Origin of the sequence: Actinoplanes sp. NPDC048796 (genome assembly GCF_040650035.1) — a bacterium.
Lineage (GTDB): Bacteria > Actinomycetota > Actinomycetes > Mycobacteriales > Micromonosporaceae > Actinoplanes.
In genome coordinates, this window is the sequence record NZ_JBEZGO010000006.1 from 503,862 (window position 1) to 561,532 (window position 57,671).

General features: G+C 71.5%; 50 protein-coding genes and 3 pseudogenes (1 of these 53 only partly in view). 41 read left to right on the forward strand and 12 right to left on the reverse strand.

Annotated features, from left to right (window positions below; genetic code table 11):
* Positions 1–708 precede the first annotated feature (708 nt).
* From mraZ to dnaE, 26 genes and pseudogenes are all read left to right on the forward strand, one after another.
* On the forward strand, positions 709–1,140 hold the full coding sequence (gene mraZ / locus AB0C26_RS26845) for a division/cell wall cluster transcriptional repressor MraZ (protein ID WP_097322560.1): 432 nt from the start codon (positions 709–711) through the stop codon (positions 1,138–1,140).
* A 379-nt stretch (positions 1,141–1,519) separates the two neighbouring features.
* On the forward strand, positions 1,520–2,584 hold the full coding sequence (gene rsmH / locus AB0C26_RS26850; RefSeq protein ID WP_360252976.1) for a 16S rRNA (cytosine(1402)-N(4))-methyltransferase RsmH: 1,065 nt from the start codon (positions 1,520–1,522) through the stop codon (positions 2,582–2,584).
* Entirely contained in the window at positions 2,581–4,233 is a 1,653-nt protein-coding gene (locus AB0C26_RS26855) for a hypothetical protein (protein WP_360252979.1), read from the forward strand. Before rsmH ends, AB0C26_RS26855 begins: the two co-directional genes overlap by 4 nt.
* Positions 4,234–4,238: 5 nt before the next feature.
* Positions 4,239–6,860, forward strand: coding sequence for a penicillin-binding transpeptidase domain-containing protein (locus AB0C26_RS26860; RefSeq protein WP_360252982.1), 2,622 nt, complete (start codon positions 4,239–4,241; stop codon positions 6,858–6,860).
* Positions 6,861–6,965: 105 nt separating this feature from the next.
* Positions 6,966–8,441 (forward strand): UDP-N-acetylmuramoyl-L-alanyl-D-glutamate--2,6-diaminopimelate ligase, encoded by a 1,476-nt coding sequence (locus AB0C26_RS26865; protein ID WP_360253170.1) that lies wholly within the window; start codon positions 6,966–6,968, stop codon positions 8,439–8,441.
* Positions 8,438–9,823 (forward strand): UDP-N-acetylmuramoyl-tripeptide--D-alanyl-D-alanine ligase, encoded by a 1,386-nt coding sequence (murF, locus tag AB0C26_RS26870; RefSeq protein ID WP_360252985.1) that lies wholly within the window; start codon positions 8,438–8,440, stop codon positions 9,821–9,823. Before AB0C26_RS26865 ends, murF begins: the two co-directional genes overlap by 4 nt.
* Positions 9,820–10,926, forward strand: coding sequence for a phospho-N-acetylmuramoyl-pentapeptide-transferase (gene mraY / locus AB0C26_RS26875; protein ID WP_360252988.1), 1,107 nt, complete (start codon positions 9,820–9,822; stop codon positions 10,924–10,926). Before murF ends, mraY begins: the two co-directional genes overlap by 4 nt.
* A gap of 65 nt (positions 10,927–10,991) precedes the next feature.
* The gene (locus tag AB0C26_RS26880) at positions 10,992–12,374 is read left to right on the forward strand and encodes a putative peptidoglycan glycosyltransferase FtsW (RefSeq protein WP_360252991.1); all 1,383 of its coding nucleotides are present in this window, start codon (positions 10,992–10,994) and stop codon (positions 12,372–12,374) included.
* Complete coding sequence (murG, locus tag AB0C26_RS26885) at positions 12,375–13,487, forward strand: undecaprenyldiphospho-muramoylpentapeptide beta-N-acetylglucosaminyltransferase (RefSeq protein ID WP_360252994.1); 1,113 nt, start codon at positions 12,375–12,377, stop codon at positions 13,485–13,487.
* 25 nt (positions 13,488–13,512) lie between these two features.
* On the forward strand, positions 13,513–14,982 hold the full coding sequence (gene murC, locus AB0C26_RS26890) for a UDP-N-acetylmuramate--L-alanine ligase (protein ID WP_360252997.1): 1,470 nt from the start codon (positions 13,513–13,515) through the stop codon (positions 14,980–14,982).
* 7 nt (positions 14,983–14,989) lie between these two features.
* Complete coding sequence (locus AB0C26_RS26895; RefSeq protein WP_360253000.1) at positions 14,990–15,754, forward strand: FtsQ-type POTRA domain-containing protein; 765 nt, start codon at positions 14,990–14,992, stop codon at positions 15,752–15,754.
* 290 nt (positions 15,755–16,044) lie between these two features.
* Complete coding sequence (ftsZ, locus tag AB0C26_RS26900) at positions 16,045–17,178, forward strand: cell division protein FtsZ (RefSeq protein WP_360253003.1); 1,134 nt, start codon at positions 16,045–16,047, stop codon at positions 17,176–17,178.
* A complete protein-coding gene (locus tag AB0C26_RS26905; RefSeq protein WP_360253172.1) occupies positions 17,175–17,888 on the forward strand; it encodes a YggS family pyridoxal phosphate-dependent enzyme in 714 nt (237 codons plus the stop codon). Before ftsZ ends, AB0C26_RS26905 begins: the two co-directional genes overlap by 4 nt.
* Positions 17,889–18,132: 244 nt before the next feature.
* Positions 18,133–18,807 (forward strand): cell division protein SepF, encoded by a 675-nt coding sequence (gene sepF / locus AB0C26_RS26910; protein ID WP_360253006.1) that lies wholly within the window; start codon positions 18,133–18,135, stop codon positions 18,805–18,807.
* Between the two features lie 48 nt (positions 18,808–18,855).
* On the forward strand, positions 18,856–19,161 hold the full coding sequence (locus AB0C26_RS26915; protein WP_360253009.1) for a YggT family protein: 306 nt from the start codon (positions 18,856–18,858) through the stop codon (positions 19,159–19,161).
* 42 nt (positions 19,162–19,203) lie between these two features.
* Positions 19,204–20,022, forward strand: a complete 819-nt coding sequence (locus AB0C26_RS26920; protein WP_360253012.1) for a DivIVA domain-containing protein — start codon at positions 19,204–19,206, stop codon at positions 20,020–20,022.
* 48 nt (positions 20,023–20,070) lie between these two features.
* Positions 20,071–20,259: pseudogene (locus AB0C26_RS26925) on the forward strand (hypothetical protein); the annotation flags it as partial.
* Between the two features lie 909 nt (positions 20,260–21,168).
* Positions 21,169–21,405 (forward strand): annotated as a pseudogene (locus AB0C26_RS26930) (hypothetical protein); the annotation flags it as partial.
* Between the two features lie 365 nt (positions 21,406–21,770).
* A complete protein-coding gene (locus tag AB0C26_RS26935; protein WP_360253015.1) occupies positions 21,771–22,097 on the forward strand; it encodes a DUF167 domain-containing protein in 327 nt (108 codons plus the stop codon).
* On the forward strand, positions 22,094–23,629 hold the full coding sequence (locus AB0C26_RS26940; protein WP_360253018.1) for a potassium/proton antiporter: 1,536 nt from the start codon (positions 22,094–22,096) through the stop codon (positions 23,627–23,629). Before AB0C26_RS26935 ends, AB0C26_RS26940 begins: the two co-directional genes overlap by 4 nt.
* Before the next feature lie 306 nt (positions 23,630–23,935).
* Positions 23,936–24,343 (forward strand): TraR/DksA C4-type zinc finger protein, encoded by a 408-nt coding sequence (locus AB0C26_RS26945; RefSeq protein ID WP_360253174.1) that lies wholly within the window; start codon positions 23,936–23,938, stop codon positions 24,341–24,343.
* A complete protein-coding gene (gene lspA, locus AB0C26_RS26950; protein ID WP_360253021.1) occupies positions 24,316–24,927 on the forward strand; it encodes a signal peptidase II in 612 nt (203 codons plus the stop codon). Before AB0C26_RS26945 ends, lspA begins: the two co-directional genes overlap by 28 nt.
* A 41-nt stretch (positions 24,928–24,968) precedes the next feature.
* The gene (locus AB0C26_RS26955; RefSeq protein ID WP_360253176.1) at positions 24,969–25,856 is read left to right on the forward strand and encodes an RluA family pseudouridine synthase; all 888 of its coding nucleotides are present in this window, start codon (positions 24,969–24,971) and stop codon (positions 25,854–25,856) included.
* Between the two features lie 4 nt (positions 25,857–25,860).
* A complete protein-coding gene (locus tag AB0C26_RS26960) occupies positions 25,861–26,808 on the forward strand; it encodes a hypothetical protein (protein ID WP_360253024.1) in 948 nt (315 codons plus the stop codon).
* A 133-nt stretch (positions 26,809–26,941) separates the two neighbouring features.
* Positions 26,942–28,660, forward strand: coding sequence for an AAA family ATPase (locus AB0C26_RS26965; protein ID WP_360253027.1), 1,719 nt, complete (start codon positions 26,942–26,944; stop codon positions 28,658–28,660).
* Between the two features lie 75 nt (positions 28,661–28,735).
* Positions 28,736–32,272, forward strand: coding sequence for a DNA polymerase III subunit alpha (gene dnaE, locus AB0C26_RS26970; RefSeq protein WP_360253030.1), 3,537 nt, complete (start codon positions 28,736–28,738; stop codon positions 32,270–32,272).
* 75 nt (positions 32,273–32,347) lie between these two features.
* Here dnaE and AB0C26_RS26975 read toward each other — a convergent pair whose 3' ends face one another.
* Positions 32,348–32,854 (reverse strand): hypothetical protein, encoded by a 507-nt coding sequence (locus AB0C26_RS26975; RefSeq protein ID WP_360253033.1) that lies wholly within the window; start codon positions 32,852–32,854, stop codon positions 32,348–32,350.
* Between the two features lie 364 nt (positions 32,855–33,218).
* Here AB0C26_RS26975 and AB0C26_RS26980 point away from each other — a divergent pair, with 364 nt between their 5' ends.
* Complete coding sequence (locus AB0C26_RS26980) at positions 33,219–33,800, forward strand: hypothetical protein (RefSeq protein ID WP_360253036.1); 582 nt, start codon at positions 33,219–33,221, stop codon at positions 33,798–33,800.
* A 622-nt stretch (positions 33,801–34,422) separates the two neighbouring features.
* Here the strand turns inward: AB0C26_RS26980 and AB0C26_RS26985 are convergent.
* Positions 34,423–35,130, reverse strand: coding sequence for an LON peptidase substrate-binding domain-containing protein (locus AB0C26_RS26985; RefSeq protein ID WP_360253039.1), 708 nt, complete (start codon positions 35,128–35,130; stop codon positions 34,423–34,425).
* Positions 35,131–35,277: 147 nt separating this feature from the next.
* Here AB0C26_RS26985 and hisD point away from each other — a divergent pair, with 147 nt between their 5' ends.
* The 7 genes from hisD to priA are packed head-to-tail and all read left to right on the forward strand — an operon-like array spanning position 35,278 to position 40,092.
* Entirely contained in the window at positions 35,278–36,585 is a 1,308-nt protein-coding gene (gene hisD, locus AB0C26_RS26990; protein ID WP_360253042.1) for a histidinol dehydrogenase, read from the forward strand.
* Positions 36,582–37,637: a histidinol-phosphate transaminase gene (locus AB0C26_RS26995; RefSeq protein WP_360253045.1), complete on the forward strand. Its 1,056-nt coding sequence runs from the start codon at positions 36,582–36,584 to the stop codon at positions 37,635–37,637. Before hisD ends, AB0C26_RS26995 begins: the two co-directional genes overlap by 4 nt.
* Entirely contained in the window at positions 37,634–38,245 is a 612-nt protein-coding gene (hisB, locus tag AB0C26_RS27000) for an imidazoleglycerol-phosphate dehydratase HisB (RefSeq protein WP_360253048.1), read from the forward strand. Before AB0C26_RS26995 ends, hisB begins: the two co-directional genes overlap by 4 nt.
* Positions 38,245–38,403 (forward strand): hypothetical protein, encoded by a 159-nt coding sequence (locus AB0C26_RS27005; RefSeq protein ID WP_179855327.1) that lies wholly within the window; start codon positions 38,245–38,247, stop codon positions 38,401–38,403. Before hisB ends, AB0C26_RS27005 begins: the two co-directional genes overlap by 1 nt.
* Positions 38,403–39,038, forward strand: coding sequence for an imidazole glycerol phosphate synthase subunit HisH (hisH, locus tag AB0C26_RS27010; protein ID WP_360253051.1), 636 nt, complete (start codon positions 38,403–38,405; stop codon positions 39,036–39,038). Before AB0C26_RS27005 ends, hisH begins: the two co-directional genes overlap by 1 nt.
* The gene (locus AB0C26_RS27015; protein ID WP_360253054.1) at positions 39,031–39,354 is read left to right on the forward strand and encodes a hypothetical protein; all 324 of its coding nucleotides are present in this window, start codon (positions 39,031–39,033) and stop codon (positions 39,352–39,354) included. The genes hisH and AB0C26_RS27015 overlap by 8 nt, the downstream gene beginning before the upstream one ends.
* A gap of 12 nt (positions 39,355–39,366) precedes the next feature.
* The gene (gene priA / locus AB0C26_RS27020; RefSeq protein ID WP_360253057.1) at positions 39,367–40,092 is read left to right on the forward strand and encodes a bifunctional 1-(5-phosphoribosyl)-5-((5-phosphoribosylamino)methylideneamino)imidazole-4-carboxamide isomerase/phosphoribosylanthranilate isomerase PriA; all 726 of its coding nucleotides are present in this window, start codon (positions 39,367–39,369) and stop codon (positions 40,090–40,092) included.
* On the opposite strand, the gene AB0C26_RS27025 is transcribed toward priA, so the two are convergent.
* On the reverse strand, positions 40,038–40,976 hold the full coding sequence (locus AB0C26_RS27025) for a LysR substrate-binding domain-containing protein (protein ID WP_360253060.1): 939 nt from the start codon (positions 40,974–40,976) through the stop codon (positions 40,038–40,040). The two genes, priA and AB0C26_RS27025, sit on opposite strands and share 55 nt — an antisense overlap.
* A gap of 72 nt (positions 40,977–41,048) precedes the next feature.
* Here AB0C26_RS27025 and AB0C26_RS27030 point away from each other — a divergent pair, with 72 nt between their 5' ends.
* The 3 genes from AB0C26_RS27030 (at position 41,049) to AB0C26_RS27040 (ending at position 43,779) form a co-directional block, all read left to right on the forward strand.
* Positions 41,049–41,909, forward strand: a complete 861-nt coding sequence (locus AB0C26_RS27030; protein WP_360253063.1) for an EamA family transporter — start codon at positions 41,049–41,051, stop codon at positions 41,907–41,909.
* Positions 41,906–42,667, forward strand: coding sequence for an imidazole glycerol phosphate synthase subunit HisF (gene hisF, locus AB0C26_RS27035; protein WP_360253066.1), 762 nt, complete (start codon positions 41,906–41,908; stop codon positions 42,665–42,667). Before AB0C26_RS27030 ends, hisF begins: the two co-directional genes overlap by 4 nt.
* Positions 42,668–42,918: 251 nt before the next feature.
* A complete protein-coding gene (locus AB0C26_RS27040) occupies positions 42,919–43,779 on the forward strand; it encodes a hypothetical protein (protein WP_360253069.1) in 861 nt (286 codons plus the stop codon).
* Positions 43,780–44,792: 1,013 nt separating this feature from the next.
* Here AB0C26_RS27040 and AB0C26_RS27045 read toward each other — a convergent pair.
* Both AB0C26_RS27045 and AB0C26_RS27050 read right to left on the reverse strand, forming a co-directional pair.
* Positions 44,793–45,221, reverse strand: coding sequence for a hypothetical protein (locus AB0C26_RS27045; RefSeq protein ID WP_360253072.1), 429 nt, complete (start codon positions 45,219–45,221; stop codon positions 44,793–44,795).
* Between the two features lie 177 nt (positions 45,222–45,398).
* A complete protein-coding gene (locus AB0C26_RS27050) occupies positions 45,399–45,950 on the reverse strand; it encodes a hypothetical protein (RefSeq protein WP_360253178.1) in 552 nt (183 codons plus the stop codon).
* A 143-nt stretch (positions 45,951–46,093) separates the two neighbouring features.
* Between AB0C26_RS27050 and AB0C26_RS27055 the strand changes: the two genes are divergently transcribed.
* Entirely contained in the window at positions 46,094–47,548 is a 1,455-nt protein-coding gene (locus tag AB0C26_RS27055) for a PLP-dependent aminotransferase family protein (protein ID WP_360253075.1), read from the forward strand.
* Positions 47,549–47,555: 7 nt separating this feature from the next.
* Here the strand turns inward: AB0C26_RS27055 and AB0C26_RS27060 are convergent, their stop codons facing one another.
* The gene (locus AB0C26_RS27060) at positions 47,556–48,008 is read right to left on the reverse strand and encodes a pyridoxamine 5'-phosphate oxidase family protein (RefSeq protein ID WP_360253077.1); all 453 of its coding nucleotides are present in this window, start codon (positions 48,006–48,008) and stop codon (positions 47,556–47,558) included.
* Between the two features lie 73 nt (positions 48,009–48,081).
* Positions 48,082–48,423, reverse strand: coding sequence for a VOC family protein (locus tag AB0C26_RS27065; protein ID WP_360253079.1), 342 nt, complete (start codon positions 48,421–48,423; stop codon positions 48,082–48,084).
* A 94-nt stretch (positions 48,424–48,517) separates the two neighbouring features.
* Here AB0C26_RS27065 and AB0C26_RS27070 point away from each other — a divergent pair, with 94 nt between their 5' ends.
* Positions 48,518–49,390 carry a sigma-70 family RNA polymerase sigma factor gene (locus tag AB0C26_RS27070; protein WP_360253081.1) on the forward strand — a complete coding sequence of 291 codons (873 nt, stop codon included), beginning with the start codon at positions 48,518–48,520 and terminating at the stop codon, positions 49,388–49,390.
* 3 nt (positions 49,391–49,393) lie between these two features.
* Here the strand turns inward: AB0C26_RS27070 and AB0C26_RS27075 are convergent, their stop codons facing one another.
* From AB0C26_RS27075 to AB0C26_RS27085, 3 genes are all read right to left on the reverse strand, one after another.
* Positions 49,394–51,217 (reverse strand): long-chain fatty acid--CoA ligase, encoded by a 1,824-nt coding sequence (locus AB0C26_RS27075; protein ID WP_360253083.1) that lies wholly within the window; start codon positions 51,215–51,217, stop codon positions 49,394–49,396.
* Between the two features lie 104 nt (positions 51,218–51,321).
* Positions 51,322–52,572 (reverse strand): MFS transporter, encoded by a 1,251-nt coding sequence (locus tag AB0C26_RS27080; RefSeq protein WP_360253180.1) that lies wholly within the window; start codon positions 52,570–52,572, stop codon positions 51,322–51,324.
* 101 nt (positions 52,573–52,673) lie between these two features.
* Entirely contained in the window at positions 52,674–53,825 is a 1,152-nt protein-coding gene (locus AB0C26_RS27085) for a S8 family peptidase (RefSeq protein ID WP_360253085.1), read from the reverse strand.
* A gap of 110 nt (positions 53,826–53,935) precedes the next feature.
* On the opposite strand from AB0C26_RS27085, the gene AB0C26_RS27090 reads away from it, so the two are divergent.
* On the forward strand, positions 53,936–55,339 hold the full coding sequence (locus AB0C26_RS27090) for a PLP-dependent aminotransferase family protein (protein WP_360253087.1): 1,404 nt from the start codon (positions 53,936–53,938) through the stop codon (positions 55,337–55,339).
* A gap of 110 nt (positions 55,340–55,449) precedes the next feature.
* Here AB0C26_RS27090 and AB0C26_RS27095 read toward each other — a convergent pair.
* Both AB0C26_RS27095 and AB0C26_RS27100 read right to left on the reverse strand, forming a co-directional pair.
* Positions 55,450–56,511: pseudogene (locus AB0C26_RS27095) on the reverse strand (amino acid permease); the annotation flags it as partial.
* 67 nt (positions 56,512–56,578) lie between these two features.
* On the reverse strand, positions 56,579–57,193 hold the full coding sequence (locus AB0C26_RS27100) for a TIGR03085 family metal-binding protein (RefSeq protein WP_360253089.1): 615 nt from the start codon (positions 57,191–57,193) through the stop codon (positions 56,579–56,581).
* Between the two features lie 110 nt (positions 57,194–57,303).
* Between AB0C26_RS27100 and AB0C26_RS27105 the strand changes: the two genes are divergently transcribed.
* A protein-coding gene (locus tag AB0C26_RS27105; protein WP_360253091.1) for an ABC transporter ATP-binding protein crosses the window boundary here: on the forward strand, positions 57,304–57,671 show its 5' end (the start). It continues 1,414 nt past the right edge of the window; 368 of the gene's 1,782 nt are visible here — the first part of the coding sequence; it begins with the start codon at positions 57,304–57,306; its stop codon lies beyond the right edge, outside the window.

The following is a 57,671-nucleotide window of genomic DNA, read 5'->3' on the forward strand; positions in this document are numbered from 1 at the left end:
GCCGCTTCGGGTTTCCGTGCCGCTTCGGGTTTCCGTGCCGCTTCGGGTTTCCGTGCCGCTTCGGGTTTCCGTGCCGCTTCGGGTTTCCGTGCCGCTTCGGGTTTCCGTGCCGCTCCGCGTTTTCCGCGCCGCTCCGGACTTCCGCGCCGCTCCGCGGTCCCGTGCGGCCCCCGCTTCCGGCCCGCGCCGCCCTCGGGCCGTCATTGCTTCCGCGCCGCCTCGCGTTCCCCTCCGCCTTGCGTTCTCCCTCCGCCTCGCCCTTCTCCGCGTGGGCCCAGTCGCGGTTGGGTGGGCGGCTGCTTAGGAGCGGGCTCTGTATGGCCATGCGGGCGCGTGAATGAACGGGAGTCGGGGTTGACAGCGGGTCATCTTGTTGGTCCTCCACTTTCCTCCCCGGAGGGGGTTGACAACGTCGTCTCGTGCGAGGTTTGGGCGTGTTTGTCGTGGTTCTTGACGGGCGTCCGGCGAGGATGTCGGAAACCGGACGGGGTTGATCATGCGGTGGCCCTCCACTCTGCGTGCACGCCTTTGAGCTGGGCTTTCTTGTGCGAACAAGCTTCGCGAGCGCGCTCATTCGGCTTGCGGGTGGAGGGAAGTGGAGTAGAGTGGAGCGCAGTGGCAAGGCCAAAAGGGAGCTGATTCCGGAGGGCCTGCCGGCCCGAGTTGACAGGCGGACCGCGAACCGCCGGGGGCAGGGGGTTGGAGCCGATGTTTCTCGGCACTCACACCCCGCGCCTCGACGACAAGGGGCGGCTGATCCTCCCGGCGAAGTTCCGCGACGAGCTGGCGGGAGGTGTCGTGATCACCAAGGGGCAGGAGCGCTGTCTTTACGTGTTCCCGATGCCGGAGTTCCAGCGCATCGCGGGTCAGCTTCGCGAGGCCCCGGTCACGAACAAGGCGGCCCGGGCTTACAGCCGGGTGTTCTTCGCCAGCGCGCACGACGAGGTTCCCGACAAGCAGGGGCGGGTCACGATCCCGGCCCACTTGCGGGAGTACGCGGCACTCGACCGCGAGCTCGTGGTGATCGGGGCGAGCACCCGGGTGGAGATCTGGGACAAGCAGTCCTGGGACGACTACCTCGCGGCGAGCGAAGACGAGTTCGCCGACATCGAGGAGGGGGTGCTGCCCGTCGGACTGTGAGGCGTGGCTTTCGGCTGGGTCGGCGAGACAGAGGCCCGGGCGTCGCTGCCGCCGTACTGCGAGATCTCCAGCCGCTCCCGCACCTGGCGCCTCTTCCCCGGCGCCAGGCGCGTGTCCGGGCTTGGGCGCGCCCGATGGCAACGGGCACGAGCGGATGGGGATCTGGCGGTACGGAAGACGTTCGGGCACCTGCCGCGGCGCGGCGACATCGCTACGGCGTCGTCTGTGGGTTGGCATGGGGTCCGATGAGGATCCGGCGAGGCGTGGGCCAGGGGGGTCACGCGCGGGACCGGAGCCGGCGGGCGGCAAGGACAGAGCGCGGGCTTCGGCTTGGCGGACGACGTAGCGGTGGACAGCCGGGGTTGCGATGGGGGTCGACGTGGGGGAGCTTCGCGGTACGCATGTGCCGGTGCTGCTCGAGCGATGTCTCGAGCTGCTCGCCCCGGCCCTCCAGCTGCCCGGCGCGGTGCACGTCGACTTCACGCTCGGCCTGGGCGGTCACGCCGAGGCGGTGCTCGAGCGCTATCCCGACGTGGTCCTCATCGGACTCGACCGGGACACCGAGGCGCTGGCCCACTCGCGGCAGCGGCTGGCCCGGTTCGGCGGCGAGCGGGTGCACCTGGTGCACGCGGTCTACGACGAGCTGCCCCGGGTGCTCGAGGAGCTGGACATCCCGCGGATCCACAGCGGACTGTTCGACCTGGGCGTCTCCTCGCTGCAACTCGACGAGGCCGACCGGGGCTTCGCGTACGCGCAGGACGCGCCGCTCGACATGCGCATGGACCAGACCACGGGCATCACGGCCGAGCAGGTCGTGAACGAGTACGAGCCCGGTGAGCTGGTGCGGATCCTGCGGACGTACGGCGAGGAGAAGTTCGCCACACGCGTCGTCTCGTCGATCGTCCGCGAGCGGCAGAAGGGCCGGATCACCTCGACGGCACGGCTGTCTGAGCTGGTCAAAGAGTCCATTCCCGCCGCAGCCCGGCGAACGGGTGGAAATCCTTCGAAAAGAACGTTTCAAGCGCTGCGCATCGAGGTAAATGGCGAACTCGCCACGCTCGAGTCCGCGGTTCCGGCCGCTCTGGACGCGTTGGCCCCGAAAGGGCGCCTTGTGGTGATGAGCTACCAATCTTTGGAGGACCGGATCGTCAAGCGCGCCCTCACCGCGAGGACGCGCAGCACCGGGCCGATCGACCTGCCGGTCGAACTGCCCGGAACCGGGCCGACGCTGCGGCTGCTGACAAAGGGGTCAGAGCCGCCCACCGACGAGGAGGTCGCGGCGAACCCGCGGGCAGCTTCCGTGAAGCTGCGCGCTGTGGAGCGCCTCGACCAGCACGACCAGGCTCCCGGGGCCGCCCGCGAACGGCTCCGATTGTCTACAACGCACGGGGGACGAGGGCGGTTACGCCCGGGGGAACGTAAAGAGGGGGAGGGGAAAGCATGAGCGAGCGCACCCACGCGCCGCGGTCGGGGGGCCGGGCCGCGGATCACCAGCGCCAGGCCAACGGCCGGCGCGACCAGGGCACGAGCCGCGATGCGGACGCCCGGAGCAGTGCCGGCCGGGGGGCACGGCACTTCACCGACGAGGTCCGGGGCAGTGCCGAGGGCACCGACGCGCGCCGGCCGGCAACCGGCCGCGCCCGCCGCGAGAACGACGACGTCCGCGGTGGGGGCCGCGACGCCGCCACACCCCGCGGCCGCGCTCGCGACACCGAGAGCACCCACACCCGCCGCGACAGCGAGCAGATCCGCACTCGCCGCGACAGCGAGGAGATCCGCGGCGAGGGGCTTCGCGCTCGCCGGGACACGGGTGAGCTTCGTGCTCGCCGGGACCTGGACGGGCCGGCCAAGCGCCGCGACATCGAGGGCGTTCGCGCCCGTCGCGACAGCGAGGAGGTCCGGGTGCGTGACGCGGGGGAGCTGCGGGCGCGCCGGGACACCGGTGAGCTGCGGGCTAACGACCTGGGCGGGGTGCGCAAGCGCCGCGACACCGAGGGCGTTCGCGCCCGTCGTGACGGCGAGGAGACCCGCGCTCGCCGCGACACGGGTGAGGTTCGGGCTCGCCGGGACGCCGAGGGTTCGGCTCAGCGTCGCGACACGGGTGAGGTTCGGGCTCGCCGGGACGCGGAGGGTTCGGGCCGGCGGCGGGACACCGAGGGCGTGCGTGCTCGTGGGGACGGTGGCGGCCGGGCCGGGCGTGAGGTGGAGAGCGAGCGGGTTCGGCGGATCACCGAGGACGTTCGGGCTCGGCGGGACACCGATCAGGACGCCACGGTCAGGCCGATCGCGGCCAAGCTGGAGAAGGGTGCGGCCAAGGCCTCGCGGGGCAAGGGCGGTGACCGGCGGCCGAACGGGCTGGCGGGGGCCGACGCGCCGGTCGCGGGTACGGCGGCGCTGCAGCTCGAGGTGGCGCCCGACGGTAACGGGCGGGCCGAGGCCGCTGCGGGGCCGCGGCTGTCGGTGGCGCCGGCGCCGGTGCGGCGGGGGCCGCGGGCGCCGTTCGCGGCCGGGGTCGTGGGGCTGGTCATCATCGGCGTGCTCGGGATTCTGCTGATCAACACCAAGACGAACGAGAACTCGTTCAAGATCGCTGATCTGGAGAAGCAGAACACGGCGCTCGACAACCAGCGGCAGGACCTCGACAACCAGCTGATCCAGGTGTCCAGCGTGGGCAACCTGGACGCGGCGGCCCGGCGGCTCGGCCTGGTCAAGGCGGACAACATCGCCGTGCTGCGCCTGCCGGACGGCAAGCAGATCGGCGTGCCGATGCCGGCCGAGGGCAAGAAGTCGGTCACCGAGCAGCCGGCCAAGACCGACGCCACCACCAGCGGCACCGCCAACAACCAGCCCGCGAACGGCCAGACCGCGAACGGACAGACCGCGAACGGCCAGACCGCGAACGGCCAGACCGCGAACGGCCAGACCGCGAACGGACAGACCGTGAACGGCCAGGCCACCAGCGGCCAGACCGTCAACGGCCAGACCGTCAACGGCCAGACCGTCAACGGGCAGGTCGGCAGTGGGCCGAGTGTGAATGGACAGAGCGTGAATGGGCAGGCCGGCAGCGGCCAGGCCGCGAGCAACGGGCAGTAGGCCGTATGTCGCCGCGGGCTGACGACACTCCACCGCGCCGGGGCGCTCAGCCCCGGCGCGGCACGTCTCGTGACCTTCCCGAGGAGGGGGAGGAGCAGGGGACGAAGGGCCGCGGCTTCGGCGGCATCGGGGACGCGCGCGCCTACACGCCGCGCGGGCGCACCATGGCCGAGCGGGACCAGCGCACGCGGTCGCCGCGGGCCGGGCGCAACGCCGACCCGTTCCGGCCCGCGCTCCAGGTGCTCGACGGCGGCCGGCCCCGGCGCGGTGGCCGGCCCGAGCCGGAGGAGACGGCCGACGGCGCGGACAGTCCGGAAATTCCCGAGCAGCCCGCCGGCCGAGGCGGCAAGGGTGCCGGCAGCAACCGCGAGGGCGCCAAGGCCGGGAAGAGCACCACGGCCGGGAAGAGCGCCACGAGCGGCAAGGGCACCACGGCCGGCAAGGGCACCACGGCCGGCAAGGGCACCACGGACGGGCGTCAAGGCGCCGCCGAGGGCCGCAAAGGTGGCAAGGGCGCTGAGCGCCGTCCGGGCCTGTCCACGAGCGGTGAGGACGGAGCGGAGCGGCGCCGGGGGACCGTGCGCGGCCGGGACGGGCGGCTGGGTGGCAAGGCCGGGCCGCGTGGGCGGGCGGTGGCGTTCGACGAGGACGAGTTCGCCGAGGACGAGCTGGACAGCCGGCGTACCCGGGCCGGGGTCAAGCCCCGTCGGGCCGTGGCCGGATCCGATCGGGGTGCCCGCGCCGCGCGTGTGGCCCGGTTGGGGTCAGCTCTGCGGTCGGAGCGGTCGTCGTCGCGTACGAAAAAGGAAGAAGGACCACGACGCATCGTGAGTGGACCGCGGGTCAACCGCGCCGTCCGCGCGGTCGCGCCCGAGCCGCCCAAGCTGGCCAACAGCACGCGGCGGCTGCGGATCGGTGCCGTCGTGGCGCTCTCGCTCTTCGTGATGATCGGTGTGCGGCTGGTCATCCTGCAGGTGGCCTCGTCGCCGTCCGACGCCAAGCGGCTCATCGAGCTGCGCGAGGACCGGCTGGCCGAGGTGCGCCTGCCCGCTCCTCGGGGCAGCATCCTCGACCGGGACGGCACCGTGCTCGCGCACAGTGTCGAGGCCCGGTACATCGGTGTCGACCCGGTCCTCGTGAACAATCCGGAGAAGACCGCGGCCATCTTGTCGCCGCTGATCAGTGTGCCCGTCTCGGCGCTGCTGCCGAGCATGAAGAAGCACACGCGGCCCGGCGGTGGCCAGTCCCGGTTCGAATATCTGGCCCAGGGTGTCGACATCTCCATCGGTGACAAGATCGCCGCCCTGGAGCTGCCGGGCATCGTGGTCAAGGAGGACGAGCGGCGCGACGTGCCGAACGCCGACCTGGCGGCCAACCTGATCGGCTTCACCGGCGCCGACAACTCGGGCCTGGAGGGCCTGGAGGCGCGCTACGACTCGCTGCTGCGCGGCACCGACGGCGCGCGGGTCTTCGAGATCGGCAAGGGCGACCTCAACAAGCCGATCCCGAGCGGGTACGAGAAGTACACCGAGCCGCAGGCGGGCACGTCGCTGAAGCTGACCATCGACCATTATTTGCAGTACGAGGTGCAGCGCATCCTCTGTGAGCAGGCCACCAAGTCGAAGGCGTACATGGCCGGGGCCGTGGTGATGGACGTCAAGACGGGCGAGGTGCTGGCTCAGGCGAGCTGCCCGACGTACAACGCCGCCAAGCCGGGCGACTACTCGCCCACCGACCGGGAGGACGTGCCGAGCAGCATCGTGGCCGACCCCGGTTCGGTGCACAAGGCGTTCATCTTCGGCGCCGCCCTGCAGGAGGGGCTGATCACCCCCGACTCGGTCCTGTCGATCGGCCCGGGGCTGGAGCGCGGCGGATACTCGTTCACCGACACCCACCAGCAGAAAAAGGGCACCAAGATGACGATGGCGGGCCTGCTCGCCTACTCGTCGAACGTGGGCACGATCCTCATCGCCGACAAGCTCGGCAAGCAGAAGGTCTACGAGTACCAGCAGAAGTTCGGGCTGGGCAAGTCGACGAACGAGGGCATGCCGGGCGAGGCCGACGGCCGGCTGCTGACGCCGGACGAGTGGAGCGGCTCGGCGTCGGGCTCGGTGCCGATCGGCATGAGCGTCGACGCCACGCTGGTCCAGATGGCGGCCGGCTACAACGCCATCGCCAACGACGGCACGTACATCCAGCCGCACCTCATCAAGGAGATGATCTCCGGCAAGGACGGCAAGGTCACCCAGGCCGCCAAGCCGGAGACGCACAAGGTGCTCGACCCGCACGTCGCGTCCGAGCTGCGCACCATGATGGAGGCCGTGGTCGACAACGACGGCGCGACCGGCAAGAAGGCGGCCGTCGCCGGGTACCGGGTGTCCGGCAAGACGGGCACCGGCAAGCGGCTGATCGACGGTCAGTACACGAGCGCCAACTACGGGTCGTTCATCGGCATGGCGCCCGCCGAGAACCCGCGGTTCGTCATCGCCGTCTCGGCCGACGTGCCGGTCGGCACCGGCGGCGACGTGGCGGCGCCGGCGTTCTCGAAGATGATGCAGTTCGCGCTGCTGCACAACAAGGTGCCGCCGTCGACCGAGCCGGCCCCCAAGCTGAAGATCAAGCCATGAGGCCCTGGTACGGCGGTATGGCGTTTTTCGCCGAGCGGCGGGCACGGGGTAGGGTCTGACGCCGTGCCCGGCATTCCCCGTCCCCTTTCCGTGGCGCCGCACCGGTTGTCGAGCCTGGCCCCGCTGATCGCGGCCACGCTGACCGGCGACGACGCCGAGGTCACCGGGATCACCCATGACAGCCGTGACGTCCGACCCGGCGACCTCTACGCGGCCCTTCCCGGCGCGAACCGGCACGGCGCGGAGTTCGCCGCCGCCGTCGCGTCGGCCGGCGCCGCCGCCCTCCTGACCGACCCCGACGGCGCCGCCCGCGCCGCCGCCACCGGCCTTCCGGTGCTGGTCGTCGACGATCCGCGGGCCGTGCTCGGCGCGGCCGCCTCGGCGATCTACGGCGACCCCTCGGCCCAGATGACCGTGATCGGGATCACCGGCACCGCCGGCAAGACCTCCACGGCGTACCTGGTCGAGTCCGGCCTGCGGGCCGCCGGCCTGGTCACCGGCATGATCGGCACGGTCGAGACGCGCCTGGGCGACCTGGTCGTGCAAAGCGTGCGGACCACGCCCGAGGCGACCGACGTGCACGCGATCCTCGCCGCCGGCCGGGAGCGCGACGTCACCGCCGTGGTGATGGAGGTGTCCAGCCACGCGCTGGCCGTCGGCCGGGTCAACGGCGTGCGCTACACCGTCGGCGGCTACACCAACTTCGGCCTCGACCACCTCGACTTCCACCGCGACGCCGACGACTACTTCGCGGCCAAGGCGAAGCTGTTCGACGGCCGCTGCCGCTTCGAGGTGCTCAACTCTGACGACGCGGCCCTGGCGCCGTTGTTCAAACCGGAGACGATCAGCTACTCGGCCGACGGCGACACCGGGGCCTCGTGGTGGGCCACCGACATCCGGCCCTCGGCCTTCGGCCAGCGCTTCGTGGCCCACGGGCCCGGGGGCGTACGGGTGGAGGCCGGCGTGGCCCTGCCCGGCCGGCACAACGTGGCCAACGCGCTGCTGGCCCTGGCCGCCCTGGTGGCCGCCGGCATCGACCCGGCCGTGGCGGCCGGCGGGATCGCGGCGTGCGCGGGCGTACCGGGCCGCCTGGAGCGGGTGGACGCCCCGGGCGAGGTCCTGGGCGTGGTCGACTACGCGCACAAGCCGGACGCCATCGTGGCCGCCCTGGCCGCGCTGCGCGAGCTGGCCACCGGGCGCGGCGGCCGGGTGATCTGCCTGATCGGCGCCGGCGGCGACCGGGACCGCGGCAAGCGCCCGCTGATGGGCGCGGCGGCGGCCCGCGGCAGCGACCTGGTCATCGTCACCGACGACAACCCCCGGACCGAGGACCCGGCGGCCGTGCGCGCCGCCGTGCGGGCCGGGGCCGAACAGGCGGGAGCCCCCGCGAAGATCATCGAAGTCGCCGGGCGGCGCGACGCGATCGACGAGGCGGTGCGGCTGGCCGCGCCGGGTGACGTGATCGCGCTGCTGGGCAAGGGACACGAGCGTGGCCAGGAGGTGAACGGCGAGATGCTGCCGTTCGACGACCGGATCGAGCTGGCCGCGGCGCTGACCGCCGCGGCGGGGAGCGGCTCGTGATCCGGATGACGCTGGCGGAGATCGCCGAGCGCACCGGGGGACGCGTGGTCAACGCGGCGCCCGAGCTCGAGGTCACCGGGGGAGTGGAGTACGACTCCCGCAAGGTCGGCCCGGGCGGCCTCTTCGTCGCCTTCGAGGGCGAGAAGGTCGACGGGCACAAGTTCGCGGCCGCGACGGTCGAGGCCGGGGCGGCCGCCGTGCTGAGTACGCGGGACACCGGCCAGCCGGGTGTGGTGGTGGCCGAGCCGCTGAGCGCGCTCGCGGCGCTGGCGTCGGCGGTCGTGGACAGGCTCGACAAGCTGACCATCGTCGGGCTCACCGGGTCGTCCGGCAAGACGACGACCAAGGACTACATCGGGCAGTTGCTGTCGCGGCTGGGGCCGACGATCGCGCCGGCCGGGTCGCTCAACAACGAGCTCGGCTTCCCGTACACGGTGCTGCAGGCGACCACGGAGACCCGCTTCCTGGTGCTCGAGATGGGCGCGCGCGGTATCGGGCATATCCGCTATCTCACGAATATCGCCCGGCCGCGGGTGGGTGCCGTCCTCAACATCGGCGCGGCCCACCTCGGCGAGTTCGGCTCGGTCGAGGGCACTGCGAAGGCCAAGGGCGAGCTGGTCGAGGCGCTGCCCGCCGACGGGGTGGCGGTTCTGAACGCCGACGATCCGCTGGTGGCCGGCATGGCGCCGCGGACCGTGGCGAAAGTCGTGCTCGTCGGCGAGTCGCCGGCCGCCGCGGTGCGCGCGACGGAGGTCGTCGTGGACGGGGCCGGGCGCGCTTCGTACAAAATCGGCTTCGAGGGAAAAACCGGAAACGTCCGGCTGGGGGTCGCCGGTCGGCACCAGGTGGCGAACACGCTGGCGGCGGCGGCCGTCGCGCTCTCGCTCGGCATGGGGCTCGAGGACGTGGCCGAGGCGCTGGGTGAGGTCGGCATCGTCTCCGGGCGCCGGATGGACGTGTTCACCCGCGCCGACGGTGTCACGGTGATCGACGACTCGTACAACGCCAATCCCTCCTCGACCACGGCCGCGCTCCAGGCGCTGGCCTCGATGGGCGAGGGCAAGCGCACCACCGCCGTGCTCGGCTACATGGCCGAGCTGGGACCGCACGAGCGCTCCGGGCACGAAGAGGTCGGCCGGGTCGCGGCCGAACTCGGCGTCGACCGGCTGATCGCCGTCGCCCCGGAGGCGGGCCCGATCGTGGACGGCGCGCGCGCGGTCGCCGGCTGGACGGGCGAGGCCACACTCGCCCCGGACCAGGCCGCGGCCATCGAGGTCCTGAAGGGAGACCTCCGGGACGGCGACGTCGTGCTGGTCAAGGGATCCCGGTACCGCACGTGGGACGTGGTGGACTCGCTCCGTGGAGAGGAGGAGTCCCGGTGAGGGCAGTCATCGTCGCGGCCGCGGTCGCCTTCATCATCTCGCTGTTCGGCACCCCGATCGCCATCCGCGTCTTCACGGCGATGAAGGCGGGCCAGCCGATCCGCGGCGGCCTCGGGCTGGCCAGCAACGCCGGCAAGAAGGGCACGCCCACGATGGGTGGCGTGGCCTTCATCATCGCCACCGTCATCGCGTACGCGGCCGGGCACGTCGCCCTGACCACCCTCCCGGATCGGCAGATCGCCCAGGAGAGCCCGACCATGACCGCCCTGGTCCTGCTCGGGCTGTTCGTCTTCTGCGGCGTGGTCGGCTTCCTGGACGACCTGCTGAAGGTGCGCCGGCGCAACTCCGACGGCCTCAGCGCCAAGGGCAAGCTGCTCGGCCAGCTGATCGTCGGCACCGCGTTCGCGGTCGTGGCGCTCTACGTGCCGAGCACCAACGGCGAGACGGTGGCCAGCGAGCACATCTCGTTCATCCGCGACATCAGCTGGCTCGACGTCGGCAAGGTCGGCTCGGTGCTGGTCTTCGTCTTCGTCATCATGGCGATGTCGAACGGCGTGAACCTCACCGACGGCCTGGACGGCCTGGCCACCGGCGCCTCGATCCTGGTGCTGGGCGCGTACGCCCTGATCGGCTTCTGGCAGTACCGGCACTGGTGCGGCGACTCGGACTACGCCCGGGTCAACGACTACTGCTACAACGTGCGGGACCCGCTGGAGATCGCGATGATCGCCGCCGCGGCGGCCGCCGCCTGCGTGGGCTTCCTGTGGTGGAACACGTCCCCGGCCCGGATCTTCATGGGCGACGCCGGCGCGCTCGGCCTGGGCGGCCTGATCGGCGGCCTCGCCGTGGCCACCCGGACCACGCTGCTCTCGGTCATCATCGGCGGCCTGTTCGTGATCATCACGATGTCCCTGATCATCCAGATCGTCTCGTTCAAGACCACCGGCAAACGGGTGTTCCGGATGTCCCCGCTGCATCACCACTTCGAGTTGGCGGGCTGGAGCGAGGTCAACATCGTGGTGCGGTTCTGGATCATCTCCGGGATCTGTGTCGCGATCGGCCTGGGCCTGTTCTACTCGGACTTCCTGGCCGTCATGGGATAGATCTCTCGCGCGACACGCCAGGCACGTGACACAGCCTCGCGTGTCGCCGCGACGATGATGAGGCAATGGCGGACGACCGTACTCCTCAGGCGCCTCGCCCGTCGTTGAGCCGGCAGCTGCTGCCCGCCGTGCACGGGCTGCTGGCGCGTCCCCTCTCCTCGTACTACCTGCTGCTGTCGAGCTCCGGTCTGCTGCTGCTGATCGGCCTCACCATGGTCTTCTCGGCCACCAGCGTCGAGGCGTACGTGCGGGAAGGCAGCGCCTTCGGCGCGATCGGCAGCCAGGCGATCTTCGCGCTGCTCGGCCTGGTCGCGTTCTGGGTGTGCCAGCGGCTGCCCGCCGGCACCCTGCGCGACCTCGGCAAGTACATCCTGGCCGTGGCCATCGCGCTGCTCGCCCTGCTCGACCTGATCAACGCGCTGAAATCGGTGCACATCCTCGGCCCGAAGCAGGGACTCGGCCCGGTCCGCGCCGATCTGCTCTGGCTCTACTTCGGCCCGATCGGCCTCCAGCCGGCCGAGTTCGCCAAGCTCGGCATGGTGCTCTGGGGGGCCGACGTGGTCGCCCGCAAGGGCCCGGCGCTCGGGCACTGGCGCGAGCTGTCCCGGCCGCTGTTCCCGGTCATCGGCCTGCTGTTCGTGCTGGTCGGCTACAACGACCTGGGCACCATGCTGGTGCTGCTGGCCCTGATCGTCGGCCTGCTGTGGGCGGCCGGCGTACGACTGCGGATCTTCGCCGCGCTCGGCGTGCTCGGCCTGGCCGGCATCAGCCTGCTCATCGCGGCCGCGTCCGGCGGCGCCGGCTCGGGTGAGAAGGGCGCCGAGAACTACCGCCTGGCCCGGCTCACCAACTTCCTCCAGCCGCTCGACCAGTGCGATCTGGACGGGCCGTGCTACCAGCTCATCCAGGCCCGCTCGGCGATCTTCGAGGGCGGCTGGTTCGGCGTCGGGCTGGGCAAGGGCGCGCTCAAGTGGAACTGGCTGCCCGAGGCCGAGAACGACTTCATCTTCGCCGTGGTGGCCGAGGAACTCGGGGTGGTCGGCTGCGCGATCGTCCTGGCCCTGTTCGCGGTGCTGGCCTACACCGGCTTCCGTATCGCCCGGCGCTCGGTCGACCCGTTCCGCCGTCTGGCCGCCACCGCGATCACCACCTGGCTGGTGGCCCAGGCCGTGATCAACATCGGCGGCGTCACCGGGATGCTGCCCATCACCGGCCTCCCGCTGCCGTTCATCTCCGCAGGTGGTAGTGCCCTCGTCGTGACCATGGCGGCGGTCGGCATCCTCGCCTCCTTCGCCCGCGCCGAGCCGGACGCGTCACGTGCCCTGAACGCCCGTCCGCCCGCTCGGTGGGTACGGCTACTCTGGGCCCCGCTGCCGCCGGTCCCCCCGCAACGGCGGCCGGGGCCGGCGAAGCCCACCGCTGACACGGGGGCTGGAAGGAGACGGTAAATGGCTTCGCTGCGGTCGGTAGTGCTCGCCGGAGGAGGCACCGGCGGTCACATCTACCCGCTGCTCGCCTTCGCCGACGCCTTACGGCGGCATTTCCCCGACGTGCGGATCACCACGCTGGGCAGCCCCAAGGGCATGGAGAACGACCTGATCCCGCCGGCCGGATACGACCTGCGGGTCATCCCGGCGTTCCAGCTGCCGCGGTCGATCAACATGAACCTGCTGCGCACCCCCGACCGCATGTACAAGTCCTCCCAGGCGGCCGGCAAGATCCTCGAAGAGGTGCAGGCCGACGTCGTGGTGGGCTTCGGCGGGTACGTGTCGGTGCCGGCCTACCTCGCGGCCTGGCGCCGTGGCGTGCCGATCGTCATCCACGAGGTGAACGTCCCGCCGGGCGTGGCCAACCGGATGGGCATGAAGTTCACCAAGAACATCGCGGTCGGCTTCCCGCAGCAGCCGCAGCTGGCCGAGTCGCTGCGCGAGGCCCGGGTGGTCGGTGTCCCGTTGCGTACGGCGATCTCGCACCTCGACCGCGCGGCGTTGCGCCCGCAGGCGCTCTACCAGTTCGGGCTGCGCCCCGACCTGCCCGTGCTGTTCGTCTCGGGCGGCTCGTCCGGCGCCCGGACGATCAATCTGGCCGTCGCCGCGGCGGCCAAGCGGCTCGCCCACTCCGGCATCCAGGTGCTGCACGTGCAGGGCGGCCGCAACGACCCGTTCGACGTGCCGGCCGACCTGCCCGTGCCCTACCGGGTGCTGCCGTACCTCTCGGACATGCAGCTGGGGTACGCGGCGGCCGACCTCATGCTCTGCCGCGGCGGCGCGATCACGGTGGCCGAGACCACCGCGCTCGGCGTGCCCGCGGTGTACGTGCCGTACCCGCACAGCAACCAGGAGCAGAAGCGCAACGCGCTGCCGGTCGTCGAGGCCGGCGGCGGCGTCCTGGTGGACAACTCGGAGCTCACCGCTGAGTGGATCGAGCAGAACATCGTCCCGCTGGCGCGGGACAGGCAGCGCCTCGGCGCGATGAGCATGGCCGCTTCCCGGTACGGTCGCCGCGACGGTGACGAAGCGCTGCTCGAATTCGTTCTGGAAGCGGTGGCCAAGGCCCGATGACCGACGCGACTAAGGGAGCAGGACTGTGAACACGGCGGAGCTGAGGCCGGCCGGCGAGGTGACCGCCGAGGACCTCGGCAGCGTGCACCTCATCGGGATCGGCGGGGTCGGCATGGCGGGCCTGGCCCGTTTGCTGCTCACCCGGGGCGTCCCGGTCTCCGGCAGCGAACTGCGCGAGTGGCCGGCGCTGGCCGGCCTGCGCGCGCTGGGCGGCACGGTGCACATGGCACACGTCGCGTCGAACCTGGACGGGGTCGACACGGTGGTCTACTCCACGGCCATCCCGGCCGACCACCTCGAGCTGGTCGAGGCGCGCCGCCGCGGGCTGCGCGTGCTGCACCGCTCCGAGGCGCTGGCGGCCGCGATGACCAACCGGCAGACCATCGCCGTGGCCGGCACGCACGGCAAGACCACCACCACCTCGATCATGACGGTGATCCTCCAGCACGCCGGTCAGGACCCGTCGTTCGTGATCGGCGGCGAGATCTCCGAGGCCGGCTCGAACGGCCACCACGGCACCGGGCCGCACTTCGTGGCCGAGGCCGACGAGAGCGACAAGTCGTTCCTGATCTACCGCCCGCACGTTGCGATCATCACCAACATCGAGGGCGACCACCTCAACAACTGGGGCGACCTCGACGGCCTCAAGGCCGGGTTCCTGCAGTTCGCCGAGCTCACCGACCCCGAGGGCTTCGTGGTCACGTGCGCCGACGACGAGGGCACCCAGGAGCTGATCGCGGCGCTCAAGGCCAAGGGCAAGACCGTTTACACGTACGGCGAGAGCGCGTCGGCCGACCTCAGGATCTCCGATGTCGTGTCGACCGTCAGCGGGGTCCGCTACCAGGCCGAGCTGGACGGCAAGCCGCTCGGCGAGATCCGGCTGGCGCTGCCCGGCAAGCACATGGGCCTCAACAGCGCGGCCGCCGTGCTGACCGCGCTGCGGCTGGGCCTGCCGCTGGACAAGACCGTGGAGGCGCTCGCGTCCTTCCCCGGCGTGCGCCGGCGCTTCGAGCGCAAGGGGATCGCGGCCGGTGTGCGGGTGTACGACGAGTACGCGTACCACCCGACCTCGGTCAAGGCCGCGCTGCGCACGCTGCGCGAGGTGGCCGGCGACGGCCGCCTGCTGGTGGTCTTCCAGCCGTACCGGGTGTACCGCACCCGGGACCTGGAGGCCGAGCTGGCCGAGGGCCTGAGCCTGGCCGACCAGGCGATCGTCATGGAGGTCTTCGGCCCGGGCGAGGTGCGCGGCCCCGGCGAGGGCGGCGTGTCGCTGACCGCGGCCGTCGACCTGCCGGACGGCGCCAAGGTGTTCGTGCCCGACTGGGAGGACGTGCCGGCCGAGGTCGTGCGGCGCAGCCGCCCGGGCGACGTGGTGGTGACCATGGGCGCGCCGCCGATCTCGCTGATGGGCGACGAGCTGCTGTCCGCGCTGGCCGAGGCCGACCTCCAGCCGGCGCCGTCCCAGCCCAGCGGCAACGCCCTGGAAGAGCGGTAGAGCAGCGGTGAGCGGGGGCGGGCGCAGCTGGCGGCTCGTACGGGCGGACACCGACGCGGTGCCCGCCTCGGCGCGCCGTTTCATGGCCCGCGCCCGCAAACGTAAGCTGCGGGCCGTGCTGCCGTGGGCGATCGCGGCCGGCGTGCTCGCCCTGGCCGGCATCGTGTCCTGGGTCGTCTACGGCACGTCCCTGCTCGGCGTCCGCGACGTGAAGGTCGTCGGCACCCAGTTCCTCACCCCGCTCCAGATCGAGCAGGCGGCCTCGGTCCCGCAGCGCGAGCCGCTGGCCCGGGTCGACCTCGACGCCGTCCGGGCCAAGGTGCGCACGCTGCCGGCGGTCGACCGGGTCGTGGTGCGGCGCAGCTGGCCGTCCACGCTGGTGGTGGAGGTCGTGGAGCGTACGCCGGTGGCCGCGGTGCCCGCCTCGGGCCAGTTCTCGCTGATCGACCGCGAGGGCGTGCCCTACCGCACCGTCCAGCAGCAGCCGGCCGGGCTGCCGCTGGTGCGTACGACGTCGCCGGGGCCGAACGACGTGAACACGAAGTCGGCCCTGACCGTGCTCTCGGCGCTCAGCGAGGATCTGCGCGAGCAACTGGTCGCGGTGTCGGTGCCCATGCCGGCGCAGATCAAGCTGGAGCTGAAGAAGGAGCGCACGGTGGTCTGGGGGGACGACACCCAGAGCGACACCAAGAGCCAGGTGGCGACCGCGCTGCTGAAGCGCAAGGGCCGCGAGATCGACGTCAGCGCTCCGTCAGTCGTGACGATCCGCTAATATCTTCCATAAGTGGACAAACAACGCTTTTTGGTCGAGGTTACGGGTCCGTCGGATGTTCGCCACGTAAGCGGACGCCGACACGCCGCGCCGGGTCTTTGGTTGACATCGCAATGCCGCATACGTTGCCACCAGAGGCTTCAGTGGTTGACATAACCCTAAGCCTCTAGTAGAGGGTGAGGGTTTCCTCGCCCTCCCTTGTACGGCAGCGGGTGCCGACGCGCGGTCTGGCCGGACCGCGCCGGGGCCTAACGGCATCCACTAACCCTGGAAGGGAAGGCTGAGAGCCCATGACACCTCCCCACAACTACCTGGCGGTCATCAAGGTCGTCGGTATCGGTGGCGGCGGCGTGAACGCCGTGAACCGCATGATCGAGGTCGGGCTCAAGGGCGTCGAGTTCATCGCGATCAACACCGATGCGCAGGCGCTGCTGATGAGCGACGCCGACGTCAAGCTCGACGTCGGCCGCGAGCTCACCCGCGGTCTCGGCGCCGGCGCGCAGCCCGAGGTGGGCAAGAACGCCGCCGAGGACCACCGCGACGAGATCGAAGAGGTGCTCAAGGGCGCCGACATGGTCTTCGTGACGTGCGGCGAGGGCGGCGGCACCGGCACCGGCGGCGCACCCGTCGTCGCCAACATCGCCCGTAAGCTCGGCGCGCTCACCATCGGCGTGGTCACCCGGCCGTTCTCGTTCGAGGGCAAGCGCCGCCAGGTGCAGGCCGAGGCCGGCATCGACGAGCTGCGCAACCAGTGCGACACGCTCATCGTGATCCCGAACGACCGGCTGCTCGCGCTCGGCGACCGCGGCATCAGCATGATGGACGCGTTCCGCCAGGCCGACCAGGTGCTGCTCTCCGGTGTGCAGGGCATCACCGACCTGATCACCACCCCCGGTCTGATCAACCTGGACTTCGCGGACGTCAAGAGCGTCATGAGCAACGCCGGCAGCGCCCTCATGGGCATCGGCAGCGCCCGGGGCGACAACCGCGCGGTCGAGGCGGCCGAGCGGGCCATCTCCAGCCCGCTGCTGGAGCAGAGCATGGACGGCGCCCGCGGCGTGCTGCTCTCCATCGCCGGCGGCTCCGACCTGGGCCTGTTCGAGATCAACGACGCGGCGCAGCTGGTCACCGACGCGGCCCACCCGGACGCGAACATCATCTTCGGCGCGGTCATCGACGACGCGCTCGGCGACGAGGTGCGGGTCACGGTCATCGCGGCCGGCTTCGACGGGGGCACGCCCTCGTACAAGCCGTCCGAGCCGGCGCGCAAGGTGATCCAGCAGCCGGCCGCGCCGGCGGTCACGGCGCCGCAGCCGGCCGCGCCGGCGGTCACCACGCCGCCGCCGGCCACGACCACCCCGACCCCGCGCCGGGTGCTGTTCGACGACGTCGACGTGCCGGACTTCCTGAAGAACGGCTCCTGACGGCGGTGACGGATCGTAGGGCCGAGCTGTCCGCGGCCCTTCAGGAGGTGCGTGGGCGGATCGCCCGCGCGTGCGTGGCGGCCGGGCGACCGGCGGACGCCGCGCACCTGGTCGCGGTGACCAAGACGTACCCGGCGAGCGACGTGGTGTTGCTCGCCGGGCTCGGCGTCACCGACGTGGGCGAGAACCGCGACCAGGAGGCCGCTCCCAAAGCGGCCGCCGCCGCGGAAGCCGGCGCGACGCCGCGCTGGCACTTCATCGGACAGCTCCAGCGCAACAAGGCGCGTTCGGTGGCGTCCTATGCCGACGTGGTCCAGTCGGTCGACTCCGTACGGCTGGCCTCGGCGCTCGATCGTGCGGCTTCTTCTCTGCGCGATGATCCACTCGAGGCGCTGGTCCAGGTGAGCATCGACGGTGATCCGGCGCGCGGGGGCGCGGCCGGCGACGACATCTGGCGGGTTTCCGACTCCATCGCGTCGTCCACATCGCTGCGTCTCGGCGGCGTCATGGCGGTGGCCCCGACGGACTGGGATCCCGACCGCGCGTTCGAGCAGCTCAAGTCGATCTCGGACCGTCTGATCGCGTCACACCCCGATTCGAAGATGATCTCCGCGGGTATGAGCGGGGACCTTGAGGCGGCCGTCCGGCACGGTGCGACACACGTCCGGATCGGCACTTCTTTGCTCGGAATGCGAAACCCGCTGCGGTAGCCTTGCGGCGGGCAGCAAACTACATAGGTGTTGTTTAACGCGGCGCCACTCGCGAAGGTGGCCGGCGCGTCCGACGACGCGGCGTTGCCGCAGCGTGTGGTCCTGTTCGGACCGGCTGGGGCGCGAATGGGGGACAGCGAAAGCGCAGGGGGTGCGTTTCGCGAAGCGGACGAAGGTGGGGGCACATGGCGGGTCGGGTCGGCGCCGAGCGGGGTCACGCTCGGATGCGGGATGGGGTGAGGGCATGAGCGCCATTCGTAAGGCGGGCGTCTGGCTGGGCCTCGTCGAGGAGGACGAAGACCGCGACTACGGGTACCGCGAGGACTCGTACCACCAGCGGGACCGCCGCTACTCCGGCAGCCGCTACGAGAACGACATCGACGAGGACGACGAGGAGTTCGAGGAGGAGCGCACGGTGCCCCGGGCTCGCACCGAGCGCCCGGCCCGCCGTCTCGCGCACACCGACGTCGAGGACGAGCCGGTCGAGCGCTCCGAGCGCGCGAGCGTCCGCTCCATCACCCGATCGGGTTCAAGTACGGCCGACTCGGCCCTGAGCTACTCGACGCGGGAAAATCTGGCGCTCGCCCCGCAGACCGTGCACCAGCCGCAGCCGGCGCCCCGGCCGGTCGAGGACGAGCAGCGTTACCAGATCACGACCCTGCACCCGACTACTTACCGTGAGGCCCGCACCATCGGAGAGCACTTCCGGGACGGTGTTCCGGTCATCATCAATCTCACTGAGATGGATGAGGGTGACGCCCGCCGGCTGGTCGACTTCGCGGCCGGTCTGGCCTTTGGTCTTCGCGGTACGATCGAGCGCGTGACGAACCGGGTGTTCCTGCTCTCACCGGCGAATGTCCAGGTCACCGCGGAGGACAAGGCCAAGATCGCTGAAGGCGGTTTCTTCAGCCAGGGCTAAAAAGCCTCGGCGCCCGGCTTAACCCGAATGGGGGAGGACTCGAGCACCGTGCTCTCGGTCGTGTTCCAAATATTGTATTTGCTGGTATATATCTTCTTTCTCGTCCTGCTTGCCAGGTTCGTGCTGGGTGCGGTACTTCAGTACGGGCGCCGGTGGCAACCCAGTCGTGGGGCGTCGGCGGCACTGGAAACGGTGTGGAGCGTCACTGATCCGCCCCTCAAGGCGTTGAGGCGTGTGATCCCACCGCTGCGCATTGGTAACGTGAGCTTGGACCTGGCTTCCATAGTGCTGCTGGTTATCCTGTTCGTGCTCATGCAGTTCGTGTTGCGAAACCTGATACTGCAGTTCAGCTAGACAGCAGCCCCACCGCGGCCGCAACTGACCCGAGGAGTTTCGATGCCGCTGACCCCGGCCGACGTGCACAACGTCGCCTTCAAGAAGCCCCCGATCGGCAAGCGGGGGTACGACGAGGAGGAGGTCGACGCCTTCCTGGATGAGGTCGAGCGCGAACTCGCCCGTCTGATCGAGGAGAACAACGAGCTGCGCGCCCAGGTGGAGCGCGGCGGTCGGGGTGGCGCGCCAGCCGGTCCTTCCGCCGACCCGCGCCTCGCCGCGGAGCTCAACGACGTCAAGGCTCAGCTCGACCGGGTGCAGCGCGACAAGGCCCAGGCCGAGCAGGCCGCCCGGCAGATGCAGGCCGAGCTCGAGCAGGTCCGGGCCGCGGGCCCGGTCGGCGGTGGCGCCGCCAGCGGTGGCGCCGACGGCGAGCAGCAGGCGCTGCGGGTGCTCATGATGGCCCAGCGCACCGCCGACGACCACGTCGCCGATGCGCGCCGCGAGGCCGACAAGCTCCTCTCCGACGCCCGTTCCAAGGCGGAAGAGGTCACCCGCGAGGCCCGCGCCAAGGCCGACGCCCTCGAGCGTGACGCTCGCCAGCGTCACCAGGAGGCCATGGGCGGTCTCGACGCCAAGCGGACGGCGCTGCAGAAGCACATCGAGGAGCTGAAGCAGTTCGAGCGCGAGTACCGCACTCGGCTCAAGGCGTACCTCGAGAGCCAGCTGCGCGACCTCGACGGCCGGGGCCAGGGCCTCGAAGCCGAGATGTCGCGGGCCGACTCCGGGCGCGCCGTCGGTGGCAGCGGCGGTCTCGCCGCGGCCGGCCTCGCCGGTTCGTACGGCGGCAGCCGCGCCAACTCCATCGAGTCCGGGCGCTGAGCTCCCGCTCTCCCATCTCCCGCCGGTTTCTCACGACGAGGATGAGCCATGATTGTCGCTAGTCTTCTGCTCATCCTCGTCGCGGTGGCCCTGCTCGTCATGGGCCTCACCGGCGGGTCGAGCAACCTGCTCATCAGCTCCATCGTGGCCAGCCTGCTGGCCGCGGTCTTCCTCGTGGTCGGTGCGCGCCAGGCGGCTTCCGCCCGGCGCGCGGCCGCGCGCACCACCCCGGCCGACGAGCACGCCGACGACTACCGCGACGACCTGATCGAGGACTACCCCGACGAGGCCTTCGTGGCGGAGCCCGAGTTCGCCGCGCGGACAGCCGGGGAACCGGCCCGGCGCCGTCGCCCCTCCGACGATCTTCCTCCGCCGGACGCCCCCTTCGCAGCCGAATCCGGCGCACGCGACACGGTCCAGTTCGACGCCGTCGACTCCCGCCCCACCGCGCACCCCGCGGACGAGGTCCCGCCGGGCGATTTGTCCGCCGATGAGGCTCATGCGGCGGGTTGGCGCGACGCCAAGGAGGCCATGGCGGCCGACCTGAACCGCGACCCCGCCCTCCGCCACCACCCCGGCGCCGCGGCGGCCGGCCGGGATTCCGCTTCCACCCGCGAGCCGGCCTTCGACCGTGAGCCGGCTTTTGACCGTGAGCCGGCTTTTGACCGCGAGCCGGCTTTTGACCGCGAGCCGGCTGATCCCGCCGCCGGCCGCGACTCTGCCGATGTTGTCGTCGGCAGGGACGCCGCTGGTCCGGTGACTGACCGTGACTCTGCCGATGCGGCCGTCGGCCGCGACCCCGCTGGCCGTGACTCTGCCGATGCGGCCGTTGGGCGGGGCGCCGCTGGTCCGGTCGCCGGCCGCGCCTTCGGCGATCCTTCCGCCGGCCGCGACTCTGCCGTTGGCCACGAGCGCCCGTTCGACAGCGACCCTGCCTCCGCCGCCGGCCACCGGCCCGGGGATGCGGCGGCCGGGCGTGAGACCGGCGACCAGGACATTCGCGAGGCGGATCCGGACTACGACCGTGCCTCCTCCGCGATCAACGCGGCCCGCAGCGAGACACCGGGCGAGGACGCCTGGCGCCGCGACCCCGGCGCGGCGACCGCTGACGACGACGAGTTCGCCGAGCCCGACGTCGACGACCCGGACGACGAGCCGCTGCCCCAGGCCGTACGCCCGGCCGACGCCGTCCGCGTGGCCCGCCTTGACGCCGAGGTGCTGGTGGTCGACGGGCGCCCGCGCTACCACCTGCCCGACTGCCCCCACCTGGTCGGCCGCCTCACCGAGCCCATCCCGGTCGGCGAGGCCGTCGAATTGGGCTTCAGCCCATGCGGCCTGTGCCGCCCGGTCGACCGCCTGGTGGCGAGCGCCGCCCACCGCTGACGCCTTCCCGCAGGCGCCGCCCCACCGGCACCCGCTCGCGCCACGCCCACGCCGCGCTGCGGTTTGGTGGTGGCCGGCGCCGCTCATGGGGTGATGCCCGCCTCGGTGATCGCCCGCACTGCTCTGCTCGCCGCGGCTGCGCCGTGCTGCTCCGCTCGTGCTGCCTCGCTCGGGTGGGACTGCGCCGCGCTGGTGAGACCGCCTGCGCGCGCCCTGATCCGCTCACCGGCCGGTGATCCCCTGCGCCCAGGCCGCGCCTCGGCCGCTGTGCTTGTCGTGGGTGAGGGTGGCGCGGGGACCCTTGAGGGCCGGGAGGGGTGAAAAGGGGCTCTCGTTTGTGGGCGCGGTGATCGGGACAATGGGGCATGGTCAAGCGCAGCGTGCCTCCGGAAGAGCCGGCCGTCGTCACCGTGGCGGTGCGGGTCAAGCCTGGCGCTGGGCGTACCAAGGTGGGTGGGGCCTATGACGGGCCGCATGGGGTTGCCTTGGTTGTTGCCGTGGGGGCTCCGGCGGTGGACGGTAAGGCGACCGAGGCCGCTCGGCGGGCTCTGGCGGGGGCGCTCGGGCTGCGGCCGGGGGCCGTCGCGCTCAAGGTCGGGGCCACCAGCCGGGACAAGGTTTTCGCTGTCACGGCGGGTGGTGTTGAGGTTGCCGCCCTTGTCGCCGCGCTGCGCGGCGGTCCGCCGGCATGAGCGGGAGCCTTGATACCTCTCTGCTCATCGGGGCGGCGGTTCTGCTGGTCGCGGTCGGGGCGGTTCGGCTCTCCACCCGGCTCGGGCTGCCCAGTCTTCTCGTGTATCTGGCCATCGGCATGGTCATCGGGGAGGCGGGGCTCGGCATTCGCTTCGATGATGCGGAGCTCACGCGGACGCTCGGGTTCTGCGCGCTCATCGTGATCATTGCCGAGGGTGGGCTCACCGCTCGGTGGAGCACCCTGCGGCCCGTGCTGGGGCTCTCCGCCTCGCTGGCCACCGTGGGGGTGGCGGTCAGCATCGCTGTGGTCGGTCTCGCCGTTCATCTGATCCTCGGTCTGCCCTGGCAGTTGGCCCTGCTCTACGGGGCCGTGCTGTCGTCGACCGACGCCGCCGCCGTCTTCGCCACGCTGCGGCGGCTGCGGTTGCCGCCCCGGCTGGTGGCGACGCTCGAGGCCGAGTCCGGCATGAACGACGCGCCGGTGGTTCTGCTGGTCGTTCTGCTGAGCGCCAGCGAGGTGGGTCAACACCCTTGGTGGTACGAGCTTCTGATCGTCGCCTACGAGCTGGCGGCGGGCGCGGCGATCGGGTTCGCGGTCGGCGCCGGTGGGCGCTGGCTGCTCCGGCACGCGGCGTTGCCGTCGGCCGGGCTCTATCCGATCGCCGCCGTGGGGCTCACGGTTCTCGCGTACGCGGCCGGGGCCGTGGCCCACTCGTCCGGGTTCCTCGCCGTCTACGTGGCGGGCGTGGTGCTCGGCAACGGGCGGATTCCGCACCGGCGGGCGATCCTCGGGTTCGCCGACGGGCTGGCCTGGGTGGCCCAGATCGGGCTGTTCGTGCTGCTCGGCCTGCTCTCCTCGCCATCGCACCTGACCAGCGCGCTGGTGCCGGCCCTGGTGGTGGGGGTGGCGCTGGTCCTGCTGGCCCGGCCGCTGTCGGTGATCGTCTCGGCGGTGCTGGCCCGGCCGGTGCGGGGGCCGCGCCGGCCGGGCAACCGGGTCGGCTGGCGCGGCACCGCCTTCCTGTCCTGGGCGGGGCTGCGCGGGGCGGTGCCGATCGTGCTGGCCACCATTCCGCTCTCGGCCGGCACGGAGGGCGCCGAGGGGCTGTTCGACGCCGTCTTCGTGCTGGTCATCATCTTCACCCTGGTGCAGGCGACCACCCTGGGGCCGGCGGCCCGGCTGCTCAAGGTCACCGCGCCGGCCGAGGCGGCCGAGCTGCACGTGGAGGCGGCGCCGCTGGAGCGGCTGAACGCCGACCTGCTGCACATGGACGTCTCGCCGGGGTCGAAGCTGGCCGGCGTCCACATCGACGAGCTGCGACTGCCCAAGGGCGCCTCGGTGAGCCTGGTGGTCCGCGACGGCGACGGCTTCGTGCCGGGACCGGACACCCGCTTGCGTACGGGGGACGCGCTGCTCATCGTGGCCACGGCGGCCGTCCGCGACCTGGCCGAGCGGCGGATGCGGGCGGTGAGCCGGCGCGGGCGGCTGGCCCGGTGGTTCGGCGAGGACGGGCGGGAGGAGCCGCACTGACCTCGCGTGGCAGGACAGCCCGGCGGCGGACCGGGGAGGGTGACCAACCGACCGGCCGCCTCCGGCGAGCCGGTGGTGTGCCTCTGCGGTCGGGGGCGGGCGGACGCGTACATCTGGAGTTAGGTTGTCGCTTTCGAATACGTTCCGTATCCTTGCGGTCCTCCGAGAGTGCGCGGCTGTTCCGTTCAGCCGCGCTGTTTTCGCAGGTGGGGGAAGATCAACCGACAAAACGGGACAGGGAGGTCGGTGGAGGCGCCGACCTCACGGACGCTGATCGCCGCGCGGGGCGCGGCCGAGGGAGCGACGATGGCCAAGGCAAGCGACACCAAGGCAGCCGCCGCCAAGCGGACGCGCAGCGCGGCCGAGACCGAGAAGATCCGGGTCGCTCTGGTCGAGCGGCGCGACGAGCTTCAGGCCGAGTACTCGCAGTCGCTCAGCGAGATCACCGAGTTGGCCCGCGACCGCATGGAGGACTCCGCCGGCGACGACCAGGCCGACGCCGGCACGAAGACCTTCGAGCGTGAGCAGGAGATCACTCTGGCCAACAATCTGCTGGAGCGGATCAATCAGGTGGAACGCGCCATCGACCGCCTCGGCGAGGGGAACTACGGTTGGTGCGAGCGGTGCGGCAACCCCATCCCGGTCGAGCGACTGGCGGCGTTCCCCTCCGCGACTCTCTGTGTGTCTTGCAAGCAGCTGGAGGAACGACGCTGAACGCCGACGAGGCAACGGACGCGACCACCGTGGACGAGCCGGAGCCGGGTGCGCGCCCCGGGTTCAGCCGTGCCGCCGTGCTCGTGCTCGCCGCTACCGCCGTGGTGGCCGTGGCCCTCGACCAGTGGGTCAAGTGGCTCTCCACCGAGAACCTGACCGAGGGCGAGCCCGTACGCATCCTCGGCGGTCTGGTCTACCTTTCGCTGCTGCGCAACAGCGGCGCCGCCTTCAGCTTCGGCGAGGGCTACACCTGGGTGTTCCCGCTTATCACCATCGTGGTGATCGGCTGGATCGCCTGGATGGCCACCAAGCTGCGCTCGCTGCCGTGGGGGATCGCGCTCGGGCTCGTGCTCGGCGGCGCCCTGGGTAATCTGGGAGACCGGCTGTTCCGCGCGCCGTCCTTCCTCCACGGCCACGTGGTCGACATGATCAGCGTCTTCGGGCCGTACGCGGAGTACTTCGCCGTGTTCAACATCGCCGACGCGTGCCTGAGCGTCGGCGTCGTGCTGGCCGTGCTCCTCGAGCTCACCGGCCGGCAGCGGGACGGGCGACGACTCGTACGGAAGAAGGCCGAGAAGCAGTGAGCTCGCAACGATCCCTGCCCGTCCCCGACGGGCTCGACGGCATGCGCCTGGACCAGGCCGTGTCCCGTCTCTTCGGGCTGTCCCGCACGGCCGCCGCGACCCTGGTCGAGGCGGGCGACGCGCTGGTCGACGGCTACCCGCGCCCCAAGTCCGACAAGGTCAGCGCGGGCGCCTGGCTCGAGGTCACCCTCCCGTCGCCGGCGGCCGAGCAGGCGCCGGTGGCGCCCCAGCCGGTGCACGGGCTGACCATCGTCTACAGCGACGACGACATCGTGGTGGTGGACAAGCCGGTCGGCGTGGCCGCGCACCCCAGCCCCGGCTGGACCGGGCCGACAGTGGTCAGCGGCCTGGCCGCCATGGGGCAGAACGTGGCCACCAGCGGCGCCGCCGAGCGCCAGGGCATCGTCCACCGGCTCGACGTCGGCACCACCGGGCTCATGGTCGTGGCCAAGAGTGAGCTGGCCTACAGCGTCCTCAAGCGCGCCTTCAAGGAGCGCGAGGTGGACAAGCGCTACCACGCGGTCGTCCAGGGCCACCTGGACCCGCTGCGCGGCACCATCGACGCGCCGATCGACCGGCACCCGACCGCCGACTACAAGTTCGCGGTCATGTCCGACGGCAAGCCCAGCGTCACCCACTACGACACGCTCGAGGCGTTCCGCTCGGCCAGCCTGGTCGACGTGAAGCTCGAGACCGGGCGCACCCATCAGATCCGGGTGCACTTCTCGGCCCTGCGGCACCCGTGCGTGGGCGACACCCAGTACGGCGCCGACCCGACCCTGGCCGCCCGGCTCAAGCTCAACCGGCAGTGGCTGCACGCCCGCGAGCTGGCCTTCCTGCACCCGCGGACCCACGACGAGGTGCGCTTCGTCAGCGACTATCCCGACGACCTGAAGTACGCCCTCGACGTCCTTCAGGACGCGGCCTGAGCCCATGAGCCCCGCCCAGCGGGTGCGCTTGCTCTCCGCGTCCGACGCCCGGTTCGCGCTCGCCTGCGCGGCGGTGACGGCGGCGGTCGTGGCGCTCGGCGCGCTCTGGGCGGACCGGCGTGAGGTGGCGCCGGCCGGGGACTCCCACGAGGTCGTGCGGGTCGGTGTCGTCGAGGGACAGACAGTTCCGGGCTACCTCGACTCGTCACGTACCGAGCTGGGGGCGCTCGCCGAGCCGTCGGCGCCCACCGTCGGCGACACGTGGGCGCTGGTGAGCCTGTCCGGCTACACGGCGGCCGGCCGCCTGCCCGACCTGCTGCGGGACGCGGCGGTGGCGCAGGTGTACGCCCGGGTGCCGATGCCGGGGCAGCACACCCAGGTCGTGCGGATCCCGGTCTACCGGCTGCCGGCCGACGTGCTCACCGGCATGCTCGACGCGGCCCTCGACCGGGACACCGAGAAGGCCGCGTACGACCAGCTGGCGTCGAAGCTCCCGGCGACCGAGGCTCGGGCCCGGGTGGCGTACGCGGCGGCCGCCCGCACGGCCGAGGTGGAGGCGGCGGCGTACCGGTCGGGATGCTCGTGCGTCTTCGCGGCCGTGGTCCGGGGCACCCCGGCCGCCTTGCAGGAGGTGGCGGCCCGGGTGGGGGTCCGCGCGGTGGACGTGGCGCCCGAGGTGCGCAGCCTCGACCGCACCGAGTTCCGGCCCCCGCTGCCCGAGCAGACCGGCGTCGTGCCGGCTGTGCCAACCGCGGCCACGGGCATTGCCTCACCGCCGTCCGCGCCGATAGTGTCGGCGCCCGGGGTCGATGTGACATCAGACTCATCGCGGGTCTCCGGGCACCTGACCGACCCTTCCGTCTCGGCATCGGAGGATCTTCCTGCCGTACCCTCTGCGTCAGACACGACCGCTGCTCACGATGCGACCAGCGCCTCGGCGGCAGCACCCTGAGCCCCGCCCGGACGTTAGGTCTCTAGTCGGTGGCACGGGCAGTGGCCCTATCGCGCTCGGCTCCGTAGCCTGTCAAAGGCGAACGGCCCGGGCGTGGGCATCACCGAAAGTTATGGGCAGGGAGGACTGAGCCGTGGAGGGGACCGAGACCGGCTGGGGCCGGCCTGCGGAACCAGCCCCGCGATGGCGGGCGCTGCTCGACCGCGCCCGGCACGGTTCCCGCGGCGCCGACGACCAGGCCGAGGAGCAGGAGCCCGAGGCGGCTCCGCCGGCCCCTCAGCAGTACGGGTCGCCGCTGCCCACCCGACGGCCGACCAACCCGCTCGACTCCCGGGGCGCGTCCTACGGGTCGCGGTACGACCAGCATCCGGCCGAGGCGCCGGCGGCGGCCGAGCCGCCGCCGCGAGCAGTGCCGCAACGGCCGATCAATCCGCTCGACCCGCGCTGGCAGGCGCGGTCACAGCCGGCTCCGCCGCCCGCCCCTTCCGCGCCGTCCGCTTCCTCGCCTTCCTCCCCTTCCTCGCCATCCTCGTCTCCCTCGGGTCCCGAGCCCACCAGCTTCTTCGGGCCCTCGTCGCGGTCGGCCCCGGCGCAACCCCGTGACTATCCGCAGGCGCGGGCGTCGGCCGCGGCCCCGGTCGCGCAGCCGCCGGCCGCGTCCGGTTATCCCACGCCGTCGGCCGCCCCTGGTTACTCAGCGTCATCGGGTGCCGCGACGGGTTATGCCGGGTCGTCGGGTTATGCGGCGTCGTCGGGTGCCGCGTCGGGTTATGCCGGGTCGTCGGGTGCCGCGTCGGGTTATGCCGGGTCGTCGGGGCCCGCTCCGAGTTACGCCGCGCCGCCGGCCGCCGCCTCGGCTTTCGCCGCGCCGCCGGCCGCCGCTTCGGCTTTCGCCGCGCCGCCGATGACCTCGGCGCCGGCCGCTCCTCCGGTGCCGCCGCCGGCTGCTCTGCCGGCGCCCGCGCCGCGGGCGGCGCCGTCGCCGGCCTCGCCGACCTCGCCGGCCGGGGCGCGTATCGAGTGGCGGCAGACGCGGGCCGACGACGAGTTCGCCCGGGCCGTCTCGGTCATGCGGCGCAAGCTCGGCAAGCCGCGGGTGCTGGCGTTCGCCAACCCCAAGGGCGGCGTCCACAAGACCACCGCGACGGTGCTCGCGGCCGCCACCATCGGCAGCGTCCGCGGCCGGGGCGTGCTGGCCTGGGACGACAACGAGCTGCGGGGCACGCTCGGCCTGCGGGCCGGGAGCGCGCGGCACGCCCGTACCATCAAGCATCTTCTGGCCGATCTCCTGCAGATCGAGAATCTGCACGGTGACGCCCTGCTCCAGGAGCTCGACGGCTACCTGCGGCACGCCTCCGACGGGTCGTACGACGTGCTCGCCGGCGAGGAGAACCCGCGCTTCGCGCAGCGGCTCGACCAGGCCACCGTGCGCCGCGTGATGGACCTGCTGCGCCGCACCCACGACGTGATCTGTGTCGACACCGGCAACAACGTCGAGAGCGTCAACTGGCAGACCGTGATGCGCCAGGCCGACCAGCTCGTGATCACCACCGTGCCCCGCGAGGACGCTGCGTTCACCGCCGACTGGATGCTCGACGTGCTCGACGAGAGCGGCATGGGCGACCTGGTGTCGAACGCGGTGACGTTGATCTCCTGCCCCTCGCCGGGCCCGCTGCCGTTGCTCAACGACTTCGCCAAGCACTTCGCCACGCGCACCCGCGCGGTGGCCGTGGTGCCGTACGACCCGGCCCTGGAAGTGGGTTCCTCGATCGAGTACGCGGACCTCCAGCAGGAGACGCGCGCGGCGTGGCTCAAGGCCGCGTCTGTGATGATCGAGCCATTCGCCGAGTGACACGCGTTTCCCCCTCGTTCTTGTCGTAGCCGCCCGCTAGAGTCGGTCGGTCACTACAACTTCAGGGGGTCCCGGGTGTCTGACTCGTTCGTGCATCTCCACGTGCACACCGAGTATTCGATGCTCGACGGAGCTGCCCGCATCAAGGAAGTGCTGGCCGAGGCGGCCCGCCAGGGCATGCCGGGCGCGGCCATCACCGACCACGGCAACATGCACGGGGCGTACGACTTCTACACCCAGGCCAAGGCCGTCGGCGTCACCCCGGTGATCGGCGTCGAGGCGTACGTCGCCCCCGAGTCCCGCCTGATGAAGAACCGGGTCAAGTGGGGCCGCCCCGAGCAGAAGGGCGACGACGTCTCGGGTAACGGCGCGTACACCCACATGACCATGTGGGCGCGCAACGCGGTCGGGCTGAAGAACCTGTTCCGGCTCAACTCGCGCGGCTCGATGGAGGGCCAGCTCGGCAAGTACCCGCGGATGGACTTCGACATCATCGCGGAGCACGCCGAGGGCATCATGGGCACCACCGGCTGCCCGTCCGGGGCCGTGCAGACCCGGCTGCGGCTCGGCCAGTTCGACGAGGCGCTGAAATCCGCCGCGATGTACCAGGAAGCCCTGGGCAAGGAGAACTACTTCCTCGAGATCATGGACCACGGCCTCTCCATCGAGAGCCGGGTCCGCGACGGGCTCCTCGAGATCGGCAAGAAGCTCGGCATCCCGCCGCTGGTCACCAACGACTCCCACTACACGCACGAGGCGCAGGCCTCGGCCCACGACGTGCTGCTCTGCGTGCAGACCGGCAGCAACATCGCCGACCCCAACCGTTTCCGCTTCGACGGCGCCGGCTACTTCGTCAAGTCGGCCGACCAGATGCGCGCCGTCGACTCGTCCGAGGCGTGGCTCGAGGGCTGCCGTAACACCCTGCTCGTGGCCGAGCGGGTCGACACCGAGGGCATGTTCACCTTCAAGAACCTGATGCCCCGGTTCCCGATCCCCGACGGGTACACCGAGGAGGAGTACTTCCGCCACGTCGCGTACGAGGGCCTGCGCTCCCGCTTCCCCGGCGGCATCCCCGAGACCCACGTCAAGCAGGCGGAATACGAGCTCGGCGTGATCATCGAGATGGGCTTCCCGGCCTACTTCCTCGTGGTCGCCGACTTCATCCAGTGGTCCAAGCGCAACGGCATCGCGGTCGGGCCGGGCCGTGGCTCGGCCGCCGGCTCGCTGATCGCGTACGCCATGGGCATCACCGACCTCGACCCGCTGCCGCACGGCCTGATCTTCGAGCGGTTCCTCAACCCCGAGCGCATCTCGATGCCCGACGTCGACATCGACTTCGACGAGCGCCGGCGGGGCGAGGTCATCAAGTACGTGACCGAGCGCTGGGGCGAGGACAAGGTCGCGCAGATCGCCACCTTCGGCACGATCAAGGCCAAGGCTGCGATCAAGGACTCGGCCCGCGTGCTGGGCTACCCGTTCGCGGTCGGCGACCGGATCACCAAGGCGCTGCCGCCCGACGTCATGGGCAAGGGCATCCCGCTGTCGGGCATCTTCGACAAGGAGCACAAGCGGTACGGCGAGGCGGGCGAGGTCCGTACGCTGTACGAGACCGACCCCGACGTCAAAAAGGTGATCGACACCGCGCGCGGCATCGAGGGCCTGATCCGGCAGACCGGCGTGCACGCGGCCGGCGTCATCATGAGCGCCGAGCCGATCATCGACCACATCCCGCTCATGCGGCGCCCGGCCGACGGCGTGATCATCACGCAGTTCGACTACCCGACGTGCGAGACGCTCGGGCTGCTCAAGATGGACTTCCTGGGCCTGCGCAACCTGACGATCATCGACGACGCCAACAAGAACATCGAGCTCAACCACGGCAAGAAGCTCGATCTGCTGGCGCTGCCGCTGGACGACCCGAAGGCGTACGAGCTGCTGGCCCGCGGTGACACGCTGGGCGTGTTCCAGCTCGACGGTGGCCCGATGCGCTCGCTGCTGCGCCTCATGAAACCCGACAACTTCGAGGACATCTCGGCCGTCCTGGCCCTGTACCGGCCCGGCCCGATGGGCGTCGACTCGCACACCAACTACGCGCTGCGCAAGAACAAGCTCCAGGAGATCACCCCGATCCACCCGGAGCTGGAGGAGCCGCTGCGCGAGATCCTCGAGCCCACGTACGGCCTGATCGTCTATCAGGAGCAGGTGCAGCGCGCCGCGCAGATCCTCGCCGGCTACTCGCTCGGCCAGGCCGACCTGCTCCGCCGGGCCATGGGTAAGAAGAAGAAGGAGATCCTCGACAAGGAGTTCGTGCCGTTCCAGCAGGGCTGCATGGAGCACGGCTACTCCAAGGAGGCCATCCAGGCGGTGTGGGACGTGCTGGTCCCGTTCGCCGGCTACGCGTTCAACAAGGCCCACTCGGCGGCGTACGGGCTGGTCTCGTACTGGACGGCGTACCTCAAGGCGCACTACCCGGCCGAGTACATGGCCGGGCTGCTCACCAGCGTCGGCGACGACAAGGACAAGATGGCGATGTACCTGGCCGAGTGCCGGCGCATGGGCATCCAGGTTCTGCCGCCCGACGTCAACGAGTCGGCCGGCCCGTTCACCCCGGTCGGCAAGGACATCCGCTTCGGCCTGGCCGCGGTCCGCAACGTCGGGCACAACGTGGTCGAGGCGATCCGCCGCTGCCGCGACGAAAAGGGCAAATACCAGGACTTCTACGACTTCCTGTCCAAGGTCGACGCGGTCGCCTGCAACAAGAAGACCATTGAATCCTTGATCAAGGCCGGCGCGTACGACTCGATGGGCCACAGCCGCAAGGGCCTGCTCGCCGTGCACGCCGAGGCGATCGACGCGTACGCCGACGTGAAGCGCAACGAGGCGGCCGGGCAATTCGATCTTTTCGGCGCGTTCGCCGACACCGCGGAGGGCGGCAGCGCGGCCACGGTCGCGATGCCCCCGATCACCGACGACGAGTGGGACAAGCGCGACAAGCTGGCCTTCGAGCGGGAAATGCTCGGCCTGTACGTCTCCGACCACCCCCTCGCGGGCCTCGAGCAGCTGCTGCACAACGCGGCCGACACGACGATCGCGGCGCTCAACGAGGAAGGCTCGGTCCCCGACGGCCAGGTGGTGACCCTCGCCGGCATCCTCACGGGCGTGCAGCGGCGCATCACCAAGCAGGGCCGGGCGTGGGCCTCGGCCACCCTGGAAGACCTGGCCGGTGGGGTCGAGGCGCTGTTCTTCCCGAACACCTACGAGGTGATCGGCCAGTTCATCGCGGAAGACGCCATCGTGGTGGTGAAGGGCCGCGTCGACCGGCGCGACGACACCCCGCGCATCATGGCGATGGACATGTCGCTGCCGGACGTCACCCACAACCCCGACAGCAAGCCGATCACCCTGACCATGCCGATCACCAGGTGCACGCCGCCGCTGGTCTCCGAGTTGAAGGACATCCTGACCAGTCACCCCGGCGACTCCGAGGTGCACGTCCACCTCCAGAACGGCAGCCGCACCACGGTCCTGCGCCTGGGCGCGGTCCGGGTCGCGCCGACGCCGGCACTGCGAGCCGACCTGAAGATGATCCTCGGCCCGTCCGCGGTGGCCTAGGGCGAGCGGGACGGCGCGGCGGGGAACCTGGCAGGATCGTAGGGTGAACGCGAGCCAGGAACCGGCGCCCCACAATCAGCCCGGCCCACCCCCGCCCGACCCGACGGCCACCCCGGCCACCGGCGCTCCGGCGGGCTTCGAGGCCCCGGCCTGGCCCGATTCCCCCCGCGCCCCGAGCACCGCCCAGCCGCGGCCCACTCCCGGCTCCGGCCCGGACAGCGGCGCGCAGTCCCGGCCTGCTCCCGGTTCGGCCACCGGCGGCGGCGCGAAGCCGTGGTCCGCTCCCGGTTCCGGCCCGGACGGCGGCGCGCTGCCGTCGTCCGCTTCTGGTTCCGGTTCGGACGGCGGCGGGCAGCCGAAGTCCGCTTCTGGTTCCGGCCCGGCCAGCGGCGCGCAGCCGTCGTCCGCTTCTGGTTCCGGTTCGGACGGCGGCGGGCAGCCGTCGTCCGCTTCTGGTTCCGGTTCGGACGGCGGCGGGCAGCCGAAGTCCGCTTCTGGTTCCGGTCCGGCCAGCGGCGCGCGGCCGTGGGGCAGCGCCGCTCCGGAGGGCGGCGCTGGTGTGCAGCCGTGGTCCGCCTCCACCCCCAACTCCGGCGCGGAGGGCGGCGGGCAGCCCATCCCCTCTCCCGGTCCAAGCTCCGGGCTCGACGGCGGGCAGTCGTGGTCCGGCGGCGGCGCTGGCTCGGGCGACGGCGGGCAGCCGTGGGACGGCGCTGGCTCGGGCGACGGCGGGCAACCGTGGGGCGGTGCTGGCTCGGGTGATGGTGGGCAACCCTGGAGTGGCGCCGGCTCGGGCAGCGGTGTGCCGCCCTGGTCTGGGGAACGGGGTGGTGGGTACGGGCTTGCGCATTTGTCGGGGCCTGAAGCGGGGGAGCCCGGGGCCGTGCGGGAGGGCTCGCGGCGGCCCTGGCGGCGTACCCTTGTGGTGTCTTTATCGGTTTTTGCTGTGATTTTCGTGCTGGGTGGGCCGCTTGGGCTGCTGTGGCAGTGGATCGCGCCTTCGGTGCCGATGATCGGCGTTGGGTCGGGCCGGATCGCGGTGAACGATCCGTCGCCGGAGGAGTACATCGCGGCTGACGGCTGGTTCACGCTGTTGGGGCTGGGGTTCGGGCTGATTGTGGCTATCGGCGCCTGGCTCTTGCTGCGCCGCGACCGGGGACCGTTCCTGCTGGTCGGCATCGTGGCCGGCGCTTTTGGCGCGGGCTATCTGGTCGCGCCCTGGCTGGGCGAGAAGATCGGTCGCGGCGACTACGAGCATTGGCGTGACACGGCCCAGCAGGGTTCCACGCACTTCGCCCCGCCCGAGGTGCACTCGCTCGGCCCGATGCTGGTCCCGGCCTTCGCGGCGGCGATCGCCCTGACCCTCATGGCCGGCTGGTCGAACGACCCCGACCTGGACGCGCCCGGCGCCCGCCCCGGCTACGGCCCCAACGCCGGCGATCCGCCCTACGCGGAGAGCGACTGGTCGAGTCAGACACCGTCCGACTCGACCGCCACGGGCAGTTCAGCGGAGCCACCCCGCACCTAGCACCCAAGCCGAAGGAACCGGGTTGGGGGCGCGGTTCCGCGCTTTGTGCAGGCGGCACGGCTCTCGGCGCGCGCCATGGCGGATGGTTCGGGCGGGCGGCGGCTCTCGCTGGGCGCCATGGCGGATGGTTCGGCGGGCGGCGGCTCTCGCTGGGCGCCATGGCGGGTGGTTCGGCGGGCGGCGGCTTCCGGTGGGCGCCATGGCGGGGTGGCTCGGCGGGGGAGTCCCGTTCGGGGCGCGCCTTCGGGCGGTGGGGCTTCAGGTGGGCTCTGGCGCCTGCCGATCGCCCGGCTTCAGGGTGGGCCGGTTCTCATCGACCGGCCTTCTGGTGGATGAGGCTCGTTCGGATTCGGGGCGAACGGATGGCCGTCGAGGTTCACTACCCGGCCGGACCGGGCGTGTCGTGTGCCTCGTTCGGTGGCGCTCAGGGCGCCGCGGCTTTCAGGTGGGCCCGTTTTGTCCGGTCCGCCGACGCGGCGGTGACGGGGTGCGGCGGTGACGGGGTGCGGCGGTGACGGGGTGCGGCGGTGACGGGGTGCGGCACTGATGGCGGGCGAGGCTCGTTCGGGGTGCGGCGTGGGCGTGCCGCCTGCCGGGTGGGTTTCGGCGGCCCGGGGCGGGGTCAGTTCGGGCTGGCGGGGCGGGCCAGGTCGGAGAGGGGGACCGGCACTGCTCGGACGCGGGCCAGGAGGCCGGACTCGCGGTTGAGGAGTTTCAGTTCGGTACGGAGGCGGGCCGCGGTGTCGGGGGCGGCCAGCAGAGCCTGGCGTTCCTCGGTGGTCAGCTGGGCCGTGGCCGCGATCAGGTGGGACAGGACCGTCGGGTCGGCCGGTACCGCGTCCAGGCCCTCGGAGTCGGGGCGGAGCAGTTCCAGGTAGGCGCGGAAGGCGGCCAGAGCCCGAGGGGCCAGCAGCTCGGCCGTCTCGTCGGGGGACTCGTCGGGGAGCCACTCCACGTCGGCGGTCAGGTAGGGCTCGTCGCCCTGGAGGACGTCCTTGATCTGGAAGCGGCGGCGGCCGACGGTCATGATGTCGTAGCGGCCGTCGGAGAGTTCGGTCACCTGGCGCAGCTCGGCGGTGCAGCCGACCTGGTAGAGGTCTTCCGTGGTGATCGGCGGGGGTGGCGCGGACGGGCCGTCGGTGGTGTCGGGGGCCGGGGCCTCGGCGCCGCGGCGCAAGGTCACCACGCCGAATTCGTGTGGTTCGTCGGCGGGGGCGGCCACCAGCTCGCGCACCAGCGCGCGGTAGCGCTCCTCGAAGATGTGCAGGGGGAGCACCAGGCCCGGGAACAGCACCGTGCCCAGCGGGAACACCGGCAGCCGCTTGCTCACGAAAACAGCCTATCGGTAGGCCGACCATGGTCAACCCGTCCCCAAGGCCACAAAAGTCACCGCGCGGGGGAGGGTGGGGTATCCCACGTCCTGGGCCCGGCTGCGGCGCTTAGGGGGAAACGGGGTGGGCAGCCTAAACTTGACGTCGTGCTGAATCGGACCGACCTGCGTGGCTCCCGGCGGGACCCGCGTGGACTGCTGCCCCGTGCCCAGCTCGACGTCTCCCAGGCTGTCGAGCGGATCCGCCCGGTTGTCGAGGCGGTCCATCGGCATGGCTTCAGCGCGATCCGGGAGGCCACCGAGAAGTTCGACGGCGTGACGCTCGAGCGGCTGCGGGTGGCCAAGGAGGACATCGCGGCGGCCGAGCAGAGCCTCGAGCCGGCGGTGCGGGCGGCGCTGCTCGAGTCGATCAAGCGGGCGCGGAAGGTGCACGCGGATCAGCGGCGTACCGACGTCACGACCAAGGTCGTCGACGGTGGCACCGTGACCGAGCGCTGGATCCCCGTACAGCGGGTCGGTCTTTATGTTCCCGGCGGTCTGGCCGTCTACCCGTCCACCGTGGTCATGAACGTCGTGCCGGCGCAGGAGGCCGGGGTCGACGCCCTCGTGGTGGCCAGCCCGCCGCAGAAGGAGAACGGTGGGCTGCCCGACGCGCGGGTGCTGGCCGCTTGTGCGCTTCTCGGGGTCGATGAGGTGTACGCCGTGGGCGGCGCCCAGGCCATCGCCATGCTGGGGTACGGGTCGGACGGGGTCGACGCGAGCGACCGGTGTGAGCCGGTCGACGTGATCACCGGGCCGGGCAACATCTGGGTGACCGCGGCCAAGCGGCTGCTCCAGGGCACCGTGGGCATCGACGCCGAGGCGGGGCCGACCGAGATCGCCATCCTGGCCGACGAGACGGCCGACCCGCGGCATGTCGCGGCCGACCTGATCAGCCAGGCCGAGCACGACCCGCTGGCCGCCAGCGTGCTCGTCACCGACTCCGAGGCGCTGGTCGACGCGGTCGAGGCCGAGCTGCTCACGATGGTCCCCGCCACCAAGCACGCGGCCCGGGTGCGGACCGCCCTGACCGGCGAGCAGTCCGGCGTCGTGCTCGTGGACGACCTCGAGCAGGGTTTGCGCGTCGTCGACGCGTACGCGGCCGAGCACCTGGAGATCCAGACGCGCGACGCGCGGCAGTGGGCCATGCGGGTCCGCAACGCCGGCGCGATCTTCGTGGGGGCCTGGTCGCCGGTGTCGCTCGGCGACTACGCGGCCGGCTCCAACCACGTCCTGCCGACCGCCGGTTGCGCCCGGCACTCGTCGGGGCTCTCGGTCCAGTCGTTCCTCAAGGGCGTGCACGTGATCGAGTACGACGAGGCCGCCCTGCGCGACGTCGCCGGCCACGTGGTCGCGCTGGCCGACGCGGAAGACCTGCCCGCGCACGGCGAGGCTGTGAAGGCCCGATTCGCATGACCGATCTCCCCATCCGAGATGATCTGCGCGGTAAGTCGCCCTACGGGGCGCCGCAGCTCGACGTCGCCGTGCGGCTCAACACGAACGAGAACTCCTACCCCGTTCCCGACGATGTGGTCGAGGCGATCGGCAAGGCCGTGCAGGCCGAGCTGCGCGACCTGAACCGCTACCCCGACCGCGACGCCGTCGCGTTGCGGGCCGAGCTGGCCGGTTACCTCGGGCACGGTCTGACCACGGCCAACGTGTGGGCCGCGAACGGGTCGAACGAGGTGCAGCAGCAACTGCTGCAGACGTTCGCCGGGCCGGGGCGCAGCGCGCTGGGCTTCGGCCCGTCGTACTCGATGCATCCGCTTCTGGCCCAGGGCACCGGCACCCGCTGGATCGGCGCGCTGCGTGACCCCGACTTCGGCCTGCGGCCCGAGGCGGCCGTCGCCGAGATCGAAAAGCACGACCCGGACGTGGTCTTCGTCTGCTCGCCGAACAACCCGACCGGTACGGCGCTCGACCCGGCCGTGATCGACGCCGTGCTCGGGGCCGCGCGCGGCATGGTGATCGTGGACGAGGCGTACACGGAGTTCGCCCGGCCCGGCACGCCGAGCGCACTGACCCTGCTGCCCGGGCACCCTCGGCTGGTGGTGAGCCGGACCATGAGCAAGGCGTTCGGCTTCGCCGGGGGCCGGCTGGGCTATCTGGCCGCCGACCCCGCCGTGGTCGACGCCGTGCAGCTGGTCCGGCTGCCGTACCACCTGTCCGCCCTCACCCAGGCCGCCGCCCGCGCGGCCGTCGTGCACCGCGACTCGCTGCTGGCCACCGTCGAGGCGATCAAACAGCAGCGTGACCGCATCGTCACGACGCTGCGTGAGCGCGGCTTCAAGGTGGCCGACAGCGACGCCAACTTCGTCCTGTTCGAAGTCGGCGGGGACCAGAAGATCGCTTGGCAGCGACTGCTCGACCGCGGTGTTCTCGTCCGTGACGTCGGTCTGGCAGGGTGGCTACGAGTAACGGCCGGCACCCCCGCCGAGACCGACGCATTCCTGGAGGCTTTGCAGTGAGCCGGACCGCGCGCATCGAGCGCGTCACGAACGAGACCAAGGTGCTCGTCGAGATCGACCTGGACGGCACGGGTCAGGGCGACCTGAGCACCGGCGTCGGCTTCTACGACCACATGCTCAACCAGCTGGCCCGGCACGGCGGATTCGACCTGACGGTGCGCACCGAGGGCGACCTCGAGATCGACTCGCACCACACCATGGAGGACACCGCCATCGCTCTGGGCGAGGCCTTCGCGCAGGCGCTCGGCGACAAACGGGGCATTCGGCGGTACGGGTCGGCGACCATCCCGATGGACGAGGTGCTGGTCCGGGCGGCGGTCGACCTGTCCGGCCGGCCGTACGTGGTGCACGACGAGCCGCTGCTCACCCCGTACATCGGCCCGGTCTACGCGACCAGCATGACCCGGCACATCTTCGAGGCGTTCGGCCACGCGGCCAAGGTCACCCTGCACGTGGACGTGCTGCGGGCCTGCCGCCCGGGCGGGCACCCCGACGCCCACCACGTGGTCGAGGCGCAGTTCAAGGCGTTCTCGCGGGCGCTGCGCGAGGCCGTCGAGATCGACCCGCGCAACGCCGGTCAGCTCCCGTCCACCAAGGGCGTGCTCTGATGGCCATCGCCCTGTTCATCCTGGCCGGCTTCCTGGTCGGCGGCGTCATCCAGCTGATCAAGTCGGGCGCCACCAAGTTCAGCGTCGGGCTGGTCGGCGTGCTGGCCGCCCTGGCCGTCGCCGGCGGCATCGCCTGGCTGCTTCCGGGGGACAACTGATGCCCAATGTCGTCGTGCTCGACTACGGGTCGGGCAACCTGCGGTCGGCCGAGCGGGCGGTCGCCCGTACCGGCGCCGACACGACGGTGACCAGCGACCTGGCGCTCGCGGCGGAGGCCGACGGCCTCGTCGTGCCGGGCGTCGGGGCGTACGCGGCGTGCATGGCCGGCATCGACGAGATCCAGGCCGGCCCGATGATCGCGGCACGGGTCGCGGCCGGGCGCCCGGTGCTGGGCATCTGCGTGGGCATGCAGATCCTGTTCGACTCGGGTGTCGAGCACGGCGTCGAGACGAAGGGCCTGGGCCTGCTGCCGGGTGTCGTCAGCAAGCTCGCCGCGCGGCGCATCCCGCACATGGGGTGGAACACGGTCGACGTCGCGGACGACTCCGTCCTGCTGGCCGGCCTCGATCCGGACGTGCGGTTCTATTTCGTGCACTCGTACGGCGCCTCGGACCTTGACGCCTTGACGGAAGCCGGCGCCAAGGTGACCACCGCAAGCCACGACGAGCCGTTCGCGGCGGTCGTCGAGCACGGCGCGCTCAGCGCGGCGCAGTTCCACCCGGAGAAATCGGCCGACGCGGGCTACGGGCTGCTGCGCAACTGGGTCGCCGGTCTCCCGTCGTCAGATGTCTAAGGAGCGAGCGCGCCGCCGCGCCGAGCGGCTCGCTGTGCTCGAGAAAGAGAAAGCGGCGCGGGCCCGGCGCGTCGGGCGGCGGGCGCGCCGCCGCGCCCTCGTCCAGCGCCTCACACCGCAACGGCGGCGGAGCTCGGGCACGCTGCATCGGCGCAGCCGCAACGAGCGTCTCGGCATCGTGCTGGTGCCGCTGGTGGCCATCGCCGCGGTCTGGCTGTGGGTGCCCGAAATGCCGCTGCGGATCGTCCTCACTCTGCTGATCGTTCTGGCCGCTCCGGCCCTCGTGGTCGTCATTCTCGGTCGCAAGGCCGGATAAAGGGGAATTCTCATGACACTCGCCCTCCTGCCCGCCGTCGACGTCGCGGACGGTCAAGCCGTACGCCTCGTCCAGGGCGCCGCCGGCTCGGAGACCTCGTACGGCGACCCGCTCGAGGCCGCGCTGGCCTGGCAGAACGACGGCGCCGAGTGGGTGCACCTGGTCGACCTGGACGCGGCCTTCGGGCGCGGATCCAACGCTTCGTTGCTGGCGGACGTGGTGGCCCGGCTCGACGTCAAGGTGGAGCTGTCCGGCGGCATCCGCGACGACGAGTCGCTGGCCCGGGCGCTGGCCACCGGCTGCGAGCGGGTCAACATCGGCACCGCCGCCCTGGAGGACCCCCAGTGGTGCGACCGCGTGGTGTCCGAGTACGGCGACCGGGTCGCGATAGGGCTGGACGTGCGCGGGCGCACCCTGTCGGCGCGGGGCTGGACCCGCGACGGCGGTGACCTGTTCGACGTGCTGGGCCGGCTCGACAAGGCGGGCGCGGCCCGGTACGTGGTCACCGACATCACCAAGGACGGCATGATGCGCGGGCCGAACCTGGAGCTGCTGCGCGAGGTGTGCGCGGCCACCGACCGCCCGGTGATCGCCAGCGGCGGGGTGTCCACCCTCGACGACCTGCGGGCGCTCAAGGCGCTGGAGCCGGCCGGGGTGGAGGGCGTGATCGCGGGGAAGGCGCTCTACGCGGGCGCGTTCACCGTGGCCGAGGCGCTCGCCGCGCTGCGCGAGGCCTGAGCCGCCCGGCTCCAGGACAGACGGAGGGCCTCCTCGGCCGCCCGGATCGCCGGGCGGGCGGCGGAGGCCTCCCGCCACGCGATGACCACGCGCCGGCGCGGTTCCGGCGTGAGCCTCACCACCCGTACCCCCTCGGGCAATCGATGTGACCGGGCGAGCCGGGGGATGACCGCCACGCCCAGCCCGGCCGAGATCAGGGTCAGCTGGGTCTCGAACTCGCCGACGTGGAAGTCGGGCTGCACGCCCGGAAGCACCCGCAGCAGCCATTCGTGGCAGATGTCGCCGGCCTTGGCGGCGATCCAGCGCTCGTCGCGCGCCGTGGCCAGCGTGGTCGTGGCGCCGAAGCGATGACCGGTCGGCACGATCAGGTCGGCCACGTCCCAGCCCAGCTCGACGTGGGTGATGCCGCTCGGATAGCGCAGGGCCACCTCGGGCCAGTCGTCGAGCACGGCCAGGTCGACGTGCCCGCGGTGCAGCATGTCGAGCCCTTCGTGCGGGTTGACCTCGACCAGGCCGGTGGTCAGTTGCGGGTGGTCGGAGGCCAGGCGATGCAGCGCGTACGGGAGGAGGGCGCGGCACGCGGTGGCGAACGCGGCCACGGTCAGCCGCCCGATCACCGTGTCCCGGTGCGCGGCCAGCGCCGCCTCGGCCTCGTCGACGGTGGCCAGCACCTTTTCCGCGTGCCGGGCGAGCACCTGGCCGGCCTCGGTGAGCCGCAGCCGCCGCCCGTCCTTCTCGACGAGTGTGGCGCCGGTCTCGCGTTCGAGCTTGGCGAGCTGCTGGGACACCGCGGAGGGGGTGCAGTGGAGGGCTTCGCCGGCCGCGAGCACGGTTTTGTAGCTGGCCACGGCGTGCAAGGCCCGTAGCCGCCCGAGGTCGATCATGTAGTGAGGCTACAGTAATGCCTTAGGTATTTTCGCTGGTGCTTAATGGTGCCGGCTCGCCAAGGTCGATACATGAGACCACGCGACATCGGGATCGCGGTCGCCGTCACCGCCGTCTGGGGCTTCAACTTCGTGGTGATCGAGACCGGGCTCGACCATTTCCCGCCGCTGCTGTTCAACGCGCTGCGCTTCACCCTGGCCGCGTTCCCGGCGGTGCTGTTCGTGGGCCGCCCGCAGGTGCCGTGGCGGTGGATCGTCGCGGTCGGGCTGATCCTGGGTGTCACGAAGTTCTCGCTGCTGTTCGCGGGCATGGCGGCGGGGATGCCGGCCGGCTTGAGCTCGCTGGTGCTGCAGAGCCAGGCGGTGTTCACGCTCGGCTTCGCGGTGTTGCTGCTGCGGGAGCGGCCCCGGCCCGTACAACTGAGCGGTCTGCTCTTGTGTGTCGCCGGCGTGACCCTGGTGGCGACGCGAATGGGCACGAACCTGGGCGCGTTCCTGCTGATCGTCGGCGCCGGCGCGGCCTGGGGCCTGTCGAACATCGCCACCCGCAAAGCGTCCCCGCCGGACACGCTGCGCTTCATGGTGTGGGTCAGCGCCGTCGCCGCGGGCCCGTTGATCCTGCTCACGCTGGCGTCCTCGGAAGACGTCTCCGCGCTGCGCGCGTTCGACCTGGAGGCTTTCGGAGCTTTGGCGTACGTCGCGCTGGTCTCGACGCTTGCGGCCTTCGCGGGCTGGGGTTTCCTTCTTCGTACGTACGGGGCGAGCACAGTGGCGCCGTTCTCGATGCTGGTCCCGTTCTTCGGCATGGCGTCGGCCTGGCTGTTCCTGGGGGAGCAGCTTCGCGCGGTCGACATGGCGGGCGGCACGCTGGTGGTGGGCGGCATCCTGCTGGGGCTGAGCGGGCGAAAGCCGTTGGTTAGGGTTGGCGCATGACAGTTGCCGTGCGCGTGATCCCCTGCCTGGACGTGGACGACGGCCGCGTGGTCAAGGGCGTCAACTTCGTCGACCTGCGCGACGCCGGCGACCCGGTGGAGCTGGCGGCGGCGTACGACGCGGCCGGCGCCGACGAGCTGACGTTCCTGGACGTGACGGCCTCCTCGGCCGGCCGGGGCACGATGCTCGACGTGGTACGCCGTACCGCCGAATCGGTCTTCATCCCGCTGACGGTCGGAGGCGGCGTCCGCTCGGTCGACGACGTGGACGTCCTGCTGCGAGCCGGCGCCGACAAGGTGGGCGTGAACACGGCCGCCATCGCCCGCCCCGCCTTGATCAGCGAAATCGCCCAGCGCTTCGGCAACCAGGTGCTGGTCCTGTCCCTGGACGTCCGCCGTTCCCCCGACCAGCCCAGCGGCTGGGAGGTGACCACACACGGCGGCCGCCGAAGCGCCGGCTTGGACGCCATCGAATGGGCCCGCACAGTAGCGTCCCTGGGAGCCGGCGAGATCCTGCTGAACTCGATGGACGCCGACGGCACAAAGGCCGGCTTCGACCTGGACTTGATCGCCGCCGTACGAGCAGTGGTAGACATCCCGGTAATCGCCAGCGGCGGCGCCGGAAAGGTCTCCCACTTCGCCCCCGCAGTAGCCTCAGGCGCCGACGCGGTATTGGCCGCCAGCGTCTTCCACTTCGGCGACCTCACCATAGGCGAGGTAAAGCAAAGCCTCCGAGAAGCCGGCAATCCGGTCCGCTGAGCACAATTAAAATCCATTCCCGCGCAGAATTCGCACCACGCTTCCCGCCCACATTGGAATTCGGCTAATACCCGATTTCCGTTGTGGCCGCCAGAGCTCCCATCCGGACACTCCTAGCACCGACAGTTGCGGCCTCCCCACCGTCGACGGCGGCGATCGTGGCCGCGCTGCTTGCCGGCCGCCGCGCTGGCGCCTCCGGCGGGGTTGCCAGCGGTCGCGTCTCCGCTGCGTCTCCGTTGGATGCTGCGCTGATGGTGTCGCTCGCGGCCGCAACGCCGTTGGATGCCGAGCTGGTGGCGTTGCTGGCGGTTGCGGCGCTGCTGGGTGCCGGGCTGGTCGTGTTGCTCGCGGCCGCAGTGTCGTTGGGTGCCGGGCTGGTGGCGTTGCTGGCGGTTGCGGTGCTGTTGAGTGCCGGGCTGGTCGTGTTGCTCGCGGCCGCAGTGTCGTTGGGTGCCGGGCTGGTGGCGTTGCTGGCGGTTGCGGTGCTGCTGGGTGCCGGGCTGGTCGTGTTGCTGGCGGTTGCGGTGCTGTTGGGTGCCGCGCTGGTGGCTTTGCTCGCCGTCGCGGCCACACTTGGCGCGGCGCGGTGGCGTCATCTTCTAGTTGCGGTCGCGCTCGGCGCGGCGCTGGTGGGATGGGCTGCGACCGTGTCTCCGCGGGTGGTGGCGCTGTTGACGTTGGTTGCGATCGCGGCCCTGTTGACGTTTGTCGCGGTTGCGCTGGTCGTGGCCGTGTTGACGATGGTTGCGGTTGCGCTGATCGTGGTGTTGCTTGCGGTTGCGCTGGGCGCGGCGACGGTAGCTTCGATGGAGTTGCTTGCGGTTGGATCTTTGCTAGTTGTGGCGCTGGGGCAGTTGCTTGCGGCTGGATCTTCGCTCGTCGTGGCGCTGGGGCAGTTGCTTGCGGTCGGGTCTTCGCTGGTCGTGGCGCTGAGAGGGCTGCATGCGGTTGTGTCTTCGCTGGGCGCGACTGCGGAGCTGGTCGTCTCGGTGGCGTTGCTCGCGATTGTGCAGTCGGCGTTGCTCGTGGTTGCGGTCGCGCTTGCGCGGGCGGCAGCATCTTTGGCGGCGCCGCCCGCGGGACGCGTCTCTGTTCCGGCGCTGGCGACTTAGCCTCGGTGGCCTGCTGAGCCAGACGGTCGCGCTCCTCGATGCGCAGGCGGAACAGCTTGAGCCCGTGGCGCTGAGCAAGGCCCCACGCTCGGCGCCGCTGCTGCTCCTTCCGTTCCGCATCATTTCCAGGCGACCAATTGGGCGCACGCGTGCGATCACGCATGGCGTCCATTTGCTTCCGCGAGAATAGGCCAATCTGCTGGAATCGCATGACCAATTATCCCGCCGGGCGCCAGGTGAAGCCATCCTAAATAAATGTCGATCATGCCAACTTCAATAAGCCGCCTATGAATCGCCAGGAGAGCGCTACAAAGTTACTTACGGCAATCCGCTACAGACCAAAAGAAAGGCCCGGCCAGCGTGAGCCGGAAGTTCGAGCGCAACCCCGCGCTGCCGCTTCGTGGGGACCTGCCCCGCCGAATCGGTATGCCTAGGTGGGGCTCCGAGCGCACCCCGCAGCCATCGGCCCGGCCGATCGGCGTGCGTGGGCCGGGTGTCCGAGAACAGCCCCGCACTGCCGCTCCGTAGCGAACCAGTTCGGCCGATCGGCGTGCGTGGGCCGGGTGTCCGAGCGCAACCCCGCACTGCCGCTCCGTAGCGAACCAGTTCGGCCGATCGCCGTGCGTGGGCCGGGTGTCTGAGCGCAACCCCGCGCTCCCTCTCCGTGGAGATCCGCCCTGGCCAGCCGGGTATGCGTAGGCGCGGCTCCGGGCGCATTCCCGCGGCGGTCGGCGTGAGTCAGGCGCCGAGCGCAACCCCGCGCTCCCGCTCCATGGAGATCCGCCCCGGCCAGCCGGTATGCGTAAGGGAGGCTCCCGCAGCGGTCGGCGTGAGTCAGGCGCCGAGCGCAACCCCGCGCTCCCGCCCCGTGGAGACCCGCCCTGGCCAGCCGGTATGCGTAAGGGAGGCTCCCGCAGCGGTCGGCGTGGGTCCCGCCCCGAGCGCAACCCCGCGCGCCCCCTCCGTGGCGAACCAGTCCGACAGGCCGGTGTGCGTCAGGCGGTCCGCCGAACTCAGCGCCCGTCCGCCAGCCTCATGCTGTACTCCCGGACCGCCGTCGCGTACGTCTGCTCGTCCAGTGTCCAGTCCGACTCGCCCGGCGTCGCGGCCCTGTTGAGCTGTGCCTGCAATGTCATCACCGCCGATGACAGGCCGCTGAACGGTCTCGTGCGCCACAACTGTTCGCCTGCCGGCGCCACCTCGACCAAGTCGTCCTCGACCACGATCAAGCCGGCCCCGGCCAGGCGGCGTACCGATTCTTCCAGGTCGGCCCGGCTGGGGACGCTGTGGTGCAGGAAGTCGGCTGCCGCCAGCAGGTCGGCCAGGCTGGCGCCGGTCACCGGTAGGGCCGCGTGTATCGCCCGGTCGCGCTCGAGGCGCTCGGCGATGACCGCGGACACGAAGATCCAAGCGTCGTTCCACTGCCAGCTGCCCGCCCCCATGCGGCAATGATGCCGCGACGGGTCCGGACTCGGAAGCGGATGTGTCGTGATGATCACAAGACTGTGATGCAACGGACGGCCTGCAAAACCGAATCAGCTAGGGGGAAGGCGGGGTCCAATACGGACACATCACCCTAAGGTGAGTGAGCGTGTATGAACCCGGATGAGTGACGCCACTCAATGGGCCAGGGCGGCCCGGGGCTCGCCCTCGCGGACCGTGCACCACGGCAGGAACAGCTGCACCAGAGGGCCGATGGCCAGCGCGTACGCGATGGTGCCGACCCCCACCGTACCGCCGAGGAAGAAGCCGACGATCAGGACCAGGACCTCGATTGACGTACGTACGAGCCGGATCGACAGGCGCGGGAACTTGCCCACGATGCCCGTCATGAGGCCGTCGCGCGGGCCCGGCCCGAAGCGGCTCCCGATGTACAGGCCGGTGGCCAGCCCGTTCAGCAGGATGCCGCCGACCAGGTAGCCGATCCGGGCCGGGATCGTGCCGCCCTCACCGAGCACCGCCAGGGCGCCGTCGGCCGCGAAGCCGACCACCACCAGGTTGGCCACCGTGCCGAAGCCGGGGCGCTGCCGCAGCGGGATCCACAGGAGCAGCACCGGAACGCCGACCAGGATGACGATCCAGCCGAAGCTGATGCCGGTGACCTCGGTCAGGCCCTGGTGGAAGACGTCCCACGGGTTGAGCCCGAGCGCCGACTCGACCATGAAGGCCATGCTGACGCCGTACAGGACGAGGCCGGTGAAGAGCTGGACGGTTCGGCGGGTGAGACGACGATCTCGGTTGCCACGTGGTTGCACGGGTGCCAGTCTGGGGGCCAATTGTAGGAAACTGAAGTGCCAATCCGCCGGAGGTGGCCATGACGACGACGATTCGCGGGGGCCAATTGGCCCGGCTGCTGGGCCAGTGGCATTCATTGCCGGGCCGCCACCGCAGTCCCGACTACGCCGCGCTGGCCGGTGCCGTGCGCGGTCTGCTGGCCGACGGGCGGTTGCCTCTGGGCGTGCGGATGCCGGCCGAACGCGAACTGGCGGAGGCGCTCGCCGTGAGCCGGACGACGGTCTCCGCCGCGTACCGCACCCTCCGGGAGAGTGGCCATCTGACCAGCCGGCGGGGCGCGGGAAGCTGGACCACCCTGCCCAACGGGCATCGGGTCGCCCCGTCCGGCCTGTGGGCCGCCGGCGACGACCACGACATGATCGACCTGGGGGTCGCCGCCTCGGCCGCGCCCGCCGAGCTGGTGACGGCCGCGCACGATGCCGCTTCCGATCTGCCGCGCTACCTGGGCAGCGCCGGCTACCACCCGACCGGCCTGGGCGAGCTGCGCGAGGCGGTGGCCGCCGGTTACTCCGAGCGGGGCGTGCCCACGTCGGCCGAGCAGATCCTCATCACCGGCGGCACCCAGCAGGCCCTCGACCTGGTGTTGCGCCTGTCGGTGCCGGCCGGGTCGCCGGTGCTGGTCGAGGCGCCCACCTATCCGAACGCGCTGGCCGCGCTGTCGGCCCGCCGCGCCCGCCTCAGCACCCACGGCCTCGACACGGCCACCGGCTGGGACGGCGAGATGCTGCTGGGCGCGCTGCGCCAGACCAGGCCCCGGGTCTCGTACGTGATTCCCGAGTTCCACAACCCGACCAGCCACCTGATGGCCGCCGACCTGCGGGAACGCCTGGTGGCCACGGCCCACGCGACGGGCACCGAGCTGATCGTCGACGAGTCCTTCGTCGACCTGCCGCTGGACGACCAGGAGATGCCGCCGCCGGTGGCCGTCTTCGACCGCCACAGCCGGGTCGTGTCGATCGGCGGCATGAGCAAGGCGTACTGGGGTGGCCTGCGCATCGGCTGGGTGCGCGCGTCGGCCCCGCTCGTGCAGCGACTGGCCGCGATCCGCGTCGGCGTCGACATGGCCAGCCCCGTCCTGGAGCAGCTGGTGGCCGTCCGCCTCATGCACCAGGCCACCCAGATCGTCAAGGCGCGCCGCGAGGAGCTCCGCCAGCAGCGTGACGCCCTGGTCACAGCCCTGCGAACGGCACTGCCGGAGTGGAGCTTCGTGCTGCCCGCCGGCGGCGTCTGCCTGTGGGCCGAACTCGACGGCCCGATCTCCAGCGCCCTGTCCCGGGCCGCCGAGGACGTCGGCGTCCGCCTGGCCCCCGGCCCCCGCTTCGGCTTGGACGGCACCCTGGAACGCTTCCTGCGCCTCCCGTTCACCCTCCCCGCCGAGGACCTGATCGAGGCCGTACGCCGGATAGCCACCGTCCGCCACGACCTGGACCACGCCACAGCCCCGTCCTGGCGCTCCCCGACAGTCATTGCCTGACGAACGGTCAGACCAGCCAGGCGCCGTCGCGCATGAGGGTGCGGCCGGCCAGCTCGTTCACCTCCCGCCAGGCCTGAACGCGCTCCGGCCGCAGGACGAGAAAGGCGTAGGAGTCCCCGGCCGTACGCGGATCCCAGTCGTTCTGGGCGGCATAGGCCTCCCCGGCCGGCCCGGACTCGCCAACCGGAATCGTCCTCTCCAGCACGGCATCGATGAGAACCACATCGCGGGTCCCGCCGAGGGCGACCCGGGCCCGCCCGTGCGCGGCGAGGTTGCGCCCGGTCGGCGACCGCGTGTCGGTGGCGAGCAGAACCCGCTCCTCGAACCACGCGACGGTCAGCGGAACCAGGTAGGGCTCGTCACCGTCGGCGGTGGCCACCCACGCGTCGGCGACCGGCGCACTGAGTTTCGCCAGCACATCGGCCTTGCGCTCCACCGGCGAACGGGGTTCCTCGGCCATCGCGGTCCTCCTCGACTCGGCTCTTTCTATCAGCCCTCAGGGGCGCCGCCGGTGCGGCGCCCCTCGGTGCGGGTTACTCGGCTGTGCCCTGGAAGAGGCCGAACAGGTTGCCGTCGGCGTCGCGGAGGGTGGCGGTCAGGCCGCCGCCGCCGACGTCCTTGGCCGGCTGCTCGACCGTGGCACCCGCGGCGGTCAGGGTCGTGGTGGTCGCCTCGATGTCGTCCACGTGGTAGTACGTGATCGGGCCCGCGGCCACGTCGCCGTGCGGGTTCAGGCCGATCTCGGGGGCGCCCGACGGGCGGAAGCCCACGTAGTACGGCTGGTCCATGTAGGGCTCCGTGCCGAGCAACGCCGTGTAGAGCGCCTTCGCCGCGGTGAGGTCCTTGACCGGGATGGTGATCGTACGGATGGGCATGGCTTCTCCTCGGTGAGCAGGTAACGATGTCTGTCACAGCGGACCGGGGCGGCCCGTCACAACGTATGACGGGTGCCGAACGAGAGGTGTGACGATGAGCGAACTGGATCTGCTGGCGGAGCGCTTCGAGGCCGACCGCGCGCATCTGCGGGCCGTCGCCCAGCGGATGCTCGGCTCGGCCGACGAGGCCGACGACGCGGTGCAGGAGACCTGGGTGCGGCTGAGCCGCAGCGACACCAGCGACGTCGGGAACCTGACCGGCTGGCTGACCACCGTGGTCTCCCGGGTGTGCCTGGACATGCTGCGTTCCCGGGCCGCGCGGCGGGAGGATCCCACCGACCTTCCCACTTCGGCGTACGACGACGAGCCCGGCCCCGAGCAGCAGGCGCTCCTCGCCGACGCGATCGGGCCGGCGCTGCTCCTCGTGCTCGACACGCTCGGCCCGAGCGAGCGGCTGGCCTTCGTGCTGCACGACATGTTCGCCGTGCCTTTCCCGGAGATCGCCGAGATCGTCGGTTGTACGCCGGCGGCCGCGCGCCAGCTGGCCAGCCGCGCCCGGCGGCGGGTGCGGGGGGAGCCCGTACCGGACGACGACGGCACCGACCGGCGGCGGGCCGTGGTGAGCGCTTTCCTGGTGGCCGCCCGGGCCGGTGACTTCGGCGCCCTGCTCACCCTGCTCGACCCGGGAGTGGTCCTGCGGGCCGACCCCGAGGCCGTGCGGATCGGGGCGACCGCCGTGCTGACCGGCGCGAACGAGGTGGCCGGCCGCTTCAACGGCGGCGCCCAGTCGGCGCGCCTCGCGTTCCTCGACGGCGAGCCGGGCCTGGTCTGGGCGGTCGGCGGTCAGGTCCGCGTCGCCTTCGTCTTCACTTTCGAAGGTGACCGGATCGGCCGGATCGACCAACTGGCCGATCCGGCCGCCCTCGCGGCGATGAGCGTCGACATCCGCCCCAACAAGGAGCTCTGAGGGTCAGATCTGAGCGAGCGAACCCGCGTACATCTGGTCGATCTGCTCGGCGAAGTTGGTCTCGACCGAGCGCCGCTTGATCTTCATCGACGGGGTGATCTCGCCGGCCTCGATGCTCAGGTCGCGGGGGAGGATCGCGAACTTCTTGATGGTCTCCCAGCGGTTGAGCTTGCCGTTGAGCTCCTGGACGTAGCCGTCGATCAGCTGCTGGGTCTCGGGCGCGCAGCAGATGTCCTGGTAGCTCCGGCCCGACAGCGGGCCGCTGGCGGCCCAGCCCTTGATGGCGTCCTCGTCGAGCGAGATCAGCATGGTGACGAAGTTGCGGGCCTGGCCGATGACGACCGCCTGCGACGTGTACGGGCAGACCGCCTTGAACATGCCCTCGATGGCGGACGGCGCGATGTACTTGCCGCCGGACGTCTTGACCAGGTCTTTCTTGCGGTCGGTGACCCGCAGGAAGCCGTCGGCGTCGATCTCGCCGATGTCGCCGGTGCGCAGGAAGCCGTCGGAGGTGAACGCCTCCTCCGTCTCCTTGGGCAGGTTGTGGTAGCCGCGCATGACGGGGGCGCCGCGCAGCAGCACCTCGCCGTCGGTGTCGATGCGGCACTCGAGGTCGCCCAGGGGCAGGCCGACCGTGCCGATCTTGAGCTTGTCGAGGCGGTTGACGAAGTTGGCCGCGCTGCTCTCGGTGAGGCCGTAGCCTTCCATGATCGGCAGGTTGGCGGCGGCGAAGAACTCGGCGATGTCGCGGCTGAGCGGGGCCGAGCCGCTGACCAGCACGCGCAGGCGCCCGCCGAGCTTGGCCTGCAGCTTGCTGAAGACCAGGCGCTCGGCCACCGCGAACTTGAGCTTGAGCCCGCCCGGCAGCGGCTTGCCGGCCTGCTCGAGCGCGACCTTCTGCTTGCCGACCCCGACCGCCCAGTGGAAGATCTTGGCCTTGGCCCCGCCGCCCTCCAGCGCCGTGGTGACCGTCTTGTTGTAGACCTTTTCGAAGATGCGGGGGGCGGCGCACATCAGCGTCGGCTTGACCACCGAAAGCATGTCGACCAGCTTGTCGACGCGGCCGTCGACGTAGGTCGGCACGCCCACGTGGATGATGCCGCAGAGCAGCGTCTTGCCGAACGAGTGCGACAGCGGCAGCCACAGGTACTGCAGGTCGGTCGACTCGAACAGGCCGAGCCCCTGCTGGGCGACGCCCTCCCAGGTCCAGCCGGCGTGCAGCAGCTGGACGCCCTTGGGGCGGCCGGTGGTGCCGGAGGTGTAGATGAGCGTGGCGAGGTTGCCGGGGCCGATGGCGGCGACGACCTCCTCGATCAGCCGGGGGTTGTCGCGCAGGGCGACGGCGCCGCGCTCCTCGAGCTCGGTCAGCGTCAGCTGGGGCGGGGTGGCGCCGGCGTCGGCCGGGCCGTCGATGAGGACCACGTGGGTCACCGCGGTGTCGACGCCGGAGATCTTCAGCGCCTGCTTCGCGTTCTCGGCGATCAGCACCTTGGAGTCGGAGTCGGCGATGATGTAGCTCGCGTCCTCGGGCTCGGTCGTCGGGTAGACCGTGGTGGTGGCGGCGCCCGCGCAGTTGATGCCCAGGTCGGCAAGGACCCACTCGAACCGGGTGCCGGACAGGATGGCGACCCGGTCCTCGAGGCCCACGCCCAGTCCGCGCAGGCCCGCCGCGATCGCCGTCGCCCGCTCGCCGACCTGCGCCCACGTGTGCCAGACCATGCCGGTGTCATCGGCGTTGGGCACGGCGAAGGCCTGGCCGTTCGGCGTCGCGGCCACCCGCTTGAAGAACATGTCGGGGATCGACCGGTAGGGGACCTCGAGAGCCATCGGCGCCGCCTTCAAGTGCAGGAACGGGGGATTTAACTTGCTTGTTACCGCAGAGTATTGGTGACGGGGCGGGAGGGCTAGTGGCGCGGCGCCTCACTTCGAGTCTATCGATCGGGAGACGAGGTCGTCTCACAGCGTGAAACCGGCGAGTAACTGAGAGAGCGCAGAGCGGGGGCGAGCGTGGCCGTGACCGCCGAGACGGCGACGGCGGCGGCGAAGACCAGGATGGCGAGGCGGGCGCCGCCGGTGGTGACGAGGAAGCCGGCCAGGATGGGCGCGGCCGCGGCGGCGGACATCGCGGCCATGAAGATGACGCTGAGGACGCGGCCCTGCAGGACGTCCGGGGTGATCGCGGCCTGGTGGGCGAAGAGCGCCGCGTTGCAGGCGGGGCCGGCGAAGACCGCCGCCGCGACCGGCGCGGCCGTGGCGACCCCGATCTGCGGGAGCGCGCTCACCGCCAGCAGGGCGAAGGCGGCCCAGCACAGCGAGCGGATCAGCCTCGCGAACGGCAGCCAGCGGCACAGCGCCGGCGCGGCCAGGGCGCCGAGCAGCCCGCCCACGCCGACGATCGTCTCGGTCAGGCCGATGACGCCGGGCGCGGTGCCGTGGTCCTGGAGCGTCACGATGATGGTGAAGATCGTTCCGGTCAGGGCGAAGTTCAGCGGCGCCGCGATGATCAGCACCGACCGCAGGAACGGGTTGGTGAAGACGAACCGGAGTCCCTCGGTCAGGGCCGCGAGGTGGCTGCCGGGCCGTTCCCGCGAGGTCTGCATGGGCTTGCGGATCAGGGCCACTCCGAGGAGCGAGGCCAGGTACGACACCGCGTTGCCCACGAAGGGCAGGGCGTGGGTGATGCCGAAGAGCAGGCCGCCGAGCGGGGGGCCGGCGAGCGAGGCGCCGTAGCTGCGGGCCTCGTTGCGGGCCACAGCCGCCGGCAGGTGCGGCTCGGAAACGAGGCTGCGCAGGGCCGCGTGCTCGGTGGTGTTGAAGAACGCTCCGCAGACCGCGTCGATCACCGCCACCACGATGATCGTGGCCAGGTTGGCGTGCCCGGTGACGACGGCGACGGCCAGCGCGGCGAAGGCGATCAGCCGGACGACGTCGCAGGCCAGCAGCGCCGTGCGGCGGTTGATCTGGTCGGCCAGGACCCCGGCCGGCAGCCGGCAGGCGAGCTTGGCGACCTGGGCCGCGGTGCCGACCGCGCCGGCCTGCACGGGCGAGCCGGTCACCTCGAGCACGAGCAGCGGGACGGCGAGCTGGGCGATGGTCGCCCCCAGGTCGGACAAAGTCTGACTTGTCCACAGGAGATTGAACTCGCGGTTGTGCCACAGGCTAGGCACTGTCCGCGATTCCATGGTCACCCAACGCAGGATATGTACTGCATTCCCTGTCGCGCACGACTCCGGCCCGCGCTTGGCACGCGGGCCGGACGTCGATCCGTACGAAAGAGAAGGGTTTATGGGGCCAGGTAGAGCAGGCGGTTCGGGGAGCCGGTTCCGGGGCTCGTGACCACATTGGGCGTGGCGCCGTTGACGAGGCTGTCGCGGACCTGGGCGGGCGTGAGGCTCGGGCTGCCGGAGAGGACCCGGGCCGCCGCGCCGGCCACGTGCGGGCTGGCCATCGACGTGCCGCTGATCGTGTTGGTGGCGGTGTTCGATGTGTACCAGTCCGAGGTGATCGACGAGCCGGGGGCGAACAGGTCGAGGCAGGTGCCGTAGTTGGAGTAGCTGGCGCGCGCGTCGGTGCTGGTGGTGGCGCCGACGGTGATGGCCGCGGCGACCCGGGACGGCGAGGAGTTGCAGGCGTTCGCGTTGGAGTTGCCGGCGGCCAGGGCGTAGGTGACGCCCGAGGTGATCGACCGGGAGACGGCGCTGTCGAGGGTGCTGCTGACGCCGCCGCCGAGGCTCATGTTGGCCACGGCCGGCTTGACCGCGTTGGTGGTGACCCAGTTGACGCCGGCGATGACGCCGGCCGTGGTGCCGCTGCCCGAACAGTTCAGCACGCGGACGCCGACCAGGCGGACCTGCTTGGCGACGCCGTACGTGGTGCCGCCGACCGTGCCCGCCACGTGCGTGCCGTGGCCGTTGCAGTCGACGCCGCCGGAGCCGACCGCGTCGTAGCCGTACGACGCCCGGCCGCCGAAGTCGCTGTGCGTGTACTTGATGCCGGTGTCGATGATGTACGCGGTGACGCCCGAGCCCGTCGTCGTGTACGAGTAGGTGGTGCTCAGCGGGCGGTTGCGCTGGTCGATGCGGTCGAGGCCCCAGGTCGCGTTGGCCTGCGTGGCCAGCAGCGAGACCGTCTGGTTCTGCTCGACGTACTCGACGTCGGGGCTCGCCGCGAGACGCTTGGCCTGGTACGCGGTGAGGCCGGCCTCGTACGCGTTGATCGTGCCGAAGCTCTGCCGCACCTGGCCGCCGAAGCTCTTGGTCAGGGCCGCCGGTGATTTGGCGCCGGCCTTGAGGACCACGATGTAGCTGCCGGGCACCGCGTTCGCCGTGCCGTCCAGGCGGATCTCGCCGGTGGCGGCGGCCGCGGCCGGGGTGGCCGTCGCGGCCGCGGTGATCGCGGCGAGCACGCCCGCGACCAACATGCGTCTGTTCGCCATGCTCTTCCTCTCTCGGCCCCGTGATATTGACAAGCTTCACTAACTGTATACGGAGGGTCACGAGAGGGCGACATATCGTATGGGCCATATCGGGGCCTCAGAATGGGCTGGTGGATCTGATCATTCCGCCCGGCGGGAACAAGACCGCCGCCGTGTACCGGGCCCTGCGGGAGGCCGTTGTGGACGGCCGGTTGCCCGTGGGCTCCCGGCTTCCGGCGACCCGGGTCCTCGCCGCCGACCTGGGGATCGCGCGGGGCAGCGTGGCCGGCGCCTACGAACGGCTGGCCGCCGAGGGATACCTGTCGGCCCAGGTGGGTGCGGGCACCTTCGTCGCCTACCAGCGGCCCCGGCCGGCGTCGCGGCGCGAGGCCGGGGCGCTGGCGCCGCGAAAGGGCTGGGCCTTCGCGCCGTTGCCGACGAGCGGGGGCGCGCCGCCGCCGCGCTACGACTTCCGGGTCGGCATCCCGGACGCCGGCCTCTTCCCGTTCGAGGCCTGGCGGCGCCTGCTCGTCGCCGAGACCCGGCTGCGGGCCAACAGCCTGGGCACGTACGCCGAGCCGTCCGGCCACCCGGCCCTGCGTGCGGCCATCGCGCGATATCTGGGCGTGGCCCGGGGCGTGCGGGCGAGCGCGGCCGACATGGTGATCACCAACGGGACGCAGCACGCCCTGGACCTGATCGGCCGGGTCCTGATCACGCCGGGCGACGTGGTCGCCGTGGAGGACCCGGGATACCCGCCGGCCCGGCGCCTGTTCGCCTCGCTCGGCGCGCGGGTGGCCGGAGTACCGGTCGACGGCGAGGGCCTGGTCGTCTCGGCCCTCCCGGCCGCGTCCACATTGGTCTACACGACGCCGTCGCACCAGTTCCCGCTCGGCCGGGCGATGAGCGCGGGCCGCCGCCGCGAGCTGCTCGACTGGGCCGGCCGCCGCTCGGTGGCCATCGTCGAGGACGACTACGACAGCGAGTTCCGTTTCCTGTCCCGCCCGCTGGAGCCGCTGTACAGCCTCGACACCGCGGGCCGGGTGCTGTACGCCGGCACGTTCTCCAAGAGCATGCTCCCGTCGCTGCGCACCGGCTTCCTGCTCACCCCGCCCGGCCTGCGCGACGCGCTGGTGGCGGCGCGGCAGATGGGCGACGGGCACGGTCAGCCCGCCGTGCAGGCCGCGCTGGCCCGCTTCATCGACGACGGCCTGCTGGCCCGCCACGTGCGCAAGGCCGGCAAGGCCTACGCCGTGCGGCACCGGCGGCTGGTCAGCGCCTTGCGCGGCGCCGCCGGGCTCGACGTCATCCCGTCCGCCGCCGGCCTGCACCTGGCCGCGCTCACCGCCGCCGACTCGACGGCGGTGACCAGGGCGGCCGCGCGGGCCGGGATCGGCCTCGACGACCTGCGCACCTACTCCGCCGACGAGTCCACGGCGCAGACCGGTCTCGTGTTCGGGTTCGGCGCGGCCGACCCGTCACTGATCGGCGAGGGGATCGCGCGTCTGGCCGGGATCTTGGCCCGCCACGCCTGATACGCGATCGCGCCCGCCGCGACGACCAGGCTGAGCAGCGCCGGCGGCCCGGTCAGCCCGAGCAGGGCGACCACCGCCACGAACGCCACCGCGGCCACGACCCGCTGCCGCCCGGCCAGCAGCTTGACCGCGGCCGCCGTGCCGATCACGTAGACCAGCGTGAAGCACCCGGTGACCAGCAGCATCATCGTGTGCAGGTCGATCGGCAGCGCGATCGACACCAGACTGCCGATCAGCACGGCCAGCAGCGCCTTGCGCGGTGTGCCGAACGGCCGCGCCGGCAGTGCCCCGTCACGGGCCAGCGCCGCCCCGAGCTGCGACGACCCGGCGAAGTACGCGTTCACCGCCCCGGCCGTCAGCAGCAGCGCCACGACCGCCGTGAGCGCGCGCACCGGCCCGCCCACCCCGGCCGCGAGCAGGTCGGCCAGCGGCGCCTGGCTGTCGCCGAGCGCCGGCCCGAGAACCAGCACGCTGGTGACGGCCACGGCCAGGTAGAGCCCGCCGACCACCATGACCGCGATCGCCGTGGCCCGCGGAACGTCGCGCCGCGGATCGCGATATTGCCCGGACAGCGACGACACCGCTTCCCAGCCGGCGAAGCCCCAGATGAGCACGGCCACGGCCGTGCCGACGCCGGCCCAGCCGTGCGGCGTGAACGGCGTCAGGTTGCCCCACCGCGCGTGCGGCAGCGCGGTGATCACGGTGAGGAGCAGCAGCACGGCCAGCGTGCCGGTGAGGGCGAGTTGAGCCCGGCCGGAGACCCGCAGCCCGAACCAGTTCATCGCCGCGACCGTGCCGACGACGACCAGGAAGGTGCCGATCACCGTGGCCCGGCCGCCCCCGATCACGTCGGCCACGTAGCCGCCCGCGAACGCGGCGGCGGCCGGCGCGCCGAGCGGTACCGCGAAGAAGAAGCACCACCCGACGGCCGCGGCGGCGCGTGGCCCGAAGGCCAGCCGGACGAAGGTGGAGACACCGCCGGCGTCCGGATGTCGGGCCCCGAGCGCCGCGAAGGTCCAGGCCAGCGGCGCCGAGAGCACGATCAGGGCGGCCCAGGCGACCAGCGAGGCGGGGCCGGCCACGTCAGCGGCCAGGGCGGGCAGGGAGATCACGCCGGTGCCGAGCACGGCACCGACGCTGAGGGCGGTGCCCTGAGCCACGGAAAGCTTCATGCCGATGACCGTAGGCCGGAATTGGCTCGCCCGCGTAGGCCAATCAAGCTCCGATCGGTTGGGCCAATCAGAGCCCGAGAGAGGCGTTCCGGAGCCGGTCGGCGTCGCCCGACAGGGAGACCTGAGCGGCGTCCTTGCGCCCGGTGAGGAAGAGTGCGATCTCCCCGGGCGGACCGGACAGAACGGCCGAGGAATCGCCCACGGTGAAGGAGCCGAAGCCCTCCGAACGAACGGAAGCGGCGATGCGCGCCCGCCGCAGCGCCAGCCGGCCGGTCATCCGCACGGCCTTCCAGAGCGCCGCTTCCTCGCCCTGATCAAGCGGGCGAACGTCCCACGACGGCTGCGCCCGCCGCGCGTCCTCATGGTGCACGAAGAACTCGACGACGTTCGTCACCTCGTCCAGCAGCGGGTTGGAGACCGGGCTCCACCAGGGCGGCGTTCGCAGTTCGGAGATCACGTTTTGGTACGGCTGGGAAGCCTTGGCCAGGCGCACGCGTTCACCGTGACCGTGCAGAGGCGGAAGCAGGATCCCGGCCGAGGCGTCGGGCCGCCGATCACGTACCACGAGATGGGCCGCGAGATCGCGGGTCGTCCATCCCTCGCACAGGGTCGGCTGGTCCGGCCCGAGCGACAGCAGCAGGTCGGCGAGAAGTTGACGTTCGCGTCGGGCATAGGCGGTCACGAACGTGATCGTAGACACATTGTCGTACCTGTGAACGAACGGCGCCCGTTCGGCAGGATGGGGATGTAAGGCCGGATACCCCGGCGAACACTTACCAGTCAGGTAGGACATTGAGCAGCAGGACCAGCCGCGATGTGCTGGGACGGGGACTGCGCGTGCTGGGACAGGCGATTCGGACCGAACCGCGCCTGTTCACCGTCGGAGTCGTCGGCAGCAGCGTCTTCGGCCTTCTGGTCATCGCGAACTCGTACGTGGTGGGCTACGTCATCGGCCATGTCGTCGTGCCCGCGTTCAGCAGCGGGAAGGCCGGCACGGGTGAGCTCGCGCTGATCGCCGCCGTCTTCCTGGGCCTGAGCGGACTGCGCGTGGCCAGCGTCTTCGGCCGCCGCCTGGGCGCCGGCTTCATGCAGTTCCGCCTCCAGGCCCGCTATCGCCGCGCCGTGACCAGCCGTTATCTCTCGCTGCCGCCGGCCTGGCA

Coding starts and splice junctions, on each gene's coding strand:
- sepF (WP_360253006.1), top strand. CDS start 18,133: ATGAGCGCCATTCGTAAGGCGGGCGTCTGGCTGGGCCTCGTCGAGGAG.
- AB0C26_RS26940 (WP_360253018.1), top strand. CDS start 22,094: ATGAGCGGGAGCCTTGATACCTCTCTGCTCATCGGGGCGGCGGTTCTG.
- AB0C26_RS27070 (WP_360253081.1), top strand. CDS start 48,518: ATGAGCGAACTGGATCTGCTGGCGGAGCGCTTCGAGGCCGACCGCGCG.
- AB0C26_RS26855 (WP_360252979.1), top strand. CDS start 2,581: ATGAGCGAGCGCACCCACGCGCCGCGGTCGGGGGGCCGGGCCGCGGAT.
- AB0C26_RS26920 (WP_360253012.1), top strand. CDS start 19,204: ATGCCGCTGACCCCGGCCGACGTGCACAACGTCGCCTTCAAGAAGCCC.
- AB0C26_RS27015 (WP_360253054.1), top strand. CDS start 39,031: ATGTCTAAGGAGCGAGCGCGCCGCCGCGCCGAGCGGCTCGCTGTGCTC.
- mraZ (WP_097322560.1), top strand. CDS start 709: ATGTTTCTCGGCACTCACACCCCGCGCCTCGACGACAAGGGGCGGCTG.
- AB0C26_RS27030 (WP_360253063.1), top strand. CDS start 41,049: ATGAGACCACGCGACATCGGGATCGCGGTCGCCGTCACCGCCGTCTGG.
- AB0C26_RS26960 (WP_360253024.1), top strand. CDS start 25,861: ATGAGCCCCGCCCAGCGGGTGCGCTTGCTCTCCGCGTCCGACGCCCGG.
- AB0C26_RS26995 (WP_360253045.1), top strand. CDS start 36,582: ATGACCGATCTCCCCATCCGAGATGATCTGCGCGGTAAGTCGCCCTAC.
- AB0C26_RS26955 (WP_360253176.1), top strand. CDS start 24,969: ATGCGCCTGGACCAGGCCGTGTCCCGTCTCTTCGGGCTGTCCCGCACG.
- AB0C26_RS26880 (WP_360252991.1), top strand. CDS start 10,992: ATGGCGGACGACCGTACTCCTCAGGCGCCTCGCCCGTCGTTGAGCCGG.
- AB0C26_RS27060 (WP_360253077.1), bottom strand. CDS start 48,008: ATGGCCGAGGAACCCCGTTCGCCGGTGGAGCGCAAGGCCGATGTGCTG.
- AB0C26_RS27065 (WP_360253079.1), bottom strand. CDS start 48,423: ATGCCCATCCGTACGATCACCATCCCGGTCAAGGACCTCACCGCGGCG.
- AB0C26_RS27085 (WP_360253085.1), bottom strand. CDS start 53,825: ATGGCGAACAGACGCATGTTGGTCGCGGGCGTGCTCGCCGCGATCACC.
- AB0C26_RS27040 (WP_360253069.1), top strand. CDS start 42,919: ATGGTGTCGCTCGCGGCCGCAACGCCGTTGGATGCCGAGCTGGTGGCG.
- AB0C26_RS26860 (WP_360252982.1), top strand. CDS start 4,239: ATGTCGCCGCGGGCTGACGACACTCCACCGCGCCGGGGCGCTCAGCCC.
- AB0C26_RS26945 (WP_360253174.1), top strand. CDS start 23,936: ATGGCCAAGGCAAGCGACACCAAGGCAGCCGCCGCCAAGCGGACGCGC.
- AB0C26_RS27025 (WP_360253060.1), bottom strand. CDS start 40,976: ATGATCGACCTCGGGCGGCTACGGGCCTTGCACGCCGTGGCCAGCTAC.
- AB0C26_RS27075 (WP_360253083.1), bottom strand. CDS start 51,217: ATGGCTCTCGAGGTCCCCTACCGGTCGATCCCCGACATGTTCTTCAAG.
- AB0C26_RS27080 (WP_360253180.1), bottom strand. CDS start 52,572: ATGGAATCGCGGACAGTGCCTAGCCTGTGGCACAACCGCGAGTTCAAT.
- hisH (WP_360253051.1), top strand. CDS start 38,403: ATGCCCAATGTCGTCGTGCTCGACTACGGGTCGGGCAACCTGCGGTCG.
- priA (WP_360253057.1), top strand. CDS start 39,367: ATGACACTCGCCCTCCTGCCCGCCGTCGACGTCGCGGACGGTCAAGCC.
- AB0C26_RS26935 (WP_360253015.1), top strand. CDS start 21,771: ATGGTCAAGCGCAGCGTGCCTCCGGAAGAGCCGGCCGTCGTCACCGTG.
- AB0C26_RS27005 (WP_179855327.1), top strand. CDS start 38,245: ATGGCCATCGCCCTGTTCATCCTGGCCGGCTTCCTGGTCGGCGGCGTC.
- murG (WP_360252994.1), top strand. CDS start 12,375: ATGGCTTCGCTGCGGTCGGTAGTGCTCGCCGGAGGAGGCACCGGCGGT.
- AB0C26_RS27050 (WP_360253178.1), bottom strand. CDS start 45,950: ATGGCCTTCATGGTCGAGTCGGCGCTCGGGCTCAACCCGTGGGACGTC.
- ftsZ (WP_360253003.1), top strand. CDS start 16,045: ATGACACCTCCCCACAACTACCTGGCGGTCATCAAGGTCGTCGGTATC.
- AB0C26_RS27055 (WP_360253075.1), top strand. CDS start 46,094: ATGACGACGACGATTCGCGGGGGCCAATTGGCCCGGCTGCTGGGCCAG.
- hisF (WP_360253066.1), top strand. CDS start 41,906: ATGACAGTTGCCGTGCGCGTGATCCCCTGCCTGGACGTGGACGACGGC.
- AB0C26_RS27045 (WP_360253072.1), bottom strand. CDS start 45,221: ATGGGGGCGGGCAGCTGGCAGTGGAACGACGCTTGGATCTTCGTGTCC.